Raw genomic sequence first — 57,671 nt, forward strand, 5'->3', positions numbered from 1 at the left:
GCACTGCAGTTTTTAAAATCTTCCAACGCTTTGCTGATGATAAGCGGGTAGATTGCACCGTTAGCCACCGCGAGGAAACAGAATGGCACGAGGATAGGCCAAATTGTGGTTGGCTCTGTCTGAATCGAGATCATGAACATAATCGTTACGCTGGCAAAGAACAGCTTCAGGATCCACGGAAGCAGTTGCTGGCTATCGTATTTGTTCAGTAGGGTACGGCAACCGTAACCACCGATAATGAACGCAACAGTTTGCGGCGCGTAGCTCAGACCGATATCTGCACCTGAGTAACCCATAGCGGCCATTACAAATGGTGAGCCCGTTAGGTAAGCAAAGAAAGCAGCAGAACATGCAGCGAAGATAATCATGTTACCAATGAATTTTTTTGAACTCAGGATCTGAGCATAATCACGGCGCAGTTGTACTGATACTTTCTCTTGTTTCTTATCCAAATTAGCGCTTTCAGTTTCTTTTAGCGTCATGATGGACAAAACAGCACCAAAGCCAACTAGAGCGACAAAGATGCTACGCCAGCCAAACTGGTGCTCAAGCATAGCGCCTGCAAGTGGAGCAAGCGCTGGTGATAGGGCGACTAATGGCATGATAGTCGCGAATACACGCTCAGATACTTTACCTTCGTATCGGTCGATAACGACAGCTTGCCAGATAACCGTTGCGCTACATGCACCTAGAGCCTGTGCAAAGCGCGCTGCCAACATAAGCTCAACGTTCGGCGCAAAGGCACAGAATACTGAAGCGATACTGAAGAGTGTCATACCGCCCATTAGCACTTTGATACGACCAATACGATCAGACAGTGGGCCGTAAATAAGCTGGCCGAGTGCCATACCTAACAAGAAAATACTCAGAGTTAGGCCAATAAGTGATTGTGATGTATCAAAATCCTCTCGAATTACTTCGAAAGCAGGAAGGTACATGTCAGTTGCTAGGAAGCCCAGCATACTTAAACACGCAAACCACAGAGTGGTCATTTTTGAAGGTTGATTTGTCATAGTTTTATTTCACTAGCTGTTTTGTACTTTGCGGCAAGTCTATACATGGTTTTTTATGGTGTGAAACGGTAAAATTTAAACATTGCTATCAAAAAAATTGATTTGATTGTTTTTACAGCAATGTTGCACGGTTTTCTATTGTGCAGTGTGTGAGGTTGAATATTGCTCAAAGTGTACTAATTGGGCGCAACTTGTTGCATTCTTGCTGTGAAAATCAGCAATTCTGGCTGCGGCTTTTACGGGCTGGGCACGAACAAAAGGAAGAGCCTGATGTTTTCTTATAACGACTTACAAGTGATTGATGTGGTTGCTCGGCGCGGAAGTTTTTCGGCTGCTGCTGAAGAATTGCACAAAGTACCCAGCGCGATTAGCTATACCGTCAGGGTGATTGAGGAGCGGTTAGCCGTCGACTTGTTTGTTCGGCTTCACCGACAAGTGCAGCTAACGCCAGCTGGGGAGTTTTTTGTTGAGGAAGCCAGAGAGCTACTTAAGCAGATGGAGATGCTGAAATTGCAAACTCAGCGTGTTGCCAATGGCTGGTCGCAAAGTGTGTCGGTGGCGCTGGATACGGTGGTTCGTGAGAGCCGGGTAAATACACTGGTACGGGATTTCTATCGGCAATTTCCGGATATGGAGCTGCATCTGACGATGGAGGTATTCAACGGTGTATGGGATGCTTTGTCGGATGGCCGGGCAGATATTGCTATCGGTGCAACAGCAGCCGTGCCAGTGAGTGGCCACTTTGATTATCGCGACATGGGAGTATTGGAATGGCGGTTTGTCGTTAGTCCTGATCATCCTTTGGCTGAAATAGACTATCCATTGGAAGCAAAAGAGCTGGTGGAGTATCCGGCCATTTGTCTTGAAGATACGTCGCGGGTGTTACCTAAGCGAGTGACTTGGCTGATGGATAACCAGCGCCGGATCATGGTACCGAACTGGCACAGTGCGATGTCGTGCTTGAAGTCTGGACTTGGGATTTGTGTGGTGCCAGAGCATAAGGCGTTACCACTTATCGAAAGTGGTGAGTTGGTGGAAAAACAACTCGCAGTGAAACCACCGGTTAGCCCTTGTTGCTTAGCTTGGAATAAAGAAAGTCAAAACCCAGCGATTGATTGGCTGCTCGATTACCTGGGTGACAGCGAGCAGCTCCATCGCGAATGGATGCGGTAAGCCCATTCTTTGCAGCTTGTAATTATTCCGCTGGTTGCTCGCCTTCAGCACTTTCAGTTGGATTCACATCTTGCGCTTGCTCAGCTTGCTGGGCTTCCGCTTCCATCTTGGCGCGATCGGCCTTGGAGATGTAGCGTGGTTTGTTGCTGCGGTGCAACTTGGCGTTTGTTTTCTTCTGCCTTTTTTTCAGCGCTTCGTTAATTTTCTTCTTGCGGTTCATGGTTACATACCAAATCGAAATTGGCTGGCAATTCTAGGGGGAAACCGATGTGATGTGAAGGGGAATGGTTTTCTTTATGTCATTAATACAGTAAAACGCCGGGCTTCACCCGGCGTTATAGTGAAGATTATTCAAAGAGGTATTACTCCTCTTCTTCTTCAATCGGCTCTACAGGGCATCCCTCTGGCGCGGTGCCGGTTGGTACGGGCTCTTCTTCAGAGAAAAAACCAACGCCAACTTTTGCCGTTTTTGCTTTTTTCAAGCTTATTACAACTTTATCGCCAGGCTGGACATCGGGGACTGAATCACCATTATCTGTACGAAGGACAATACCACCCCCACCGCATAGGTTGGCGGAAGGATCTTCGATAGACTCTTCCCATGCGACTTCTTCAGCGAAGTATTTAAACATACTTCCCTCTGCGAAAACTTTAATAATGAAGGGAGTATTAAGATCACACAGGGTTACATTAACGCCTTCATCGTCAAAAGTTTCACAAGATTCCTGATCAACTAAGTCAACTAATGCGCCATCCGACTTTTGATTGTATTGATCGTTACTAGCAATACCGCCAACTTCAACGATTAGACGTTTTTCACCGTCATCTTCGTGTCGAATGAGAGCTTCGAAATCCCACTCTAGGTTAGCTTCAGTTGCATAATTCTTCGGGGTTACATCGGCAAAATATCGCGTATCCCCCGCTGTAGCTGTAAATGAAAGAGTTGATAGTAATACCGCAGTTGTTGCTGCCAACTTGAAGTTTGAAGACATAGTTTTCTCCGTGAAATGTAGTTTCTTTATTGATTGGCAACTAAAGAATAATTTGACGTAGATTGGTGTGGTTCTGATTATTGAGAAAAAATACAGTTAGAGAAGTTAGATATTGATGTATGGGTTTTATGTGAATTTTCACTGTTTAGTTTAAATTGAGACTGTCTCAAGAAACGGCTGTGGAAAGGTGCAAATTCGTGACAGGAGGGATAAAAAAGTGACAACAAAAAAGCGGGTTTCATGGTGACTACGGTATGTTTTCTCTACCTACTTGCCGGCTTTGTTAGACAATAGGTGCCATATAGGTATCTGACCTTTTGAATATTGGTGCCAATAAAAGCAGGCATGATGGCGGCACTAGAAAACCAGACTTTCTTATCTGGCTTTCAATACCGGGACAAGTGTCAATACAATAAGATTGGCGTTACAACGGTGTGACACCCACGGATAAACGACGCACTAATGTCGGGTTATACAATCTTGCCTGGATCGCATTTTTATTTTCACTCGACATTTGAAACAGCCTAATAAGGAGCTTGAACTTGATGATGGTTGATATGCGTAACAGCTACCTTCGGGTAGCTGTTTTTGTTTATGCGATTGGTCTGTATTCCCTTCTTTTGTTTACGCCTCTTTAAGGGTTTGATAACCAGCCCAAATACGGGTAACGGTGGTGATCCAGCAAAGTGTGCCAAATACCCAAGCGATAGTGGCGAAGTGTAAAGGGAACAGGCAGAACAGAACAAAGCAGGCAATGGTTTCGGTACCTTCAGTTAGCCCACCGATATAGTACAGTGACTTTTGCTTATAAACCGGACTTTCGATGTTACGTTTACCTGCCATGATGGCAAAGCTCAGGAAGCTCGAACCAGTGCCGATAAAAGAAAAGATCAGAAAAGCGCCCGCGACTGCGTTAGCTTCTGGGTTTGCCAGAACAAAACCGAATGGCACCATGGAGTAGAACAGAAAGTCCAAGGTGATATCGAGAAAACCACCGCAATCGGTGATACCTTGCCGGCGGGCTATTGCACCATCCAGCCCATCGAAGATACGATTGATGACAATAAAGCCTAATGCCCAGCTGTAGGCTTCCAAAGCCAAGGCGGGTAGGGCAAATAAGCCAATCACAAAACCGGTTATGGTCACTTGATTTGCCGTAATACCGAGTTTGTCCGGTAGTGCTGAAAATGTGGTGAGTGGCCAGCGGATCACCTTGATCGCGTATCTATCTAGCATGTTTCTTGTTCCTGAGCAGCGGTTGTCCATGGCCAATTCAGTACGCGGCCTAGTGGTGGAATATCATCATGATCATGGGTGACCATGATCGCAGGGATCTGACGAGCCTTTATTTGATCAAACACGAACTGCCTGAACTCGCTACGCAGTGCTTTATCTAACTTACTGAATGGTTCATCGAGCAGAACGGCCTGCGGTTCCGAGAGAAGCATCCGCATCAAGCTGACCCTTGCACGTTGTCCGCCGGAAATTTCACTGGGTTGCTTATTGGCCAGCTGAGATAAGCCAATGGTTGCTAGTGTCGATTCAGCCCGCTCAATCCGCTCCTTGCCACGGTAGTGGCGTGGAATACCAAACATCAGGTTTTCCAGCACGCTCAGGTGCGGAAAAAGTAAATCATCTTGAAAAAGTAAACCGATCTTGCGTTGATCGGGGGCCAGCAACATCACGCTGCGCTCATTGAGTGTCACATCGCCGGATAAGGAGAAGTCATTTGCGAGATGTCCCGCAATCGCACTCAGTAAGGTTGATTTCCCGCAACCGCTTGGGCCCATTAAGGTGAAGACCTCTCCTGGGCAAACGTCAAAACTAACAGGTGAAAAAAGGGGGGTATCACCATGCTGGATTACGAGGTATTTCACAGACAATGTCATCCGTGAGTGTACTCCTTTGATTTAGTAGATGTAGAAGGTGTTTGTAGAGAATATTGCCGATAATGACGCCAACGGTAACTTAGGCGATTCGCGAGCATCGCGAGCGTAAAGAATACAAATGGTAGAACGCCTTGAAGTAGGCCGTAAATAGCCATTACCCTGCGATCCTGACCACTGGCAAGGGCCACAGCTTCGGTCGTCACGGTACTGATCCTGCCTGCACCGAGCATCTGTGTTGGCAGATACTGGGCGAGACTAACACTTATTCCGATAGCAAGGCCGAAAATAATGGCTGGCTGGACTTGCGGGCGTTTAACACGCCACCAAGTCTGCCATGCGGTTAGCCCTAGGCTGCGGCTGCATTGGTCGAGACGAGTATCATAGCTACGCCAGGCGCCATCTAGGGCCAAATATATGTATGGGAAAACAAAAATAAGATGACTCCAAGCGACCCAAAGCAAATAGTGCTGACCGGGAACTAAGTAAGTCACTATCTGGATCCCAAACAACAATGACAGCTGAGGCGTAACAAGTGGAATTGCAATCAGCCAGACGGGGATGGCCCGTTGGTATCGCTGGCGGTATTCCAAACATGCAATCACCAAGATCAATGCGACTGCACTGGAAACCAACGCTAACAGCAGGCTGCTTCCCATCAGTTCGGCCAGCGTCGGTATTTCTTGTTGCCAAAACCGTTCGCTATAGCGGCTCGGGAGTAGGTCGGGAAAGCGCCATCTCTGCGCAAACGACCAGACAAGCAATAACGGAATGATCATTAACGGGATAGCAATAAACGGGCTATATAGCGCTAAATGAAGATTTGGTTTTCTTACTACCTGCGAAGACGGTACTGCCCCCTGGGTCAGCCAATTTCGCTTATAACGCAAGCTAAACCACTCAATCGCGCGAATAGAGCCAAGGCCTGCTGCTGTGAGCATAACAAGCAGGCAAGCGCCAGCGGCTGCACGGGGGAGTAGGTTTAAATCGGGCTCGTTAAACCATTGCCACACCAAAACCGACAAGGTTGAAGGACGTGTTGGGCCCAAGATTAATGCAATATCAACGACTGACAAGCCATATGCGGCAACGGCAAAGAGGGATAACCGTAGCTTGGGAAGCCATTGGGGCAGAATAACCTTACGCCAAGCTTCGTGCTTGCTGTAACCCAGGCTTGCCGACATTGCGCTGAGCTGGCTCACGTTGAGCTGCTTGAGAATAGGAATACTCATGATCAGCAGGAATGGGGTTTCCTTGATGGCTAGCGCCAGCATCAGGCCGATCCCGTAACTGTCTTGGATGAGGTTGTCTTGGATGAGGTGTATGCCTGCGATATTCGAGATACCCAAGGCTTCAAACAACCGGAAGACCCAACCTGTAGGGGAAAACAGCAAAGCAAAGCCAATGGCAAAAGCAACATGGGGCATAGCTAGCATTGGCGAGAGCGTACGCTCTAGTTTCTGCCAGCGGTGGGTCCCCCAGTAACGCTTAAGGATTGCGTAGGTGAAATACAGGGCGAGAGCGGTGCTGCCAAGCCCAGAAAGCAAGCTTAGACCAATAGACGTGGTGAGGTTAGGCCATGTTGCCACAGTGGTAAACGCACTCAGGGTGACGTTTTCAAAGCCCAGCGTAGGGAGCCAAGAGAGTGCAGGGAGAACCAGCCCTATGATGCCCGGCAACAAAGGCAAAAAACAAAGAAGAAGTGCAACAATAAAAAACAGATGAATCATAAATTACTCGTTGGGTGGGAGGAAGCTCCCACCCTTTAGGCTTGGCCTTTTAATTTTAGCTACCGTAACGTTTTTGCCATTCTAATTCGATGGCAGTCAACCAGCTAGGATGCGGCTCAGGGATTGACTTGAACAGTGAAAACCCCTGGGTACCGCTATTCGTCAGTGTTTCTTGGTTCAGAATCGATGGGTCGCCCCAGATTCGTGCATCCGCCTTGCGTACTTGAGCTTCTGGGCTCATCAAAAAATTGATCGTAACCAAGGCACCCGCTTTGGCTTGAGCGTTCCAAGGAATGGCCAAAAAGTGGATGTTGGACAGTGCACCTTGCTCGAAGGCATATGCTTGTGCCGTTTCTACTAAGTTTCCATTCTCAATTGCGGCATTGGCCGCATTGGGGTTAAAGGTGATCGCCAATAGAAGCTGCTGATCATCAAGCAATTGAATAGTTTCGCTAGTGCCCGATGGGAAACGCTTGCCTTGCTGCCATGCGACAGGGTGGAGTTGGTCAAGGTATTGCCATAGTGGTGCGGTAACCTGTTCAAATCGTTGTCGTTCTGTTTGGCTGTCTATAGCGGTGTAAAGCGAATCCGGCTGGTTGGTCAGCTCTAACAAAGCCGCTTTTAAAAAACTGCTGCCATGGAATTCTGGTGGTTGTGGGTAGCTGATTTTTCCCGGGAACGCTTTGGCCAAACTGAGCAATTCCACAAAGTTTTTCGGTGGGTTGTTCAGTGTTTTTTTATCATGGATAAAGACCAGTTGCCCAACTCCCCATGGGGCTTCTAGCCCTGCAGTTGGCTCGGTGAAGTCTTCATCAATAGGCAAACGGGTATCAACATATTGCCAATTTGGCAGCTGCTGAGTAAACGGGCCGTAGAGTAGGTCGCTGTGCTTCATTGAACGGAAGTTTTCACCATTGATCCAAACCAGATCAACACTGCCTCCTTCATTTTTTCCTACCGCTTTTTCTGCCAGCAAGCGCTGGGTTGTTTCGGCGATGTCAGCCACTTTGACATGCTTTAGACTGATCCCATACTGTGCTTGTAATTGACGGCCCGCCCAACGCAGATAATCATTGATTTCTTGGCTGCCACCCCAGGCATTAAAATAGACTGTTTGCCCATCGGCCTGCTGAACAACCTGATCCCAATTGGGTTGGATCTCTGGTGCTGTTTGTGCCGTGCTAAGGCCAGAGGCCAGCGCAAGCGCCAGCCCCAAGAGTGTTTTTTTCATGATCCTGTTTTCATCCCTATTTTTCGCTCAGCGCACCTTCATTGTTACGCTTTGGTGGTGTTTCAACAGTGTCTATTTGAACACTGGCTGGTGTTGTGCGCTCATCTTGCTGGTCGGTTGCTGTTTGCTCATCTTTGCGCATCCAGCGATGGTACTTCTCAACCAGAGTCAGTAGTCCTTGCGGTGCGTTGGCTTGCTTCCAGGCACCGGCGGTGTATTTAGCCGCTTCGCTCATGGTTGGGTAAGGGTGGACAGTCCCCAGGATTTTGTTGAGTCCCAAGCCATGCCGCATCGCCAGCGTAAACTCGGCGAGTAATTCCCCCGCATTGTTACCAACTACCGTTGCGCCAAGGATCTTGTCTTTCCCTTTAGGCGTGATCACCTTGATAAAACCATGATCCTCGCCATCGGTAATAGCACGATCCAAATCGTCAATCCCATAGGTAACAATATCAAAATCAATACCTTGTTGCTTGGCTTCTTTCTCATTGATACCGACACGGGCCACCTCTGGTGACGTATAGGTTGCCGCTGGGAGCACCGAGTAATCGGCTTTGAATTTCTTAAACTGGCCAAAGAGGCCATTTACGGCGGCATACCAAGCTTGGTGGGCTGCTGCATGGGTTAACTGGAAGGGGCCTGCGACATCACCGACAGCAAAGATATTGGGGTATTTGGTCTGTAGGTATTCATTGACTTCAACGGTTCCGCGTTCTGAGGTGGTGATCCCCAGTTTTTCAAGACCGAAACCCTGCACATTGGCGACACGGCCAAGCGCTAGCATTACGGCATCGAACTCAATAGTCAGTGATTGACCTTCAGCAGTTTCGAGTTGGACACGTTGATGTTGTTGGCCGTTTTCGTCGGTTTGGCGTTCAAACTTAACCGCTTTATGGCCAGTTTTAATGTTTACGCCATCTTTTTCAAGGCTTGATTTAACCAGTATTGCAGCATCACTGTCTTCACGGATTAAGAGTTGATCAGCCATTTCAACTAAGGTGACATCACTACCAAGTCGCTGGAAGCTTTGCGCCAATTCACAGCCAATCGGGCCACCACCCAATACCAGTAGGCGCTGAGGTTGTTCAGTCAAAGACCAAATAGAATCTGATGTTAGGTAGTTAACCGTATCCAAACCAGGGATACCCGGTACCAGCGGGCGAGCACCAGTGGCAATCACGATATTACGGGTCGTGATACGTTCACCGTTCACTTCGACTTCCCAAGGCGAGAGAATAGTCGCTTCACCCGAGATACAGTTAACGCCCAGTTTGCTGTACCGCTCGACGCTGTCATGGGGTTCGATTTTACCAATTACGTTATGAACACGTTGCATCACCTTGGCAAAATCGACTTTGGCTTTACTGGTTTCAATACCAAACTCGCTGGCACGGGTGATTTCAGCCATGGTATGGGCTGCGCGGATAATCGCCTTGGAAGGGACACAACCGGTATTGAGGCAGTCACCTCCCATTTTATGGCGCTCGATAAGCATGACTTTAGCTTTTACGGCAGCGCCAATGTAAGCGCTGACCAAACCACCGGCACCTGCACCAATCACAACCATGTTTTGATCAAAGTGAGTTGGCTTTTCCCATTGAGCATAGACACGGCGCTTGTTAACTATTTGCATGACTGTTTTAGCAATCAGCGGGAAAATACCCAGTAATGCCAGCGAAACAAGCACCGGCGCTGAAATAATACCGCTCAGGCTGTCAATCTGACCAAGCTGGGTACCTGCATTAATGTAGACCGCAGTGCCGGCGAGCATGCCCAATTGACTGACAAGATAGAACATGCGTGTTGAGATAGGCGTTAGACCCATCAGTAAGTTGATGAGAAAAAACGGGAACACCGGGATCAGGCGGAGAGTAAATAGATAAAAGGCGCCATCTTTCTCTACCCCGCGATTAATGGCTGACAGGCGGTGTCCGAATTTAGCCTGCACCCAATCGCGCAAGACATAACGGCTGAACAAGAAAGCAAGGGTCGCCCCGATAGTACTGGCAAAAGAAATCAGCAATAAGCTCCACCAGAACCCGAACAGCGCGGCACCCAGCAAAGTCATAATCGCGGCACCCGGTAACGATAGCGCCGTGACAACGATGTACAGGACAAAGTAGACCATGCTAGATAAAAATGGCTTAGCGTGGATGGTGTCTGTCAAAGCTAGCTGCTGTGCTTTAGCTTGTTCAAGGGTAAAGTACTGACCCAGATCGAATGCGAACCAAACCGCAATCAAGGAAACAACAATACTGATCACCAGCAGTTTTTTTCTATCCATGGTTAGCTCCTGTTATTTATCCGTGCTTGTCGGGGCATCAGTAGATTGTTGTTCACCAGGTTGTATTGGCAGTGAACAGAAGTCTTGCTTTGGTACATCTAGTGCAGTGTTAAATTTTGCCGATAGGTTTTGAAACGCAACCAAAGCAGTTAGATCAACAATAGCATCTTCATCAAGCCACTGTTTTAGCGTTGTGAGCATTTCATCTGTGATGCGCTGACCGGTAATCGTCATCGCTTCCGTATAGCTCAGTACCGCGCGTTCTTGTGCATCAAAAAGATCACTCTGTTGCCAGTTGGAAAGTGCTTTGATTTTTTCGACTGAGTCACAGCGCTCGGCGAGCTTCATGCCATTGGCATCAACACAGAAAGCACAGTCATTCAACTGCGATACCCTGACGCATACTAAAGAGCGTATAACCGGGCTTAGTGGGGAAGAGCGGCGATCCAAATAGCCGAAGAAGCCGGCCACGAGCCAAAACAGGGCCGGGCGACGTCCCCATAGTTTTGCAGGGTTGAGAACCTTGCCGTAGTGGCGTTTTTGTAGCCATAGTAGTGGCTTGATGAATAGCGAGTAGTTTTCTTTGGCGGAAATGCGCACGATGACCCCTTGTCTCTTTAATATGCTACTGTGAGCCTATCTGGATGGCGGCAGTAATTATTACCGAAATTATCAGATAGTTATGAGACAAAGACCCTACTAGAAAGCAATTAATTTCATTGAATTGCAGAAATAGTATTTAGTTGACGGATATTTGAACAACTTGGGGTGTGGTTTGAGTGATAACCTTGCTGGATGAGAGCTCTGTTACCACGATATAGCCGCATGCTGTCAGAGGAATGAAGGCCAGGAGCATGGTTTTACCAATGTGATAATTGCGGTACCAATATTTGCGTGCTCTGATTTTTAACAATAGCCCCCAGAACAAGAGGATGGCGTTTAGACTGGCAATGGATACCAACAAGGAGTGAAGTGATTGATAAGTCGTGATGCCATTCTCTACAAGAATAAAAGCAACGAGGGGAGGAAGCAGGCTGAACAAAACAAGTAGGCGCATAATTCGTGGCCACTTGCCAAACTTATCCTTGAACATTTGATCACTTTGTCCTGGAAAAGGTTTGGAACAGTTCATAAGTACCCCCGGAGTTAACTTGAGCTTATTTTACTTGTGTCAGCTTGCAATAAAAGGGTGTTGAGTGATTTATAAACAGCATTGTGAGACGATTCAATTTTTCACAAAAATTGACAAAAAGCTGTCACTAGAATGGTTGATTATTGACACGTATCATTGATGCAATAAATACAAAAAAGAGATCTTAACGATCTCTTTTTATATATGAGATTTGTTGTGCTAGCTTAATTTTGCTAGCAATTCTGAGCGGCGATCTTTGGGAATAACCGACCAGTGCTGACCGCTTATTGCTCCTTCAAGGGCCCACAACAAATCAATACTGACCGTGCCTTGATGAGTATCTTGTAATGCTTTGAAGGCATTGATGGAACCAGCCTCCAATAACTCGTCAACAGAACAAATTCCCGCCTTCTTAAGCATTCTTTCATTTGCTAGACGAAGGTTAGGTAGGTCTTTTATTCGATCTGGTGATGCTTTCTCTTTGGTTTCTTTATCAACTTTAGCGGCATCGAGAGAGCGAGTCGCTTGTTCGATAATTTTCCCATCCTCATTCCACCATTCTTCTGGAATGGCGTAATGTTTTGTTACAACTGGAAAGCCTCGCTTTTTATATATGTATGGCTTAAGCCCTGCCTTTTTAAATTCTTGTTCGTTTTTTGCGTTGGCGCGAAGGTGAAGTTTGTCATTTACCACGAGTGCAAACATTGTTTCACCCGCGAAAACCCCAAAGCCGCCAAACATTGAACGAGATTTAACGTTATCGAAACAACTAAATAGGCGTAAAGATTCTTTTAAAATTGGTTTGTCCATGCTTCTTCTCGGTGAAAATTTCGTGGGTCACCTAACAACAGAGCGAGGATTCAAGAATAGCAAATATCAATACATTACACTGTCAGGGAAAAGTAAGAGTTTCCTGACACTAGTTGCTATATCCATCGGCAACCCCGCTACCATAAGTTGACTGAGTTAACTAGAACTAGACGACTCTTAGGCCGGAAGCTTTGCGTCCCTACCTTTCGATAGGTTTGCCTTGTTCGTGACAATTTAAGAATATCTCAGATGATATTTTTGAACTTGATCGCAACTTTGGAAATGTGATGTTGATTCCACAAATTGCCGTATTCTTTCGATTAAGGATGAATGTTTTTGTCTCAAAATGATTGGTGTTGTGCGAGCCCATCGAAATAAAAAACGGAGGCGAAGGCCTCCGTTTGAATTCTAGAAAAGTAAACGCTGCCGGCTACTTAGTTAAGTTTTTTACCGAGTTACGGATCACCAATTCAGGTACCATTTCGAAGACCTGAGTGGCGTGCTCTTTGTCTTTCACACGGTGCATTAGGATTTCTACCGCACTCTTGCCTAAGCGACGCTTCGGTTGGTGAATCGTTGTTAATGGCGGTGAGAAATACGGTGCCAAATCGATGTTGTCATAACCGATGATCGAAATATCTTCCGGCACGTTAATACCTGCTTGTTGGAAGGTACTGATCATTGCCATTGCCATGATATCGTTGAAACAGAAAATCGCGGTAGGGCGCTCTTCCATCGCGATAAATTTCTCAGCAGCAGCAACAGCGGATTCACACTCGAAGTCACCCTCAAGGATCCAATCTTCATTGACGTTCAAATCCGCTTCACCCATGGCTTTGCGGAAACCCTGTAGGCGTTCACGGCATGCGGTTTTTTCGCTATGGCCAGTAAGGCAACCAATGGCTTTATGGCCGTGTTCAATAAAGAACTTAGTGGCAACATATCCGCCAAGCTTAGCGTTATCTTGAATTTGATCGGTATGCGGGCTCTCTGGGCCCCAGTCCATGATCACCATAGGGGTGTCTTTCTGGCGCTCAAGCAATTCCAATAGCTGTTCGTCAAGGTCGGAGCACATCACTAGCAGGCCATCGACTCGCTTTTCGGCCAGCATGCGTAGGTAGTCACGCTGTTTTGTAAGGTTACCCTCGGTATTACACAAAATCAGGGTATAACCCGCACCGTAGCAGAACTCTTCAACCCCGTGCACGACTTCGGCAAAGAACGGGTTGGTAGACTTGGTTACCAACATACCGATGGTTTTTGTGGTGTTGCACTTCAGACTTCGCGCTACGGCGCTCGGCGCATAATTCAAGTCTTCAACCGCAGCCAGTACTTTCTTTTGGGTTGCTTCTGCGACGAAGCGCGTTTTGTTAATCACGTGAGAGACGGTGGTTGTCGATACACCAGCCATACGTGCAACATCTTTAATCGTTGCCATAGTTATTCTTCTAATAATAAAGGTCAGAGAACCTTGTAAATTAATACTTTACTCAACAGAACAATAAACTAGTTCACCATCAACTCTACGAGTAGTTCATTGTTCTGTTGGGTACAATCAGCAGAAACGACAAAAGGCCGCATCACGAATGGGCGGCTTCGTTTCTTTAATTATGCTGTATACGTAACATGCCATATCGCACGTGTTGCATTGTTTAATCGCTTGCGTTCACATTTTACTTAGTGTGGCCGAGAGTGCAATGTTTGTTATCTCAAATTGCAAATTTCGTGAGTTATCTACGCTATTTTGCTTGCCGAAAAGACAACAGGGCCAAAAATTGGCCCTGTTTTAAAGTACTGTATATTGAATAAATTCAGCAGGTTGCTTGCTAGTTAGCCATGTAACGGACTAAGCCGCAGACGCTAACACGATGGGATAGCCATCAACAGGGTGTTGGGTGATACATACCGGCCAACCATAGACTGATTCAATTATTTCTGCGGTCAAAGCGTGTTTTGGGGTACCGTCCGCCTGGATTTTACCGTGATTAATGATGACCAGACGGTCTGCATACTGAGCCGCGAGATTAAGGTCATGAATAACGATAATCACGGCGGCACCCGCCTGTGCCATTTGTTTAGCCACAATTAAGGCATTGTGCTGGTGGGCCAGATCAAGGGCCGACGTCGGCTCATCCAACATCAAGATGCAGTTTTCACCGGCCTTGCTCAGCTGGGTCAATACTCTAGCAAAGTGTACCCGCTGCTTCTCACCACCTGACATGGTTGGATAGAGGCGGGGAGCAAGATCGGTCACACCAACCATTGCCATTTTTTCATGGGCAACTTGCTGTGCTTGTGCATTGGGAAGCTCGAGTGGTAGAGCACCCAGCTCAACGACTTCTTGGGCAGTGAAGGCAAAAGTCAGTGAACTGTGCTGCGGAAGAACACCAAGGTGTTTGGCCAGTTGGGATGCCGGCCAGTCTTGACGAGGGTAGTCGAAAATATTGACTTCACCCTCTGCTTCTACTTCACCGCACATTACCTTCAACAAGGTACTCTTACCCGCACCGTTAGGGCCTAGCAGAGCGGTCAATTGGCCGCGTTTTATCTGCAGTGAGAAATCATCCAGCAGCGTTTTTCCACCAAGACTGAGAGATAAGTTTCGCGCTTCAATGGCAATGTCATTGTTAGCGCCCCGTGGTTGCGTTGCGTTCGTTTGCTGGCTCATGACAGTCTGCCTTTTTGCTTGATCAGGAGATAAATAAAGAATGGTGCTCCGAGCAGGGCAGTAATAATACCGACAGGCAGCTCAGCGGGCGCAGCAACGACGCGGGCAAGCATATCGGCCACTAGCAAGATAAGAGCACCAAGCAAGGCTGATAGTGGCAGTAGGGATTTATGGTTCGGTCCTGAAATCATACGTCCGATGTGCGGAACGATAAGCCCGACAAAGCCGATAACCCCCGTTAGAGAGACGGCAATACCGACACCAGCGGCACAGAGCAAAATCAGCATGCGTTTCAGGCGTTGAACGTTAACACCAAGGTGTTTTGCCTCAGCTTCACCCAACAAGAATGCATTAAGGGCATTTGCATTGCGATCAAAGGAGAACAACAGAGCAAGTAGCGTGATGTAGGCAAGACCAATTCCCGGCCAGGTTGCGCCAGCCAAGGAGCCCATGGTCCATAGCGACAGGTCACGTAGCGCCTGATCGTCGGCATAGTAGTTCATTAGTCCTAACGCCGCGCCGGAAAGGGCACCGATTGCGACACCTGCCAGCAACATGATGGTCACGGAGGTACCATTTTTGTCTGTGCCAAGCTTATACACCAAGAAGGTGCTGACTGCGCCGCCGATAAAAGCGAAAACAGGTACGGTGCCCAATGTCAGCAACAATGGAAAACTGGCAGCTAACGGCGCGAAGATTACAATTGACAGCGCAGCCCCGAGGCTAGCACCGCCGGATACACCAATGATGCCGGGATCGGCGAGCGGGTTTCGAAACAGTCCCTGCATGACTGCGCCGCAAAGCGCCAAAATTGCACCAATTGCCATACCCAGTAGTGTCCGGGGTAGGCGGATCTGGTGAATAACAATTTCGATATGGGCTGGCAAATCAAAAGGCAATGGCAACAGCGCTTTGAAACTATCAAAAAAGCTGATATTCATCGGGCCGACTGCGATGGATGATGTGACAGCCAATACCAGTAAAGTGATACCGACAGGGAAAACAATATTGCCGGGGATTCGTTGTAACTGCATCATAGATAAACTGCTTAAATGAACGGCTAACCGTTATTGGTTGTAAAACACTTGGTTGAGACGCTCTGCTTCACTCAGGCTTTTCAGGCCGAGCCCCCCAATAAGCGCGGTGCCATCAATGGTGACAACCGCTTGGTTTTGTCCTGCTGGCGTTGCAGCGAGCAAAGGCATGGTTTTTAGTAGGTCCTCAGCAGAGCCAATCTGGCTGAGGGTACGTGAGCTCAGCAGGATAATATCAGGCTGCATTTCAACCATGGCTTCAAGAGAAATCGGCTTGTAGGACTCAACGGCACCAGCCGCAGGGTTGATGGCACCCGCTAGGCGGATCACGCTATCTGCTGTTGTATTGCGGCCTGCAACATTCGCCGGACGGCCTTCGTGGATCATCAGGAACAAGACCTTTTTCTTTTCGGTTTGCTGGGCGAGGGTTTGGCTAATAGAATCGACCTTTTTCTGTACTTGTAACTGAAGTACACGGGCTTCTTCTTCTGTCTGAGTCAGCTCGCCGACTTGTTTTATACGGGCGAGAAGATCATCGACAGTTTCACCTGAATTGACTACATCAACCTCGATACCGGCTTGTTGAATGAGATCCAGGGTGGTTTTCGGTCCCATTTCATTCGAACCAAGCAGTCGGGTAGGATTAAGTGCTATCAAGCTCTCTGCTGAGAGTTGGCGGTGGTAGCCCAATACTGGCATATCATCACTCACCAGTGATTGACTGGTGACGTCAACGGCAACGAGTTGTTCTTGTGCCCCCATCGCATTGATGAGCTCAGTAATGGCTGCCCCTGCACTGATGATGCGCTCACTGGCGTATGATGAGTTTGCAGCGAGAAGTAACGCGGTAGCCAGAGCAAAACGCTTCATGATTTATCCTCTTCCATTAATAACTGTGTCGCTTTGATTTCATTCTGTTGAAGAAAAGCGAGGAGTTTTAGCATGTTTTCGACCGAGCCAGCCTTGTCAGCACCGATGACGACAGGCTTGTCAGGGTTGGCTTTTACTTCTTTTAGAAGTGCAGTCTTGAACGCATCCCAACTGTCAATTTCTGCCCCTTGTAATGCCCAGTAAGGCTCAATAGAGGTAATGTTGACGGTAATAGGATCAGATTCTGTTTCTTGTAGTGCCTGTGTTTCTGTCTGTGGTAGCTCGACATCCAAAGATTGCAGCTTGACGCTGGCAGTCAGGAGAAGAAATACCATGACAATAAAAATGATATCGAGTAGCGGTGTTAGATCAGGTTTGAGATCATCATCGCCGGCTACGCCTTGGTGGGTTCGGATCATGATGTCGCCTGCGCATTGTCGGTATTTTCACCTTTAGGTTGGCAGTTGGGGTCAAGAGACAGGCCTTCAAGCCAAAGATTACAGTGGTTCAGACTATGCTCGAGTTTTGCTGTCACTTTATCAGCCCAGAGACCTAGCAACTGGGAACCGGTAATCGCTGGCAGAGCAATGATTAGACCGGCTGCGGTTGTACGCATGGCCAGACCAAGACCATCAGCAAGATCATTCGGTGTGACAGCGCCAGAACTCATTGCAATGCCTTTGAACATGTCAATGAGGCCGAGAACGGTACCCAGTAGGCCAAGAAGCGGGCTGATCACGCCAATAAGGCTGAGCAGTCGTAAACCAGAACGTAGTTGAGAGCGTTTTTGCTGAAGCCAAATCCCAGCGGCATCTTCCCGTAAGGCTTTGGAAAAATGGCGGTGAGAAATAAGCATGGATACCCCTTTGAACAGCAAAGGGCGCTGGCTTTTTAATGCTGATGCCAATTGGTCAAGCCCAGCTTCGTCGGCCCGGCTTTGTTTTGCCAGCAGTGCATCAATCTTGCCTCTGCCAACGCCGGTGCATAACAACACCTGAATGCTGCGTTCGAGAAGGATCATTAATGTTAATGCTGAACAGATCAGCAAAGGTGCCGTCATCAGGCCAAATTGATTTTGTAGGGAGTGAAACATTTCCATGAGTGAATCCAATTAAATGCTAGTCCAACTTAAATCGGACAGGAACTTGTACGCGATGGGCAATGGCTTGACCATCAACAATATGAGATGAAAAACGCCAGCGTTTAATTGCTGCTATTGCGGCCTCGTCAAGGATCTCTGTGCCGGATGATTTAACCAGGTTTTGCTTTACTTGCTTGCCTGATTCATCAATCCAGATTTCAACCAATACTTGACCCTCAATCCCACGGCGCTTGGCAATGCGAGGGTATTTGACTGGACTTGGGCGAGTTGCAAACGTTGGTTTGGTGACGAGTTGAGGCTCGCTGTTTACCCCTGATGCCGCTTGCGATTGAACTGACGGTGCTGGTTCAGCGGCTTTAGTGATCTCTTCGGCTGGCTTTGGCTTGATGGCTTCAACTGGCCTTATAACGGGGTCAGCTTTTTTTGCGACTTTTTGTTCGGCCTTTTTCTCAATATTTTTTTTCGGAGTCGGCTTGTTGACCTTCTTTGCCTCAGGTTTAGGTTCTGGTTGCTTTTTCTTAACCAGCTTTTTCACGGCTGTTTCTTCTTTAACGACCTTTCTAGGGGCTTTTACAGGTGCTGGAGGGGGCGGCTCGGCTGCAACAGGTTCAGTCGGCTGAGGCGTCGGTGCTGAAACGAGGTTTAGCGAGACCTTGGTTGACTCTGTGCCAACCGGCATGGCCATCACCATTTTGTTAGGTATAGCTGAAAGTAATAGGCTGTGGGCAAGTACTGATACCACACCTGCTATGGCATATCTCTTTGCGTTCACTGTTCCACTCCGGCCATGCAAAATAATGCTTTATGTGTTTGTTACTATTGAAAAATCGCTTAAACAGCAATCTGTCACTTAGTTCTTGGAATCAAGAATAGTTCTCATTATCCACGTAATCGAAATAATATCAATTATCATTTGCAATATTATTTAGGGGTGCTTATGATTGCCTGCAAATAAGAGTGGTTATCATTCCACTTTAGTAATTAGGGCAAAGCCCTAAGGAAGTAGTAATACCTAAGTCACTGCAAGTTGAATGAAGTCACTTGGGTATATCGATTGCTCAACGTGGTACTAGAACGTGACAGCAAAGTACTGTTGATCTAGTGAGGAATACAGGCAGGCTTAGCCTGTTGAGGAGGGGCTAGGAAACTAGCTCGACGAGAAGTAGATGATTGAAGAACAAGCCTTACAATCTGCAGTGTTGGCGCCGGAACTACTGACCGAAGGGGTAGTAGGAAAACATACGCCCGATCCACTTCGATATGCCTTTGCCAATAAGCGTTCTGCGCATGCGGGTGGTATGTCGTCAATGGTTGCTGAGGAAGAGCGCCAGGATTTGGCGCTTAAAGCGCTATCCACTGCCCCGGAAAGCCCTAACAGCCGTTGCCTTTACATTCACATTCCATTCTGTCGTGTCCGTTGCACATATTGTAATTTCTTTCAGTATGCATCTAGCCAGTCACTCATTGATGACTATTTCGATGCGTTGATGGTCGAACTGAAAGCTAAAGCCGCTATGCCTTGGACCCAGGCTGCACCTTTTCGGGCCGTGTATGTCGGTGGAGGGACGCCAACTGACCTAACGGCTGAACAAGTGACGCGTTTGGGTAAAATGGTGAAAGCTCACTTCCCATTGACCACAGACTGTGAAATTACCTTAGAAGGCCGCATCAACCGTTTCGATGACCGTATGTTCGAAGGCGCACTAGAAGGTGGCTTTAACCGTTTTTCGTTTGGTGTCCAGAGTTTTGACACAACGGTTCGCCGCAAAGCTAAGCGCCTTGATGATCGCGAGCCTGTGCTAGAGCGAATTCAAGCTCTTAGCGCCACCAATGCCGCGCCGATTGTTATCGATTTACTGTTCGGTCTGCCTTATCAAGATATGAAAGTGTGGCAGCAAGATTTGGCTGACTTCCTGGACAGCGGCGCACATGGTGTTGATCTCTATCAGCTGATTGAGATGGGCGGCACACCGATGAAAGGCATGATAGAGCAAGGCCGCCTTCCTGAGCCGGCAGATACGCCGACTAAAGCCTCAATGTTCGAATATGGCGTAAACTTTATGGCAAAGCACCACTTACGCCGATTAAGTGGCAACCATTGGGCTCGCGATAACCGAGAGCGCAGCATTTACAACAGCCTTGCAAAGACATCTGCTGAAGTCTTGCCTTTAGGCGCGGGGGCAGGTGGTAACGTCGGTGGCTTTGGCTTTATGCAGCACAAAACTTTAGACGCTTATATCGAGGCGATAAAAGCAGAGCAGCTTCCGCTAGCTATGATGACTAAGTCTGGCCCTCAGGCTGCACTTCACGCTGAGATCAAAGCGAGTTTTGACCGTGGTTTCTTGTCTGCAAAAGATTTCGAGCAAAAGTTTAGCCAGGATATCTTTGGACTATGCCAACCCTTGTTTGAAGCATGGCAAAAGAATGGTTTGGTGAAGCTGGAAGGCCAATATCTATCATTGACGTTAGCTGGGACGTTCTGGTCTGTGACCTTGGCACAGTCAATGATTCAAGTTTTGCAACAACATGCGATGACGCAAGTCACCGCATAACAGAATTAAAATATAACCTATTAGAAGACCTGTACATTGATGTACCTGGAGAAGAATTGTGTTTGAGAAGATTTCATTTGAAGCGCTAAAAGGCCAAGTGGCTGAACAACTTTCCGCAGATCCTAAACTTCACGCTATGGCGATTGCAGAATCCCTCGGTGTTACCGAAGGTGAAGTGGTTATGGCTTTTCCTGAAGAGTTGGTGGTTGCCATGTCAGGTGAGCACGCAAAAGCGATTTTAGAAGATCTGCCAACATGGGGACCGGTGACGACGATCGTCCACTCTATGGCCTCTATTTTCGAAGTAAAAGCTCCTTTCCCGAAAGGTAAAGAAGCCCGTGGATACTACAATCTAATGGGTAAAGACGGTGAACTTCATGGTCACCTTCGCTTAGATCTTGTGACTGATATCGGTTTGGTTAGTAAGCCTTTCATGGGGCAGGAAAGCTACTTCATTGGTTTCTTTGCCGAGGGCGGCGAGTGTGTATTCAAGGTCTACCTAGGTCGCGATAAGAAACGTCAGCTGTTCCCAGAGCAGATTGAAAAATTCCAAGCACTTAAAACAAAATTCAAATAACAATATCCCCAAGTTACCTCAAGTAGCTTGGGTATAATACCGGAGAAAGTCAGAATGAATGCTGTAAAGCAAGAGCGCCTTCAAAGCCGCCTAGGTCCAGAAATCAAAGAGTTCCGTCAATCTTGCCAGACGATTCAGTTGGCAACTGTGGATGCGGACGGTAAGCCAAATGTGAGCTACGCACCGTTTGCGTTACTTGATGACGGCTACTATGTACTGATCAGCCAGATTGCCAAGCATGCTCGGAACCTGCTGGAAAACCCTCAGGTTTCGTTGATGATGATTGAAGATGAAGCTTCATCGAAAACCATCTATGCGCGCAAGCGTTTAACGTTTGAAGCCCAAGTTGTCGTGGTCGAACGCGAAACGAAGAAGTGGCACGCAGCGGTTGAACAGCTAAAAGAACGTTTCGGTGAAATTATCGATGGCCTTAGCGGCTTGGAAGATTTTAAAATGTTCCGTTTTGAACCAACTCAAGGCCTGTTCGTTAAGGGCTTTGGTCAGGCTTTCCAAGTGAGTGGTGATGATTTAGTGGATTTTGTACATCTACAAGAAGGCCACCGCCGTATCAAAGACGGCAGCGAAGTCACCCAGCCAACAGAAGAGCTGTAACTTTTTAAAAAAGTATTACCTTACAACAGCCTAGGACGCTCACCTAGGCTGTTTTATTTGTACTGTTATTTTAAGTGACTATAACAGACTATAGCGGATAGGCTTGATCGTGATCAGCGTCTTCAACGTTCAAACTTGATAGCGCAAAAATACGTGTGATAATTAGGTTAAACACAATTATCAACGGATAAAGTCATGTCTACTGATCCAAGACGCGAAGTGCGATTTGCATATATCGCTAGCTTCCTAACCCCGCTGACTTTGATGATTTCAGGCATTGTTGCCGTTATCTACTCAGCTTATAAGCTGAACAAGGGCACTGATGAGCTGAGCTATAGCCACTATTACACCATCATTCGTACCTTCTTTTACTTCTTCACCTTTTTCGTCGTGCTGGGTGTAACGGCTGCGACGACGACTGGGATGCTTGCTGGAGCTGAATATTGGGTCTATAGCCCGTTTCTGCACAAGATCTTGCAGGTCATTCCTGTTATCGGTCTTATCATTGCTGTACTGGCTATTGTGAAGTGGTTTATCCAGCATATCCAAGGCATGAAGTTGCTTAAAGCGAATCAGCCGATGGAGCTATAGGTTTACACCAAGCATTGCTTGGTGTTGCTATAAACAGACGTTGTTATATTGTTGAAAGCCGGTGTTTATGCACCGGCTTTTTTTATTTATTCCTGTTTCTACTTTCATTTATAAAATTAATCGTGTCGATAGGTTTTTCTCATCCAATTATATTTTAAATATAACTATCATTTTGATAGCTATATTTAAAATGAATCATTACCTGCTGTTGCTAGATAGTTAAATATAATAAAGCCTTTGGTTGTCCATGTTTGTTTTAATTGTTTATTTTAAAGGTAATTAAAATGTTTAATTATTCTATTTAGTGATTGCGGTCATACTTTATCTATAACTTTAATAATTAATAAAAGTAAAAAATAATTGTGTGACATACATTTCATAAAAGCAGAAAGCATAGGTGTAGATTGATTTAGTGTTTTTATACTAAGTATCCACTAATGTTAGATCTATCATCTGGTAAAGAGCGAATTATTCAAGAGTTTGTTCCGGGTAAGCAGGTAACACTTGCTCACTTAGTTGCCAATCCAACTGAAGAATTATGCGAGCGAGTAGGCGTTGAAAGTAAAGGAGCGATAGGGATTTTAACGTTAACGCCAGGCGAGACGTCTATTATTGCTGGGGATATCGCAACTAAGTCAGCAAACGTAAATATCGGATTTCTTGATCGGTTTTCTGGAGCTTTAGTTATTACAGGTAGTGTTGCATCGGTTGATGAAGCATTAAAGACAGTTATATCTGTGCTTAATACTGCGCTGTCTTATAACACTTGTGAAATAACTAGGACATAGTATGGCTGAGCAACAAATATCGAATATCGCCTTTATTGGTGAGGTGGATGCAGGCAAGTCGGCACTGATTAATAAGATTCTCAACCAAAACACAAATACAGGAAAAACGCAGGCCGCTATTTTTTATCAGGGCAGCGTTATAGATACACCTGGAGAGTTTGTCGATAACCGTTCGTGGAATGGTGCATTGCTGTCGACAATCTCGACGGTAAAAACAATTGTGATTTTACAGCCTGCTGATGCGAAGTGTGTCAGTGCGCCGAGCGGCTTATTACGAGTGTATCCGAATAAGAATATTGTAGCGGTGATCAGCAAGGCTGATGTTGAGGGTGCTGATTGTGAAAGGGCAGAGCGCCTATTGAAGGGGCAGGGGATAACCGGACCTTACTTCCGCACCTCTATTTATGATCCTTCATCGATTGACCAACTCTATGAGCACTTACTTTCTCTTCAGCCAGTAAATGCTGAGTGAAACCATTCTAATTGCAAGGGAAGCGGTAATGAAACAGTTAATTTCTGCTGCGGATATACGTAAAGCAAAAGCGAATAAAGAAAGCTACCTAGTTGTACCGGTGGCGCAGTACATCATCACACCGGAAGCACGCGATGTTGCTAACGTTGAGGGCGTGGAACTGCTTGATGCGGAGCCGCGTCAACAGCATGTTGAGGCTCCGCCGGTAAATGCAGCCAGTAACCAGTCGTTGCCTGAAGCAAAGAAAAGTGACGTTGAATGCTCAGGCCAGCTTGCTGCCAAGATCCAGTCTGAGATTGAGTCGAAGCTCACACGCGTCGACAGTGATCAGAGTGCGTTGATTAAAGAGCTGATCAGCAAGGCATTGCAAGACTTTGGTGTACAGGCACCGCCGTCAGCACGGCAAATTAATGATGATGGCATTGTTCTGGTACGAGGCAGTGCGGTTCAACTGGGTGAGTTTGATGGCGCGCCTGGTAAGAATATCGGCCTAACGGATGTTATTGGTGCCCAAGACAATAGCAACATGGGCGTCGGTTACATGGGCTGGGAGAATGCTTTCTTCCCTTGGACCCTATGCTATGACGAAGTCAATGTGGTCTTGGAAGGGGAGTTTCATGTGAAGACTGCCTCTGGAACCACGGTTGGCAAGCCGGGTGATGTCATTTTTATTCCTAAAGGAAGCACGGTGGAGTTCGGTACTCCGACCCATGTGCGCTATGTCTACATTACTTACCCTGCCGAGTGGGCGTAATCATGGACAGCAAAGCCACGCCTGCCTTTATTACTGAAGATTACTTACGCCAGCATGTTGGTTTACGTGCTGGCGGTGAGATCTTTTTGCCGGTAGGGACACGCTTTACACCCGCAGCCCAGCAGATGGTTACTGAACGGCAAATTACAGTGAAGTGGCGTAGTGACAATGGACAGGTGTTTTCGAGCCGAGAAGGTGAGGCCCTAGAACCTGCCGAGCAGGTACACCCATTGAAAACTAACAATGTACGCCCTGAGAATGCGTGCGTGATGTGCGGATCGCATATTGCCGATAAGCCAGCATTAATGACCCATTTGAATGACCAAGTGCTCGTACCGAAAACCCATCCGCGGATTGCATTACGGGGAAAACTCGATAGCTGCATCTGTTTTTGTGTTATGGCGCAGTGTGCACTGGAAGGGCAGCCTGAGTTGCTCAAAGGCTTTATGGCTGATATTCGCTCTTATCTCGGGCAAGTGTTGCAGGCTGAAGTCACAGAGCAACAACTGCCTTTGCCTAGGCTTGGCAGTTTTGACGCCGATGAGGTGCATCGCTGGTCGCACAAGCCACTGGCTTACTTGGGTCATGATCATTTATTGCCCGATGAGTGTTACGGCCAGACTGTTGCTCAGCTGAATTATTTGCGCGCGTTGGTTCGCGAGCTTGAGCTGATTGCCAGTCAGGTCTATCTCGATGACTGCATGCAGTTGAGCCGAAATGACATTGTGGCGGGGTTGAACCGGCTGTCTAGTGCGGTTTATGTCGTAATGATTTTGGTATTGCAGTGTGAAAAAGGCCATCAAGCCATCCTCAAGGAGCTGGGTCATGAAGTTGCTTGAAACTTGCCGGGAAGTCTGTCGTAAACAACCGAAGCGCATCGTTTTTCCTGATGCTGAGGACGTACGTCTACTCCATGCTGCCAATGAGATGAAATTGGCTGGATTGGCTGAGCCTATTTTGCTGGGTAACCCGTTCCGGTTGCGTGATATGGCCCATCGTAGCGGGATAGCCGTGCCTTGTTTGACATTACTGTCGCCAGAGTCGGCTGGGTGTTTTGATGAAATGGTCGCCAGCTATGTGAGCCGCCAGCGCAAACCTATCACTGCTGAGGAAGCGGCAACCCGGCTCAAGCAGCCACTGGATTTCGCCATGATGATGGTCGCCCATGGTTACGCCGATGTGTGTATTGGCGGCAACGTATCGACAACGGGTGATGTGATCCGGGCAGCTATTCGCGGTGTGGGCATTGCCCCTAACTCCAAAACGGTGTCGAGTTTTTTCCTGATGCTCTCACCGGATGGCCAATCCGTGCATGCGTTTTCTGATGCCGGGGTGATCCCGTTGCCGACGGCTGAGCAGTTGGCTGATATTGCGATTGATACCGCCGCAAACTTCGCCCGGCTTACCGGCCAAACACCACGGGTAGCCATGCTGTCATTTTCCACCAAGGGGAGTGCAGAGCACCCTACTGTAAGCAAAGTGACCGAAGCGACAGAGATGGTGCGCCAGCGCTGTCCGGACTTGATCATCGATGGTGAGGTGCAATTTGACGCAGCCATCGTCCCTGCGGTTGCGGCGCAGAAAATGCCGAATAGCCCACTCGAAGGGCAGGCAAATGTGTTTATTTTCCCTTCGCTTAACGCCGGCAATATAGCCTACAAGGTTGCCCAGCGGTTAGGCGGATATATTGCGTTGGGGCCGATGCTGCAAGGCTTGGCTTCACCAGTACATGACTTATCTCGCGGCTGTAGTGCGAACGATATCGTTGATATTTCGGTATTGGCTTCATGTCTGTGTCGATAACTTTAAAAACAAATGTTGAGGAATAGCTAATGGAAGCGTTAGGCATTATTGAAACCAAAGGACTGACTGCATTGATTGAAGCATCTGATGCGATGGTTAAGGCCGCTCGCGTGCAGTTGGTGGGGTACAAGCAAATTGGGTCAGGCATTGTTTCAGCGATGGTACGCGGTGATGTGGCGGCTTGCAAAGCGGCAACCGATGCCGGTGCTGCAGCCGCTCAACGTCTTGGCGAAGTGGTCGCAGTACATGTGATCCCTCGTCCGCACGGCGACTTGGAAGCGATCTTCCCAATCACCACGGAAGTAGAAGAAAAAAAAGCACCAGCAACTAAATCACGCACTGAAAGCAAATAATCCAAGGAGCAGTTAAATGGACGCATTAGGAATTCTAGAAACCAAAGGGTTGACCGCACTTATCGAAGCATCGGATGCGATGGTCAAGGCTGCACGCGTGGAGCTTGTTGGCTATCAGCAAATAGGCTCTGGTTATGTTACTGCATTGATCCGTGGTGACGTGGCATCGTGCAAGGCGGCAACAGATGCGGGCTCAGTTGTGGCCCAACGTTTGGGTGAGTTAGTAGCGGTCCACGTGATCCCTCGTCCTCATCAAGATCTTGAAAAAGTATTTCCGATCACGGTGAAGTAATGGTTTTCCCTTGGCATGTGCTGAGGGGAGCCGCAGCATGAGGAGTTCGTATGCGCATCGCGAAAGTTATAGGCCATGTTATTGCCACCGTCCGCAGTCAACACATGCGGATGGATAAGCTCTGTTTGGTGGAGTTTGTCGATAAGCAAGGTAACGGCATGGGTGAGATCCATATTGCAATGGATCAGCTTGGTGCGGGCGAGGACGAGTGGGTGATGGTGGTCTCGGGCAGTTCGGCCCGGGCAGCTTACGGTGATTTGCAAACCGGCTCACCTGTCGATCTTTGCGTGGTGGGGATCATTGATGAAGTCACCGCGTCACGCGAACAGCTTTATCGGAAAATTTAACCTGTTGCATGGAGTAGATTCATTATGGATCAGCAGCAAATAGAAGAAATTGTCAGACGTGTTGTCATGCAACTCGATATGACTCAAAACGGCACGTCTTCTGATTGCGGGGCCGGTGATTACGGTATCTATCCAACGCTGGATGGTGCCGTTGCCGCCGCGAAACAGGCTCAGAAACAAATTCACTCGCTGGCTTTGCGTGACGAGATGATCCTAGCTATTCGCAGAATGGCTAAAAAGCACGCCAAAGAGCTGTCTACCATGGCGGTAGAAGAAACGGGTTTTGGCCGTGTTGAAGACAAAATTGCCAAGCATCTGCTGGTTGCCCAGCGTACCCCGGGGACCGAAATTTTAGCCCCGCAGGCGGTATCCGGCGATGCGGGAATGAGCTTGATGGAAAATGCCCCATGGGGCGTCATTGCTTCCGTCACTCCGAGTACCAACCCGTCCTGTACGGTGATCAATAATGCGATCAGCATGATTGCTGCGGGCAATGCGGTTGTATTCGCACCGCATCCAGCAGCCAAGAAGGTGTCGCAGTACGCAATCCAACTGGTAAACAAAGCCAGTGAAAGTGTCGGTGGCCCGGCCAATATCTGTACTACGGTGGCGACGCCGTCGCTGGAAAATGCCCAAGCCCTGTTCTGCTATCCGGGGATCGGCCTGTTGGTGGTTACTGGTGGTGATGCCGTTGTCGATGCGGCGCGCAAAGTCACCGATAAACGTCTTATTGCTGCCGGTCCGGGTAACCCGCCGGTGGTAGTGGATGAAACGGCTGATCTGCAACGTGCTGCAATTTCTATCGTGCAGGGGGCCTCATTCGATAACAACATCGTTTGTGCCACAGAGAAAGAAATCATTGCGGTTGCATCGATTGCCGACGAGCTGAAAGCCTGTATGTGCCAGCATGGCGCGTTTGAGTTAAGTCCAGCGCAAGCTGAGTCAGTTGCCCGTATCGTGCTCAAAGGGTATCCCGGGGAGCATCCTTCAGCCGATCCTAAATGGGTTGGACGAGATGCGGCCAAGATTGCCGCTGCTGCTGATATTCAAGTGCCTGCTGATACTCGCCTGTTGGTATTTGATGCGGATAAAGATCATGTCTTTGCCACGACTGAACAAATGATGCCAATTATTCCATTGATCAGGGCCCAGCATGTCGATCAGGCCATTGATTGGGCGGTGGAGCTTGAAAACGGTAATCGACATACCGCGGCGATTCATTCGAAAAATATCGATGTGCTCACCCGCATGGCCTTTGAAATGGACTGTAGTTTATTGGCCAAAAATGGACCTGCGATTGCGGCAATAGGCGCTGGTGGTGAAGGCTGGACAACCATGACGATTTCGACCCCAACCGGGGAAGGGGTGACGAATGCGTTGACTTTCACTCGCAAGCGCCGTTGTACCGCTGTTGATGCGTTCAGGATCGTATAGCTATGACTAGTTTGCTCGAACATGTTAACCAACACCTATTGCTCATTGACGAACTGGTCAATGATGAGTCGCCGGTGTCTGCACCAGACCAGTGGCATGTCGGTATCGACTTAGGGACGGCGGATATCCAGACCGTTGTGATCGATGGTCGCGGCCTACCTGTCGCCGCTTTTCTTGATTGGGCCGATGTGGTCCGGGACGGGGTGGTTGTGGATTATGTCGGTGCTTGCCGGATTGTGCGGGAGCAGTTACGAAAGGTTGAGCAGAAGCTTGGTGTCTCTGTCGAGCATGCAATCACTTCATACCCGCCGGGGACTGATCCACGGATCTCTATCAACGTGGTGGAGTCTGCCGGGGTGGTGGTGAGCCATGTGATTGATGAGCCAAGCAGTGTTGCAGAGCTGCTGCAAATCCAAGAGGGGGCGGTGATTGATGTCGGTGGCGGTACCACGGGTACTGCTATTATCGCCAATGGTGAGTTGGTCACCTCGCTTGACGAACCGTCGGGTGGCCGCCATGTCAGCTTGACGATTGCCGGCGGGCTAGGGGTTGAAGTGGATGAAGCTGAGCAATACAAGCGACGTAGCCATGAAGACCCACTCGTTGCCACTATGGCAAAGCCGGTCATTGAAAAGATGGCAGACATTGTGAGTGAGCATTTGACTGGCCATCAGCCGACCGCGATGTATTTGACTGGTGGTGGCACCTTGATTGCGGGCTTTAGTGATATTTTCCGTAAGGCATTCCCAACAATCAATGTGGTTGAGTTTTCACGTGCCCTGTACCTGACGCCACTTGCCATTGCGAGCTATGGCTTGATGTTGGAAGGTAAGGAGTAAGCTATGAGCGTGTCACAAGCCGATGTTGCCGCGATTGTTCAACAGACCCTAACTCAATATCGTCCCCACCGTGGTTTTACATTCCGCTCACCTGCCGTCACGGTGACGGGTGGCTACTGCGTCAACCAATTAGGGGATGTGCTTAAAGAGCTTGGTGCGTCAAACGTTCTGCTGGTAGCCGACAAGCAGGTGTACCAGCTTGGCCTAACGGCAGGCTGTGAGACGGCAATTAAACTCTCCGGACTTTCCCTTACGCTGTTTACCGATATTGCCGGCGAGCCGGATAGTGATTGCCTGAAGGTGGGGAGCGACACCCTCAAGGCTTGCGGTGCCGATTTTGTGCTAGGTGTTGGTGGTGGTTCAGCTTTGGACGCCGCTAAAGCCATTGCCGTTATTGGTGATTACCAAGGAAAACTGACTGACTTTAAAGTGGGCGGAATAGCATCACGGCGGGTCGGCCTGGGCGCGATCCCGACCACGGCAGGAACGGGCTCTGAAGTCACCGATATTACCGTGATTAAAGATTTGGCGTTAGGTATCAAGGTGCCGGTCAAAGGTCCAGCCTTAGTACCTGATATGGCCCTTATCGATCCTGCCTTGATGCTGGGGGTACCTGCTGAGATCACCGCTGCGACGGGTATCGATGCGCTTACCCATGCCATTGAGGCTTATATTTCTCGCTATTCTAATCCGCTATCAAAGGCGTATGCCTATCACGCGATTGAAGCCATAAGCAAAGCACTACCGGTAGCCGCAGGCTATGGCCAAGACATTGATAAGCGGTATGACATGGCAGTTGCAGCCTATAAAGCAGGCTTGGCATTCAGTAATGCCGGGTTGGGGCTAACCCACGCTATCTCTCATCAGATTGGTGCCCGATACCATCTTGCCCACGGTGTCGCTAATGCCATCTTGCTACCGTATGTAATGGCTTTTAATGCCCTTAGCTGTGAAGCCGAGTTAGCCGAAGTGGCCAATGCACTGGGTGTGGGGCGTGATTCTATGACACCGCGTGAACGTTGTAGGGCCGCAGTATTGGCGGTTCGCCAGTTAGTCATGGATTTGGGGCTGCCGACCTCACTTGCCGACGTTGATATTGCTAAGCGGGATATTCCTTTGCTGGCGGAACAGGCGATGAAAGACATCTGCCTGCAGGGCAACCCAAGAGATGTGAGGCCTGAGCAGATCTCAGGATTATTGCAGCAAGTTATTACCGGTACTTTGCCGGAAGGATATTGCTGATGGATAGAAAGGTTATCCATAGTGTCGGGATCGACATTGGTACAACGACCACCCAAGTGATTTTTTCTAACCTGACGGTGGTTAACCGTGCACCTGCTTCTCAGGTTCCGGTCTATGAATTTATCGAGCGTGACATCGTATATCAGAGCCCGGTTACTTTCACACCGATTAATCATCAGGGCACGATTGATGCGCTTGGGCTACAGCAATTTATAGAGCAGCAGATCGAACTTGCTGGCTTAGACTCCGGCGGTAAAGCAGGGGAAGGGGTGGAAACCGGCGCGATTATTATTACCGGAGAAACGGCAAAAGCGCATAACGCCCGTGATGCCATCATGGATTTGTCACAACGGCTAGGCGATTTTGTGGTTGCGACCGCTGGACCCAATCTTGAATCGGTTATTGCTGGCCGTGGCAGTGGTGCCCAGGAGCTTGCGCAGAACGGTCACCTTAAAGTGATGAATATCGATATTGGTGGTGGTACCTCCAATTATGTGGTGTTTGACTGTGGTCGGGTTGTCGAGACTGCTTGCCTCAATATTGGCGGCCGTTTGGTGGAGCTTAACGACAGCGGTGAAGTGGTGTATGTCCATAAACCGGCTGTGGTCGTGATGCAGGATCTGTTTGGGGAAACCTTGCACCCACGCCAGATCACGGCAGATCATCTTAAGCGAATGGTTGATCGTATGGCTGATCTGATTGTTGAAGTCATGGAGGGGCAGCTATCACCACTGGCCGTCCAACTGCTGCAAACATCGGGTTTATCAGAGCACAAGGATCTTGATGCTGTTTTCTTGAGTGGTGGCGTTGGAGAGTGTTACTACCATGCGGATAACCCCGCACACATAGGCAACTTTGGTGATATTGGGCCTCAACTTGCACTTTCATTGCTGCGTCATGGCCGGTTGGCCCATTATCCGGTTCGCCGCCCAAATCAGACATTACGTGCCACGGTGATTGGTGCCGGGGCCTATTCACTAACGCTATCGGGCTCAACCATTTGGCTCAATTCAGCCGAGTTGCCACTTAAAAATATTCCAGTGGTACACCCAGCTGTGGACTGGCAACAGCCGCAGCCTGAAATAAGCGAACAAATTGTGATTGCTGCCGAGCGAATGGATCTTGCCATTGGCTGTGACCGCTACGCGATTGCCCTCGACCGTGGAATGCCAATCCGTTACCAGACCGTGCAGCATGTGGCGGCTGAACTAGCCCGGTTCTACCAGCAGCACGGTAACCATCAGGATCCGGCATTTGTCATTGTACATAACGATATCGGTAAAGCACTGGGGATGGAACTACAGCCTCAGCTGTATCCGCTGCCTGTCACTGTCATTGATGAAGTGATCACCCATGAGGGTGACTATATCGATATTGGAAACAGTTACTTCGGCGGGGAGATTGTGCCATTAACTGTGAAATCTCTCGCCTTCCCGTCTTAAAAGGAGTTGTTACATGAAGTTAAAAACCCACCTGTTTGGTCAAACTTACCAATTCAGGGATGTGAAAGATGTACTTGCTAAAGCGTCAGATCTTCGCTCGGGCGATATTTTGGCGGGCGTTGCGGCGCAAACGGCGCAAGAGCGAGTCGCGGCTAAACATGTGCTGTCGGAAATGACTTTGAAGGATTTGCGTGAAAATCCGGTTGTCAGCTACGAAACCGATTTGATCACCCGGATTAATCAAGACAGCTTGAATCGCACCATGTTCGAGAAAATTCAGAACTGGACGGTGAGTGAGCTGCGTGAGTACGTACTCAGTGATGTCAGCAACGAAGACATGCAACGCCTACGCAAAGGCTTAACCGCAGAAATGGTGTCTGCCGTTGGTAAGCTGTGCTCGAACGGTGACTTGATGTATGGCGCCAGTCAGATGCCGGTGATCACCAAGGCCAATGCGACAGTCGGTTTGCCTGGGCACTTTAGCTGTCGCCTGCAGCCAAATGATACCCGTGATAACGTCAATTCGATTCTGGCCCAAACCTATGAAGGTTTAACCTATGGTTGTGGCGATGCCGTGATTGGCATCAACCCAGTCACAGATAGCGTCGAAAACACCACCCAGATGCTAAATGCAATTCAAGATGTGATCACCAAGTGGAATATTCCTACCCAGCCCTGTGTCTTGGCGCACATAACCACTCAGATGGAAGCGGTTCGCCGGGGAGCGCCTGGGGGCTTGTTATTCCAAAGTATTGCAGGCTCAGAAAAAGGACTGGCGGAATTTGGTGTGAGTGTCGACATGCTCGACGAAGCCTATGAAGTTGGTAAGCAGTACTGCAACCTAGCTGGCGAGAACATGATGTATTTCGAAACCGGACAGGGATCTGAACTCTCTGCCGATGCCCACCATGGTGCCGATCAGATGACGATGGAAGCGCGATGCTACGCATTGGCACAACGCTATAACCCTCACTTGGTGAATACCGTTGTTGGCTTTATTGGTCCTGAGTACCTCTACAACCACCAACAAATTATCCGTGCCGGGTTGGAAGATCACTTCATGGGTAAACTGTCGGGAATACCGATGGGATGTGATGCGTGTTACACCAACCACGCCGATACAGATCAGAACTCAAACGAAAACCTAGTGACTCTTCTGGCTGCTGCTGGGGTTAACTTTGTGATTGGTATGCCGCTTGGTGACGACATCATGCTGAACTACCAAACCACCTCGTTCCATGATACCGCCACTGTTCGACAGCTATTGAAATTGCGTCCGGCACCGGAGTTTGAAGCGTGGATGGAAACCATGGGCTTTATGGAAAATGGCCGGTTAACCCGCAAGGCGGGCGACCCATCAGTTTTCTTCAAATAAGGGGTAGCTAGGAATGAACGAACAGAAGATTCAGGATATTGTCGCCACCGTACTTGCGCAGCTAGGTGAAAAAGATGTCAGTCCGGCAACGGTCACCAAGGTGGTTGATGCACAAGTCACACAGAGTAAAAACAGCACGGAATCGTTACCCGATTTGGGGGATAAATGCTTTAAGAAATGGAACGGCATTAGTGAGGCTGCTGATAGCAAAGTCATCGATGACTTGATGTCGCAGACGGATGCTCGGGTGGGGACTGGACGCACAGGCCCACGTCCAAGAACAACCGCTTTGCTGCGATTTTTGGCCGATCACTCACGTTCGAAAGATACGGTTATTAAGAATGTCGAATCGTCATGGCTGCAAGAGCGCAACCTGATGGAAGTGCAGTCTTGCGCAGCTGATAAAGATGTATACCTAACTCGCCCGGATCTTGGCCGCAAACTCAATGATGATGCCAAGATGCTGATTCGTGATAACTGCAAAAAAGCGCCACAGGTACAGGTTGTGCTGTCTGATGGGTTAAGTTTGGATGCCGTAACTGTCAACCATGATGAAATCCTTCCACCACTGATCAACGGTTTGAAAAATGCCGGACTGGATGTCGGTACGCCTTTCTTCCTGCGTTACGGCAGGGTAAAAGCACAAGATGAAATTGGCATGCTGCTAGATGCTGAAGTCAACCTGCTGCTGATTGGAGAGCGTCCGGGGCTAGGTCAGTCAGAGTCATTAAGCTGTTATGCGATCTACAAGCCAACAGAAAAAACAGTCGAGTCAGATCGCACCGTAATATCAAATATTCACGCAGGGGGAACACCACCGGTGGAAGCGGCAGCAGTAATCGTTGATTTGGTCAAAACCATGCTGGCGCAGAAAGCCAGTGGCATTAACTTGAAGCGCTAAGAAGGAACGAAGCATGGCAATTTTAGACAAAATTCAACCATCAGTATTGGCGACCCGTGTGATTGCCTCGGTCGATCCGGTTTACAAGGAAAAAATGGGGCTTCAGCCCCATCACAATAGCATAGGTATTATCACGTCTGATTGTGATGATGTGACCTATTGCGCTTTGGACGAAGCAACGAAAGCGGCAAACGTGGATGTGGTTTATGCTCGTTCCTTTTATGCCGGTGCTGCGCACTCATCCGGCCCGACTTCGGGTGAAGTGATCGGTATTTTGGCTGGTGGATGCCCGGCTGATGTCATTGCTGGCTTGGAACGAGCCAAAGCGTTTATCGAAGACGAGGCTGCTTTCCAGTGCGCTGATGAAAATGGTGATATCGCCTTTTTTGCCCACTTGGTTTCATCAACAGGCAGCTATTTATCCGCTGAAGCTGGGGTAGAGCAGGGTGAAGCATTAGCCTACTTGATTGCTCCTCCGTTAGAAGCAATGTACGCCCTGGATGCAGCTTTGAAAGCGGCTGACGTTAAGTTGGTGAACTTATTTGCGCCACCGTCTGAAACTAACTTTGGTGGCGGCCATTTAGCCGGTTCACAAGCGGCGTGCCGCGCTGCGTGTGATGCGTTTGAGGCTGCCGTGCTTGATGTCGCTCGAAACCCAATAGCTAACTAGTCGAGGTAGATGTGGAACCGTTATTGAACCTAGTTCAGCAAGGCGGAGTCGTTGGTGCGGGGGGCGCAGGCTTCCCGACCTACGTCAAACTTGATTGCCAAGTTGAGCTGGTGTTGGCCAACGGCGCTGAATGTGAGCCATTGCTGTATAAAGATCAGGTCTTGATGCAGCAGTGGGGACATGAGCTGTGTGGCGGGATGTTACTGGCCATGAAGCAGGTAGGTGCGGCGCGCGGGATCATTGGCATTAAAAAGAAAAATGCCGATACCATCGCGATACTGACCTCCTTATTGCCGGCCAATATCGAATTGCTGCTGATGGATGATGTGTATCCTGCCGGTGATGAAGTTGAACTGGTTTTCCATGCAACGGGTAAACGTATTCCTGCTGGTGGGCTACCGAAAGATATCGGGGTGATGGTTAATAACATTGAATCCTTTATCAATGTTTTCCGTGCCGCAAACGGCCAGCCTGTGACAGAAACAATGATCTCCGTTCACGGTGAAGTCCCCTCGCCGTACTCGGCGTGGTTACCCATTGGCATGACTTACCGTGAGGCTATTGCACTTGCGGGGGGGATGACCCGCGAGGATTGTGTCGTTGTTGAAGGTGGCCCGATGATGGGCTCGATAACGGCCGATTTGGATAAGCCGATAACAAAAGTTTCCAGTGGTTTACTGGTGTTGCCTAAAAGCTCACGGATAGCACGGATCAAGTTGCGCAGCGAAGCTGATCTTCGACGGATAGGTAAAGCAGCGTGCGATCAATGCAGCATGTGTACTTCCATGTGTCCCCGGAATTTGCTGGGCTATCCCATTCAGCCACATCTGGCGATGCGTTCGCTTCAGGTTTCAGGCAGCAATAACCAGAGCTTTGCCTTAGCAGCGCAAGCCTGCTGCGAATGTAACCTTTGTACGATGTGGTCGTGCCCCGAGGGGCTGGATCCGAGTCGGGTATGTGCCACTACCAAGCGGGCACTACGTGAGCAGCAGCAATGGCAATCACCAGCAGAGCTACAAGCCAAAACGACGGATGTGCATCCATTGCGGGAATACCGAGGCGTGCCGACTAAAAGGCTCGCTCGTCGCTTGGAGTTAAGCCAGTACATGGAAACAAAAGCCGCTTACCGATCAAGTGATTATGTTCCGGAAGCGGTTTCAATTCCGTTGGCGCAGCATATAGGGCTACCTGCACAAGCCATTGTTAAAGAAGGTGAAACGGTAGTTAAAGGGCAGATGATCGGCCAACCCGCAGAAGGCGGGCTCAGTACCGCTGTACATGCCAGTATCTCGGGCGTTGTTGCTTCAGTAAGTGATTCTGTCGTCATTAAGCATCAGGTAGCCACAGAAGAGGTGGCTTAATGCAATTAGAAATTGATTGGAAAAATAAATGGTAAATGCAATTGGCTGTATTGAACTCAACTCTATTGCTCGGGGCTACTTGGTTGCAGATGCCATGCTAAAAGCGGCCAATGTCGAGATTTTATTTAACCGTACGATTTGTCCTGGCAAGTTTATGGTTATGGTGAGTGGGGATGTGGCTGCGATTAATGCGGCTGTTGAAACAGGATTACGGGTTGGCGGTGGTGAGGTGGTCGATGATCTGATCATTGCCAATGTTCACCCTGATGTGTTTCCGGCCATTGCGGGTACCCGCGTTGTCGAACATACCTCAGCGTTAGGTATTGTTGAAACATTTTCTGTTGCGGCGATTGTTGAAGCGGCCGATGCGGCAGTCAAGGCTGCAAATATTGAACTGCTAGAAGTCCATATGGCAATGGCTATCGGCGGTAAAGGTTTTGTCACCCTGACTGGTGATGTGGCTGCCGTACAAGCGGCGGTAGAGGCCGCTGCCGACCGAATTAGGGATAAAGGCGTGTTGGTCGACAAGGTGGTGATTGCGCAGCCACGTAAGGAGATCCTAGAAGGAAAAATTTAACCAGCAATAGCGCCTATCAAGACGGTATTTCACCCGAGTCAGGCGATTTAATACGTTCCATTTTTTAGCCGTATGCAGTTGCATAGGGCGGGCTTCTTACACCTTTAAAAAAGTAGCCAGCACTTGTAACTGATGAAAATCATTATTTGGGAAAGGAAGGTACATCATGAATGACATTATTTTATACATTATGGTGGGCTTTATGGTGCTGGGTGCGGTAGATAAAGTACTCGGCAACCGTTGGGGCTACGGACAGCAATTTGATGAAGGCTTCATGGCAATGGGGGCTCTAGCATTAGCGATGGTCGGGGTCGTGAGTTTAGCCCCGGTTCTAGCCAACCTGCTAAGTCCCGTTGTAGTGCCGCTTTACACCGCTCTGGGGGCCGACCCTGCGATGTTCGCCGGTACACTATTGGCTAACGATATGGGGGGCTACCCACTGGCGCAAAGTATGGCTGAAACCGAAGCTGCTGGCTTGTTTTCAGGCTTAATTCTTGGTGCCATGATGGGGCCGACATTGGTATTTACCATTCCGGTTGCTTTGGGGATCATTCAGAAAGAAGACACTAAGTACCTTGCCCGTGGTGTGTTAATCGGTATGACTACCATTCCAGTCGGTTGTTTTGTGGGTGGCTTGGTAGCAGGCTTTGATATGGGGATGATCCTCGGCAATTTAGTTCCGATTGTCATTGTGGCCGGTTTGATTGCCGTAGGTCTATGGCTCAAGCCAGAAGCAATGATCCGTGGTTTTGAAGTGTTTGGTAAAGGGGTGATTGCTGTTATTACTATTGCACTGGCTGCGATCGTGGTTGAAACATTAACAGGGGTCGTACTGATCCCGGGTATGGCTCCGATTTCCGACGGTATCGAAATTGTTGGTGCTATCGCCATTGTATTGGCCGGTGCTTTCCCGATGGTACACTTTATTACTAAGCACCTAAACAAACCGTTGATCAAACTCGGTAGTTCGATGGGGATGGGAGAAACGGCTGCTGCAGGGCTCGTGGCGACAATGGCTAACAACATCGCGATGTTTAATATTTTCAAAGATATGGATAACCGCGGTAAGGTCATCAATGTTGCCTTTGCGGTGTGTGGTTCGTTTGTTTTTGGTGATCACCTTGGTTTCACCGCGGCGGTAAATAGCGACATGATTTCGGCTGTAGTAGCGGGCAAATTAGTCGGTGGTTTAAGTGCTTTAGTACTTGCGGTATACGTGACACGTAACATGACTGATGAACCGGACATGATTCCAGCCAACCAGTCTTAGCATTTCGAGTTGTAAATGTGCTTAAGGGGCAGCAGAGATGCTGTCCCTTTTCTTATTTGGTCAATTTGCCTTCTATAATTATCTCGACAGGAACGCTGCTTTATCACTGCTAACTTGATGCAGTTGAAGGTATTCAAGGAGAAGTTATGGCGATTAATTATTTAAAGCAGGAACCACTAGGGCCAGACAATCAAGCCGATCAGAAATCAATGAGTATGCACGAAGGTATCGCCAATTGGTGTGATACTTGTGTCTGTGAGGCGGAGCCTTACTGGGTCGAAGTCGCAGAAGAGATGGGTATCAACATGAGCGACTACGAGGATGGTCATTGAAAAATACCGCAGCGAGAGGCTGCGGTATTATAACGCGGGGCAGATAATTTACGGCTTACTGAAGAGATTCAAGTAGGGTGTTGAGCTCTTTCATCAAGGTTTCAGTTTCAGGGTTGCTGGTTTTCATTGCGGCAAAGGTATCTGCCTGAAGTTTTTCCTGCATCGCCATCAAGGTTTCGTCAGCAAGAATACTCTCGCGTTGTTCTGCCAGTTGACGCTTGGCAGCGGCAAACTCTTTGATCAATGTTTCACGTTCTTCTTCACTGGTTTCAGCATTGCGAACCTTGTTCTGAATATCTTGTGCTTTGCTGATGAACTCGTCAGGGTTATAGCCAACTTCTTTGGCTTTTTCTTTATATGCCGCTTCGAATGCTTTCGCTTGTTCAACTAGCTCTGGATTAGCTTGTAGTGTTTGTTGACGGATACTCGTCAAGTCGCGCTGGATCGCATTGATACGATGGGTGACTTCCTTCTGGTTCGCAACAGTATCTGTTGCAGCATCACTGGCCTTGGATGCAGGGCTGAAGGCGAATAAAGTCACCAGCATCAAAGGTAGGGCATATTTCATTAGGTTTAATACTGAATTCGGTTGTTGCTGGGTACGCGTTTTGCTGTTTTGCATAAATTAACCTTTATTGGTGGTTATCATCGCTATGACTGCAATGTATAAAAGCGCTTAATGCGGAATGTCAGTATTGTGTCATGTATGCTGGATGGAGACTGAACAAGCAGAAAGATGCCTTTGCTGCTGGGCTTGTTATAAAGTTAACCGCACAAAAAAGCCGGCAATCCATGTGCCGGCAATAAACTGAGATAGTGATGTTGGTTGCTGGCTGATGCCAGTCAGGGTTATTGTTCTTCGCCTTTTAGGAACTGGGTATCCAAATGGCAGAAAGCGATGAGAACCTCAGCAGCAGCGGCGTAGAAGCCGAACTGATCGCGTTGCTTAGCTTCTGCACTAAATGCAGGCAGCCAATTAAGCAGCATGGTATTGATAAAGTCGAGCTGAGCTTGCATTACCGGCTCGGCTTGCTCTTCTGAACCTTGCTGGTTGGCCATGATGATTAGGTTGCCCATGAAATCGAGTTCGACAGCAAGGTGATCAGCTGGCTCATTGAACTCTTTGCGCTGGGCAATGCCGTATTCTTCCATCAGCTTGTTCATGTCTTGTGCAGGCTTGTCGTTCATCAGGCCGCTTTCACCAACATACATAGAAGCATATGGCAGGGCCCCCGATTTTGGCGTGCTAAGGAACAGGCCACAGAAATCAGCAGCAAGCTCAAGCTGGGCATCTTCACGGCTTTCTAAGCGCTTTAGGGCATTGCGAAAGGCTTCTACCGGCTGCTTAAGCTCTGGGGTCATGGCCAAGCCTGACAAGAAAGTGACCATTTCGCCACCACGGTACTGTTCGATGTCCTGCTCTGTTAACTCTCGAGCGAAAAGGGAAGACATCCACCAATAAATCTCTGCGCGCTGTTCGTTGAAAGCTATAAACTCTTTCATGATCACTCCAAATCAAGGCATACGACTAATTGTTTAAATCGTATAGAAAACATATTCAGATAGAATAAATGATGCATTTATTATACGTGAATAGGTTCTTTAAACACACTGTTATAACAGTAAAAAAACACTCAGAGGCCGAAGCCTCTGAGTAGGTCTGTTTACCTTCCAGCAATCTGAAAGGTAAACAGCCCGCGACAATAACTTATTCTAGATCCATTGCTGGGAATAGTGGGTTAATGTCAGTCACGGCAGTTGGGCCGTTAAAACCAGTAACAGCTGGAACTGTACCCGTGTACTTCTCGATCTCTACCTGTGCTGAGGCTGCTGATGTCGCCTGAGCAAGTTTCGATGAGCCGATATCCTGAGTCAGTACGTTTGGATCGCCATAAGTACAGATAGTACCTGGTTTGCCACCCTCAAGTGGGCTGTACCATGCACCTTCATGGATACGACAAACGCCAGACATGTAGTCATCAGAAACAACAGCACCTGCTAGTACTTCACCACGGTCGTTGAATACGCGTACGATATCACCTGACTTGATACCACGTGCTTTTGCGTCTTCAGTACTGATATAAACCGGCTCACGGTCAGCAACCGCATACGTTGCACGGTGCTCAGTAGAAGAACATAGCTGCGAGTGCAGGCGATGTTTCGGGTGGGTACTTTGCATGTTCAGAGGGAATTTATCTGAACGCGGACCACCGTGGCTGCGCTCGGTCTTCTCGAACCACATTGGGTGACCCTGACAGTCGTCGTAGCCCATGTCGGCGATAGTCTTACAGTAGATCTCGATAAGGCCGGTTGCAGTACCTAGAGGCTCAAGATCCGGTTCTTTACGGAAAGACTCGTGACGAACCCACTCAGTACCTTCAGGGAACTCGATGAAGCCTTCTTCTTCCCAGAACTTTTTAAAGTTTGGCATACGTACGCCAAGGCCACGGCCCTGCAGGCGAGCACCGTTGTAGAACTGCTCAATCCATTCCATCTGTGATTTACCTTCGGTGAAGGCTTCTTCTCGATCGAAACGGCGACATAGGTCACGGAAGATGTCGAAATCGTCCTTCGCTTCGTACATTGGCTCTACTACTTTAGGTAGGGCAATAATACCGGCGTTGGAGTGGTTACCGTACTGCTCGATGTCGTTACGCTCGTGCGTAGTCGTCGCAGGTAGAACGATATCGGCAAAGCGACAGGTTGCTGTCCACTGGTGCTCGATAGAAACAACGGTTTCTAGCTTACGCCATACTTTGATCATCTTGTTACGATCTTGGTGGTGGTGGAACGGGTTGTTACCACAGAAGATCGCCATCTTCATCTCAGGGAAGGTAACGTCGTGACCGTTCCACTGAATAGTCTTACCAGGGTTCTCGATACAGTCTACGAAACGCGCGACTGGGATGTAAGACGAGTAGCCTTTGTATGAGCCGTTGTGGATTGGGTCAATACCTGTTACACCGCTGAAGCCAGACATCAGTGGGCCGTTTGAGGTGATAGAACCCGCGTCATTGTAGTGCCAGCCGAAACCGAAGCCACCGCCAGGTAGGCCGATCTGGCCAAGCATAGCGGCAACAACAACCAGCATCCACGCATACTGCTCACCGTGCTGCATACGTTGTAGACACCAACCACCGATGATCTGGGTACGGCCTGAAGCCATCTGACGAGCAAGCTCACGGATGGTATCAGCGTCAATGCCACAAATTTTCGCAGCCCACTCTGGTGTTTTTACAACACCGTCGCTCTCACCAAGCAGGTATGGCAAGAACTTGTTAAAGCCAGTGGTGTAGTCAGCCAAGAACTCTTTGTTGTATAGGTTCTCGGTGTATAGCGTGTGGGCAATAGCCAGCATCAAAGGAACGTCGGTTTGCGGGTTAACGCGAACTTGTTCACCACCAACTAACTTTTGGGTGTCAGAAACAACTGGGTCAATGTAGATAACTTTGATTTCGTTGTTTTTAACTTTCTCAGCTAACTGATCAAAGTAAGCGTATGGGCTGTGGTCTGGAACCAGCCAACCTACCTGCAGGTTCTTAACCGGATCAGAACCCCAGATTACAATGGTATCTGAGTGTTCAAGAACTAGCGGCCAAGATGTCTGCTGCTCGTAAACTTCCATTGCGCCAGCAACGTAAGGTAGAACAACCTGAGCAGCACCTGTTGAGTAGTCACCCATCTTACCAAGGTAAGTGCCGTGTAGGCCGATAGCACGCATCATCATGGTACCTGCTGAGTGCAGTTTACCCACTGACTGCCAGCCTGTGTGGCCTGCGTATAGTGCACTTGGGCCGTAGTTGTTTTGTACACGCTCTAGCTCGTGGTAGAAAAAGTCCAGGGCCTGAGACCAAGGCACACGTACAAAGCGGTTGTCACCACGTTGGCTTGTGTCTGATTTGTAGCCGTGCTTCAGCCAGTCAAGACGAACCATTGGGTACTTAACACGTGCAGGGTTGTATACCACTTCACGCACGCCGTTGATCATCGACGTTGGGTTTTTGTCTTTCTCGAACGGTACGGTATCTACCCAAACGCCGTTCTCAACTTTGGCACGGAATGCCCCCCAGTGAGAGCCAGAAAGCACTTCACCAGAGAAGTTAGCTTTGGTGTCTGTTGCAGCCATAGCGCTACGTGGAGCCAGTAGGCTAGTACCAACAACTGATGCAGCACTCGCTGCCACCATGCCAGAAAGGAAGCGGCGACGTGAAACGCCTTTATTTAGAATTTGAGTTGCCATTGAGCAATTCCTTTAATTTGAATTCTTTTGCATGGGAGAGGGGATTGGCTCCCCTCTCTGCGAATAGGAATTAATGAGAACCAGCGCCACCGGTATCTTTACCGTGGTTCTGAAGGTACTTCAGAAGGGTACGCTCTTCAGTTTTGCTTAGACGGTAATAAGCGCTCATGCCGTTCAGGCCTGAGATCCAACCGTTTGCAGTAAAATGGCCTGGGTCCGGGGCAGCGTGACAAGCGTTACAGGTAGCACCGTACATGTTCTCGGCGTAGTTCCAGATAGGCTGGATGTTGTCGATCATGTCTTCACTTGTGATCCAAGCTTCAACAGAAACGTGCTGCCATACGATGCTAGTCGCCGCATCAGTTTGTTCTTCGATTAGCTGCTCGGTCGCTTTAACATCGCCACGGATAGTCGCTTTGAATACACGTTTACCCATGTACTCAGTCATTACGCGGCCTTTACCTTCTTTTTCCAACCAGCCATCTACTTTCACTTTCAGCATATCGCCGTCACGCTTCAGTACTGTAACTTCAGAAGCTGGAAGTAGCTTACCGTCAGACTTGCCGCTGGTATCTGCCGTTGCGAATAGATCTTTTTCGCCTAGAGAGTAAAGGGTTTCAGCAGCTCCGCCTTGAGAGTTAGCTGTTGCTTGAAGATCTTCGAAGTCTTTCTGGAAACCGCCAGCCATGTTTGGCAGTTCGTGGGCAATACCTTTGTGGCACTCGATACAGTTCATGTCTTCAGCTGCGGCTTTGTTCATTTCGAAAGCGGCTTGGGCAGACTGTTTTGTGTGATCCATTGCATCGTAAGAGTGACAGCTCTTACAGGTTTTGGAGTTCTGGCTCTTCATGCGATCCCAAACGGCGGTTGCCAGTTCGAGACGATGTTCTTCCAGTAGCTCAGGCGTATCGATCTTCTTGGTGATGAAGTGATTGTATACGTCTTTCCAAGCGCCAAGTTTACGCTGAAGCTTACCTGGCAAATCTTTTGGCTGGTGACAGTCTACACATTCGGCACGAACACCAGAGGCATTCTTGAAGTGAATGCTTTGTTTGTACTCTTCGTAGTTCTGCTCCATGGTGTGGCAAGACGTACAGAATTCAGTTGTTGAAGCGAACTCAAAACTCTTGTGTACGGTCAAAACGCCCGCCAAGGTAATACCAATACCAACCAAGACCAGCGCAAGAATTGAATACTTGCTGCTAGGCTTAGTCAACATTTGCCAAAGTTTTTTCATAGTGGAAGATTCCAATTTAGAATGAATGTCTGCCGTAAACTACGGTGACGTATAAATTTTTATGGGGTAATCTTAATTCCACGATGTGAATAAGGTTAATGGCGGCGGTGAACAGGATTTGCTGGATTATGACAAATTGTGAATAGCTGCCTCCTGTGCTAACGTTTTATAGAACACTAAATAAGACATAAAGAGAAAGAAATGAGTCATCACGTACTTGTAGTAGAGGATGAAATTGTTACCCGTACCAAATTGGTTGGGTACTTTGAGAATGAGGGATATAAAGTCAGTCAGGCCGAAAGTGGCGCGCAGATGCGTGAGGTAATGGCCAGTGAAAAAATCGACCTGGTAATGCTCGACATTAACCTGCCGGGCGAAGATGGCCTGATGCTAACACGCGAGCTTAGAAGTCGCTCAGAAGTCGGTATTATCTTGGTGACAGGGCGTACAGACAGTATTGATCGTATCGTCGGATTAGAGATGGGTGCCGATGATTATGTCACCAAACCGTTTGAGCTGCGTGAACTGCTAGTACGCGTAAAAAACCTGCTATGGCGTATCTCTCTGGTCGAAAAAGCACGTGATGAAACCATTGTTGAGATGCAGGAAGATAGCATTATTCGCTTTGGTGATTGGCAGTTTGATATTAACAAACGTGCGCTTACGCACAATGGTGTACCGGTAAAATTGACCAAGGCCGAGTATGAGTTGTTGGTGGCATTTTCTTCACACCCTAATGTGGTTTTAAGCCGAGAGCGCATCCTAAATATGCTAAGCCATCGTGTAGAAGCGCCGAACGATCGCACCATTGATGTGCTCATTCGCCGTATGCGTTCGAAGATGGAAATTGACCCGAAAAACCCACAGATTTTTGTGACGGTTCACGGTGAAGGTTACATGTTTGCAGGTGACTAATTACTCGGCATTGATGCAAAGATGATTTGAAATATTTTGTAATAATTAGGCCGGTATCCATGGGGTAGCGGCCTTTTTCATGCTTTTTTATCGGTACTTATGTTGATCTTGATCAAGAAATGTTGCGCTATGTTAATAGCAAAAAAAGTCTCTCAAATAAGACGTTCGCATTTTAGTTTGCGCTAAGTGGTTAAAAGTTAATGTTTGGTTGCATTGCAGGGTTTGAGTTGTTGGTTTTTCAATGCTCTAAAGTATCGGTACCTTCTAGATGAAATGACTGTTTGCTTGTAATTTGAGCTGCTGAAAGGTGGTTTATTGATCGGTTGATTGCAGGTGGGGATTTTTCTGGAGGTGGTTGTCTACTTTTCACGCAGGCTATGAAGAAATATGAATTCTATTTTCTAGCGGCAGAAGAAAAAAAGCCTGATTTTAATCAGGCTTTTTCAGTGAGTGTAAGCGCCGCCATACCAATTTAGAGTGTGACTTGATGATTCAAAATACTCTCGGTTAGCGTGTTGATTTTAGGGAAACTGATCAAACTCTGCTTAGCGATGTCTTTTTGCTCTTCCAATACGTCTTTCAGTATTTGCTCTGTGGTTAGCGGGTTAGCCAGCACAACGCGGAAGACGGTTGTGAGTCTACGATCCCATGCTTCTGGTGTGATACGGGTACGGGACACAAACGACTTACCCGATTCACGTTGGCGTTTCTGGATGAATTTGGTCATATCATCAAGGGCTACCAATAGCTCTTCACGTTGCTCGGGATCGGCAAGACGCAGGGCTTTTTGAGTACGAGCGGGTGAATACCGGTAGGTCAGTAGGCATAACTCAGGCTCGGAAATTAGCTCAAAGTCAGGGTGCTGATTGATCAGCGAGGCAAAATACTGGGCTTTTTCGATACTGGTGTTAATCAGCATTTCATAACCCGGCCGGCTGATGATATTGAGGCTGGCATACAGTAGCATCGCCATCCCGCTTCTTGAGCCTTCCAGCGTATGGCTACCTAGATCTTTTGAGCCTTTACGCAAGATGTACTCAGCATGATGCTCGATAGCTGTCATCAAGGCTGGGTTTTTAAAGATGACCATCCCCGCGCCCATAGGGACATACAGTTGCTTGTGAGCATCAATGGTCACTGAGTCCGCACGCTCGATTCCTTTTAACAGTGACCTGTACGTGTTGGACATCAATGTTGCGCCACCCCATGCGGCATCGACATGGAAATGGCAGCCATATTCTTGCGCCAGATCAGCCAGATCCTCAAGCGGGTCGATATTACCTGTTTCCGTTGTACCGGCCACACCGACAATCGCAAAAGGTTTGATGTTTTGCTGCTTAAGCTCGTCAAGCTTGGCGCGCATCTGGTCGACACACACTCGGTTGTGGCTGTCGGTCTTGATTGGGATCAGGCAGTCTCTGCCAAGACCGAGTACATCGGCGGATTTTTTAAGAGAGTAGTGACCACGTTCCGAAACCAATACGACCAGATCCTCATAGCCGTAGTGCTTCATCGCTTTGAACAGGCCTTCTTGTGCTACCCCCTTGAACTTACCATCAGGCTTTAGTGCACTGTTTCTCGCAACCCAAAGGGCTGTGATGTTAGCGATAGTACCACCGGAGCAAAAGGCGCCCAGAGAGTGGTTGGCGCTGTGCATCCACTGCTGGTAAAAGGCGTCTTTCTCCTGGTAAATCAAGTTGTGAAGCATCCCCAATACCTGCCGCTCCAATGGCGTAAATGCCTTGGAGGTCTCGATCTTTACCAGGTTTTGATTAAGGCCGATCATAATTTTAGACAACGGCATCAAGAAATAGGGGAGGGCCGAGGTCATATGGCCGATAAACGTCGGTGCAGAGGTGTGCACAGACTGGGCCACCAGTTTGTCCAATAGGAAATGGGTATGATCAGATACAAAGCTCGGGCGCTCTGGTATATCTGCCGACGAGAAGTCTTTTTCGATTTCTGCCAAAGGCTTTTCGCGGGCTGCTATATGCGTTTGCAAAAACACATTTAGGTTTTCTGAAATCTCTTTTTCGATCCGACCTAAGGTCGACTCGGGTGCTTCCGGCACTGTAAAAATGCGATGCAACGACTCTTGGGTTGCATCGGCTTTTTTGTAATCCACTACTGCCATAACGATTAATAACTTGTAACTATTTCGGCAAATTGAAGCTAATTTAATGCAATTTGCCGCCGCTGTCGAAAAAAATTAAAACCGGTAGTTCATACCTACGGTGAAAAGTAAGCTTTCTTCATCATAAAAACTGATGTTTGAATTACCTTGGTTATAGCCTATTAGTGAGACAAAATTCCAGTTTTTCCAGCCCATAGGCTCATCATATTGTGACGCAAGGAACATACCCCACTTGTCATCTTGTTGTGTACGCTCGAAAATTGGGTTTTGCTCATCAAAGTCAACGTAGTTATAGCTGAATGTGAGAGCAAAGCTGGCTTTGTTGACTCGCTGTACCACACCCAGCTCTGCGCCGAAGCTGTCACTTGCCATTGCGTCGCCTTGCGCATCGTTACGGGTATAACTGATGGCTGATCGTAGGAATTGTGTTCGGCTAATTGGCATAAAGTGGCTTAGCTGGGCAAAATAGATATCAGATTGCCGGTCGAGTGTTTTTTTCTTTTCATCGGTCAGGTGGTCTTGGCTAGCACCGCTGGTTTCTTCATCAAGATCTTGGTTTCCCCCTGACAACTCCAACGAGAAGTTGCTGCCAAGGATCTGGTTATACTGGAAACGCAGCCCTTTGATTTTACTGTCTGTTTTCGTTCGTGCTTGGTCTAGCAGATAAGGGTCTTGCCAGGTTTCAGTGGTTAGCAAGCCCGGAACATAGCTCACAACCAAGGTTCCTTTATCTTCAAGCTTGTGCTTGTAGCCCAATTCAACATGGAAGCGGCCGAATGCCAAATCTGAGCGGCTGGTACCAAAGTAAACCTGCTTGTCTAGGGCTTGATTGGTATAGCTAATGGTACCGAGCGGGGCAACAAGGAAGTCACTTTCTTTATCAGCCTTACCATACTCATCGATGGTGCTGTCATCGGTATTAAACGGAGAGCGGCTTTCTGAATATCCTGTAAATAGGGAGATATCAGCATGAAAGCCTGCAGACCATAGCTGCGGCTGGTTAGCGTGTGCATAACTTGAAATGCAAGCTGCAGGTATGAGAAAGAGTAATGAGCTCGCGTGCCGGGTTATCATATTGGTTCCTGCCTAATTAAGGGTTTATTGCGAAAGTAGGTGAATTGACCATAGCAAAAAACCGTTAATCATGTATGAATCTGCGAAGGTATACAATTGAAAAACATAAGATATTAGCCCAATTAATATAAAATTTTTATTGGGCATCAGGCGTTATGCTTACTTACACTCGATTTCAGCAATCGCCGCCATTTTTTCGTTATAGGCATTGAGTGGCTTTTCGATATTTCCCGGATGGGTGAGCAGCTCGGCAAAAGCACTACGTAAGGCGTAGTTCTGCGGGTGAGGTTTACTCTGCCTGTCATCAAAGGCCAATTTTGCCGCTTCGCCTAACTCAGAACCTTGTTCTTCAGATAAGGCTTTAACATCTTGTTGCGTTAGGTTCAGCCATGACTCAACCGGCAGAGAAAGTGCCAGTTTGTCCTTGTCATTGGCGAGGTACCAGTCGAAGGCATCGCGGTTTAATTCGAAGTGATGTTTGCGGCCTTCAAGGAACCATTGGCCGACCTCGTTGAGGTTTGGCTCCTTTTCTACCGCCAATTCAACCAGGTTTTCATACCAGTTGAGAGAGGCGTCAATGTACTGATGGTATTTTTCACTTTCGCAACTGGTCGATGAAGCAAAAGTGATGGAAGGAATAAGTGCTGTTGAGAGTATAAATGCTGCTAACTTCATTTCTGTTCCTTGATGATTTCTCTTTCATTGGGCTGTGAAAGTTATAAGGCGGCGTATTGTTTTACTGTGCTTTTATCTGCCGCTATCTCCTGAATTCCCGATTGTAGCTATCTGATTGCCATAAGGAAAAGGATTCTTTACGAGAATGGATCATTGTTAACATAATTAGGAGCAAAAAAACAAGGAGGCAATGGCCTCCTTGTTCAATCGGTTAAAGTGAGCGGATTATTTGCTCTGCTTGTTCATCGCGACGGAAATACAGTAAGCTGCGCCGCCCCATGTAATGCCCAAGCCGAAAAGCATCATAATAATTGCACCTGTTGTCATAGCTTTGCCTCCTGCTGTGGCTGTGGTTTCGATGAAACATTGATAATAACGGCAACAACAAACATTGCTGCCACTAGGCCCCAGCCTAACATCAGAAGATCAGAGGCTGCGTAACCGCCGTAACCTTCATTGAATGTATTAACCAGGTTGGTACCCAGAATAACCGCCAGCATTGCTGGGCTTAGGAAGCGGATACAGATTTCAAACCATTTACCGATGCTGAACTCAGAGATGCCGTTTACATAGTTACGGATATCAGACACTTTCAGTAGCCATGCAATGACGACAAGCTCAACAAGGCAGCTAGCCAGAAGGGCAACGTTGTTGATGAAGTAGTCAACCAAGTCAAGTAGCAGTAGGCCGCCATTGGTGGCAAATGCCATCGAGACAACAAAGCCAATACCACAGACTAAAGAAGCGGCGAGCTTACGGGTGATTTTTAGCTTGTCGATGATAGCTGAAGTAACCGCTTCGATTATCGAAATGTGCGAGCTCAAACCGGCAACGACCAAAGCCAAGAAGAACAGTGGGCCTAAAATGTACGGCGCGGGTAGTAAGTTAATCGCAGCCGGGATGGTAACAAACGCCAAGCCAACACCGGCCGACACCACTTCAGTAATAGGTTTGGCTTGTTCTTGCGCCATGTAGCCCAATACTCCGAAGATCAATACACCTGCAGTGATAGAGAAGCCACAGTTGATGAGTACTGTCATAAAGGCGTTGTTATTGATATCAGATTTCTCAGGCAGGTAGCTGGAGTAAGCAATCATGATGGCAAAGCCGACACTCAGGGTGAAGAAGATCTGACCGTATGCCGCAGACCATACCTTGGCATCCATGATCTTACTGAAATCTGGTTGGAACAGGTAATTCAGTCCATCTAGCGCACCTGGAAGGAAGGCAACGCGGGCAATCAATGCGATGACCATGATAAACAGCAAAGGCATCATGATCTTACTTGCGCGCTCAATACCACCTTTGACACCGGTAAAGACTGCAGCAAAAGTGATCGCCCAAGCAATTGCCATCGGGATAGCAATATGACTTTGCAGGCTACCTAACTGGCTAGGACTGTTATCGCCTAGCTTCAGATATTCGCCAAAGAAGAAGGCGTTGGTATCCGTGCCCCAACTTTGAGTGAATGAGTAGCTTAGGTAAGATATCGCCCAACCGATAATCGCCACGTAGTAAACGGCGATGATTGCTGCGATAAATACTTGGAACCAACCCAGCCACTCAAACTTTAGGCCGAGCTTGGAAAAAGCTCTTGGTGCGGCACCACGAAGCTTATGACCAAGGCTGAATTCCATGATCATAAAAGGGATACCGGCGGTGAGCATGGCAAAAAGGTAAGGGATAAAAAAGGCGCCACCACCATTTTCGTAAGCCATATATGGGAAACGCCAGATGTTCCCCAGGCCGATTGCAGAGCCTACTGCCGCTAGAATAAATCCAGCGCGTGAGCCCCATTGTTCTCGTTTCATATACATCTCCTTATGTACTGCAAATCACTATAGAAATAGGATTAGTCAGAGAATTATTCCAATTAATATCAATACTTAGCGCGAGAATTGAAAGGTAAGACCACGCTGATGGAATGAGATTAACTAGAGTGGATATGTAAAGCAATAGAGAGTAGGGTTGTGAAAATATAATTGGGTAGTTGTTAATTTTTGGTTTTGCTTGAGATCCTAGTCAAGAAAACTGTGAGCAGCTTCTTGCTGGTGTAAAAAACTAGCTCGAGAGAAAATGCGTGGTTGGAAATATTATTTTACAAATCCATTGATTAAGTCTGCATCTTGGCCAATTAATAGCGAATCCACACACCAGTGTGTAAATTCACTGGTGTGTAACCGGTAAATGGCCTAGTAGTCAAAATGCGTAGGTAAAACCAAGATTGGTTTGGAATTGGGTCATCCACTCAGAATTCACCCTGATGTTACACGTCTGATTGCCTTCAGGTAGGTTACAGATAGTGGTGGTGTCACTTTCCATCAAGTTTACTAGCCAACGCCCTTCGAATAAGACAGAGAAGTTTTGGCTAATTTTATATTCTAACCCACCTAAGAAGCTGCCTGAAAAGACAAGATCTTGATCACTCCAGTCAGCATCGACAATAGTGGCACCAATACTGGCTCCAGCAAATGCATTAAAGTGTTGAAAAGTCTCGAAACGCAGCGAGCTTTGAAAGTGGACATAAGTCAAAGAGCCAGAATCAGTAAAGGTTTCATAATCCGTAGGTTGGTGGCTGACAAATAAGCCCACACGACCCTTGTCTAGGTCGGTCTCGATAGCCATGGCATAATGAGGATCATTTTCAGGCTCAATATTAACGCCATTATCATCAGTGATTGAATTGGAGAAAGTGTAGCCAACATAGGGTGTCACATAGATAGTATTGGCCGTCACCGTATGTGATACCGTTAACAATCCTGCGAAAATTAAAGATAAATGACCTGTTTTCATACCATTACCCAATAGCGCAAACATAAAGATAAGTGTGACAGCTTTCTTATATTATTGCTTTTTCATTAGCCAGAATCTTGAACTCTCCCTAAAATAGAGTTAACAATTTGTTAATCACCTTGGAAGGGATGGGGTTTTTATGGACTTTGAATTGAAACTAGCTGTGTTCACTGCAATTAGCATCATGACTATCATTATGGGCTTTGGTATAGTGTCAGTTACTGCGTAACCTATTAATAATGAAGTGAAATATCGATCAGGTTAAGTTTTTATTTAACTAGGGACGGTATACTACCTGTACAAGATTCCTGTAGTACGTGAGTCAGGGGTATGACAAATCATTTACCGTTTAGCTTAAAGGCATTCGATTTACCTTTAATTAACAACTTTTCGCGCCAGTTACTCAATGCGGAAAAGACAAAAATCGCGTTAGTTGTACAGGGAGGGGGGCAACGCGGCATATTTACTGCCGGGGTATTTGATGCTTTTCTGGAAAGAGGCTTCGACCCATTCGAGCTTTATATAGGCACGTCTGCTGGTGCGCTAAACTTATCTTCTTATATCAGCCGCCAACCTCGTTTCGGTTATGACTTCATTGTTAATTACACCACTGACAATGAATTTTTCAATTTATATAAGTATCTAAGTCAGCAGAAACCGATGAATCTCGATTGGGCTCTGGAAGCCGTTCGTCCCCATGGTTCTCTACCGTTAGATGTTGTTGCTGCAAGGGAGGTGCTGCGTCATCGACGCGCGTTTGCTTGTGCCACCCGTAAAGACACGCTGCAAGATATCTACATACCCATGTACCAGGATAACTGGTGCGAAGTCTTACGGGCATCATGTGCAATACCTGTGATCTACAACCAACCGGTTAACTTCGACGATTTGGAGTGGGTTGATGGTGGAGTCAGTGCTGCCGTACCGGTGAAGGAAGCTTGGCTGCGCGGCGCTGATTTGGTGATTGTGGTCAGAACTGAACCCGTGTCATTGCCTCAAGATGAAAGCAGCCGGTTTGATGATTGGCGAGGTAAGGTGGAAGTAGCGCTTCCTGATTATATTGACCGGCTGAGCTTAAATGAATCTTTGGATAAGGTAAAAGCACTGCACGGAGAACTGACGACGAAATTCGAGAGTTTGAAGCTGAACTGGCGTGACAAAGATCCTGAAGCTGAATCCACAGGTAGAGGTAAAAGCTGGAGCTTACTCTCGGCTGATAACATCGAGCGATTCCTCGCACTGACAGGCAATAATAAGCGGCTCGAGGTGATAGATATGCTTAATCGCTATTATACCACCTACCAGGGGGCACATGAATTTATGCTTTCTCCACCCGAAGGTTTACAAATCATTCAAATTGCACCAGAAAAAAGTTTGAAGAGTCGAGCATTGTTAAGCAGTAAGGACGATCTGGAGATAGATTATCGTGAAGGTAAACTGATAGGCCGTGAATTTGTCTCTCATTTTGCCGATATATTAAATGAGACTTCGGCTTTAAGACGATAAACGACGTTTTTCGAGTACAAAAAAGGAACGCCATAGCGTTCCTTTTTTCATTAGCAAGAAGTACCAGCGATTAAGCAAGTACGGTCTGTAGCCAAGGCCAGCCTTGTTTCTTACGGCTTAGCGTGTTTTCCATCATCAGCATGCCATCTTTAGCATGAGTATCTAGCACATCGTTCCACTCACCTTTGTAAAGTAGACGCGTTGTGCTGGTAGTGATGTCAGTTAGCATCAGAGCGGCCATTGCTAGACCTTCTTCGTCACAACGACGCTGAAGATCAGCTTCAAGCTCTGCAATCATGTCTTCAACTTGCTCAAGAGTCGCAAGTTCGATTTGACCAACAACAACATTACGCTCTTTAAACGGGTATGCTTTTAGGTCTTTTTCTACTAGTTCAGCAGCAGATAGGCCCTGGATGTCAGTTTTAGCGATCAGTAGCTCTTTGATGAACAGGTCTAGATCTTCAACACCCGCTAGTGGAGCAAGCTCAGCCACTGCATCTTTGTCTTTCTGGGTACACGTTGGAGAAGCAAAACCAACAGTATCGCTCAGGATTGCAGACATCATCAGGGTCGCTAGCTCGCGTGTGATTTCTACGTTTTCCATCTTGAATAGGTTGAACATGATGGTACATGTACAACCAACAGGCCAGATCCATGCTTCAAGTGGGTTAACCGTCATCACGTCACCTAGACGGTGGTGGTCAACAATACCGACGATTTCAGCATCAGCGATGTCATCCGGTGCTTGTGCTAGATCAGAGTAATCAACTAGCCAAACTTTCTCGCCAGCAACACCCGTACACATTTCAGGTTGATCAACACCGGCTGTTGTTAGAATGTGCTGTGTTTCGCGGTTAATTTCACCTTGACGAACAGCTTTAGCTTCAACGCCACGAGCTTTAAGAAGAGCAGCACCAACAAGTGCTGAACAGATGCTATCGCTATCAGGGTTTTTGTGACCAACTACTTGAATCATGTCGTTTCCTTTACTGCGTCAATCACTGCTTGTTAGCAGTAAGACTAATTAATTTATCCTGAGCCTGTTTTGTGACAGGTGCTACAGGAATGTAACCGGGCAATTTTAGAGTTTCTGGCAAAAATAACAATTGAAGTTGCGCAAAAAATTCTTGGTTGGTTAATATCGCAGCTAAATTAGCGAGCTTATACCTTTAGATCTTGTTGTAAATACTGGTGAAATTCTTTAAATGGCATCGGTTTGGCAAAATGGAAACCTTGCATCAAGTAGATATCACGCTGATGCAGATATTCAACCTGTGCCGCTGTCTCGACCCCCTCGGCAATCACTTTTAGCCCAGCATGTTTGGCAAACAGGATAATAGAGTCAAGAATATTCGACTTCAGATCGTTGGTACCAATAGTGTCGATAAACATTTTATCGATTTTCAATGTATCGATTGGCAGGTTTTGCAGGTAGCTAAAACCGCCATAACCGGTACCGGCATCATCGAGTTTTATGGATATACCAAAATCAGTCAGCTGTTGAATAATTGAACGGGCTTTTGCCAAATTCTTGAACGGGATCCGCTCTGTTACTTCGAACGCTAACCGATGGGCAGGGACTCTTCTTTGCGTCAGTAAGTTGATCGTGGTGGCAAGGAATTCGTCATCTTCCAGTTGCTGTGGCGTAACGTTAATACTGACATAAAAATCGGCATCAGCAATGAGCTCGTCTTGAAAGTGGTCAATAACGAGTTCAAGCAGGTAAACCGTCAACAGCTTAATTTGCCCATTGTGCTCCGCAATAGGAATAAACTGGTTAGGTGAAATGAGCTCCCCATCAGGCCGTTGCCAGCGAATTAACACCTCGCAACAGGTCATCTTTCCAGATTGGGTATCAATGATTGGCTGATAAAAGGGGATGAACTCTTTTTTTAATAAGCCGTGCGCTATCATCTCTTTGAGTGTTCGCTCAGGCGTGCGGTATAACCCAATCAGCAAGCAGCCAGATAGCAGCATAAAAAACAGTAATAGCTGAGTGATAAATAGATCATTTTCTGTCACGTAGCTAATCCCACTCTCTGTCGCATAGACATTGAACGCGTAGTTGGGGCCAAAACCTTTTCTCGCAATGTGGAAATATTGCTCAGCCCCCTGCATAGGATAAACCTGAATTTCTTCGCCATCTCGGCTCAAGGTCATTGCTGTGCAGTTTTTGCAAACTTCACTTTGCGTGAAGACATGTTGTACCGGCTCAGTGATCAGGATCAAGCTCGCTTCGGGAAGGCGGTAGTGAACTTTAAGGCGGTGGTTATGATAAGGGGCGACGTCATAGCTAAAGTCGACAGTGTCATACCCAATAACACGACTGCTTTTGTCAAAGTCTTTGATCAGTGGAACGTTGTTTCCGTAGACAGAGCAATGGCCTGTTGCGGTCTGGAGTTCTAGCAGCTGAATACCGGTTGATTGCTCAATAGTCTCTCGTAATAACGAGATATCTTGCTGGGTGCAGGTGAAGTTAAGTCCCGTTATGAGCTCTTGTAATTCGCGCCCAACATTCAGGTATCTTTCTTGGTAGAATATATGGATGTTTTCGAGCCGCTTTTCGACTTCACTTTTGAACAAGTAATGGCTTATCGGTTGTGAAGACATAACAATAGCGGTAGCACCCAGTAAAAAGACCAGGATTGGGAATCGCCAACGTAACCAAAGAGTCATGTTCATCAAAAGGATATGAGTTGTTCAAAAGGGCGCTATTGAAACATAACTTTATTGGATATAACAGGGGGGATACATTGATTGACGGCAAAAAATTGCAGTTGTGTAATAAAGGTAATTGCTTGTTATCTACAACGCATTGATTAGCAGATATATCTTTATATCCATCCCATAAAGGTGTATAGGTAATGATTCTTTATAGGGGGTTGAAATGTTATTGCGAATGTTGCCTATCGTTGCAAGTTTTTGGTTACTAGCGGCACACTTCTTACGCTATGGAGCATGGGTACCATGCCTGTTATTAATAGCCTTTCCACTGTTGCTCATTCTTCGTCATCGCCTGGTTCCCTATATGATGTCTATAAGCTTAGGGCTAGTCGCGTTGAAGTGGTTGCAAGTTACCTACAGCATGATCACAATCCGTTTGATGATGGGGGATGATTGGTTACGGTTGTCGGTGATCATGGCGTCGGTCGTCTGCTTTACTTTGATGTCTGCGTGTATTTTCCAGAGCCAAAGGTCAAAAGACTATTATCAGGTCAGTACCCATTAAACCCTGTTTAAGTTGTGGTTTTTTCTTTTGTGTTGTTATGTTATAACATAACCAGTGGTGGGATCGATATTGCTCTGATAACCAGCAACCTATGCCTTTACGCTGTTTTAGTGCAATAATTTTAGATATCATTACGGGTTATACCCAAGTGACTTCACGTTGAACCAAGTTTCTTGAAGTTACTTGGGTATAACAACCCGAGTTATCAACCCGAGTTAAAGAGTAATACCTTAGCGATAGCGGTACCATTGAGTATTCAACTGCTGGGTGTTGTGTAAAGAATAGTCAGTCAAACAGCAAGCCTGTAGCCTTAACTGTGAGGCTTTGTATCGCTCTGATTGCCGCTGCTGATTTGTCTGTAGAAGTACTTAGGAACAACATGGTTAAAGTAAGGGCCCGTGTGCCTTTTAAAGTCGGTCAAAGAAGTGATATTCCTGCTGAACTGCTTTCATTTAACGGGTTAGAGTCAGGCAAAGAGCACGTTGCCGTGATTTTCCAAAATGCCGATCAGCGTTCTATACCGCCACTTGTACGCATGCATTCTGAATGCCTAACGGGTGATGTTTTTCATTCATCGCGTTGTGACTGTGGTGAGCAGCTAGATGAAACCATCGAAAAAATGGGCGAGCAGGGCGGTGTTCTACTGTATCTGCGTCAAGAGGGACGCGGAATCGGTCTTTACAACAAGATTGATGCTTATGAATTACAAAGTCAGGGTATGAACACCTACGAAGCAAATAATCACCTAGGATTTGGTGACGATCTTCGAGAATTTTCTGAAGCCGCTTATATGCTGGCTGCGTTGGGCTTGAAAGAAATTCGCCTGATCACCAATAATCCGAAAAAGATCCGTGAGCTTGAGGCTCTGGGTATTGTGATTTCAGAAGTAGTGGGTACTAAAGCGCATGTTAAAGATGGCAACGAAAACTATCTAAAAACCAAAGCTGCACACGGTAAACACCGTTTCCACTTTGATTGATTTGCGCTCAAACGTCTACCAAACCCTGCATACGCAGGGTTTTTTTTGCGTAGAATTCGACTTTTTATTCACTCAATACTCGTCGTCTAATTTTTTTGTGGTTCATTCACGGTAAAAAGAGAAGCAAAATATCGTATAGATCCATTATTTTTTCTAATGCGATTGATAATAAACAATCGTGCTACAACATAGTCTAACTGCTTGCCATAATTACTGTTCAGCTATAATATCTCGATTAACTTTTCAGGGGTTGAATCTAGTAAAGAGCACCTCCTCAAGCGTATATTCTGCGTCAACTCCAAAAAATAGCATTAAATTTCACTTGTTAATGAAATTCATCAAAGATGACGCAGCTTCCCAATATATTATTCTGTAATGAG

At 47.5% G+C, this 57,671-nt stretch carries 58 protein-coding genes and 1 riboswitch (1 of these 59 only partly in view); of the genes, 28 read left to right on the plus strand and 30 right to left on the minus strand.

The genetic code is table 11. The features are described from left to right. On the minus strand, positions 1–1,013 hold the 5' portion of the coding sequence (punC, locus tag L4D79_RS20265; RefSeq protein WP_428653725.1) for a purine nucleoside transporter PunC. It extends 196 nt beyond the left edge of the window; 1,013 of the gene's 1,209 nt are visible here — the first part of the coding sequence; it begins with the start codon at positions 1,011–1,013; the stop codon falls past the left edge of the window. Positions 1,014–1,283: 270 nt separating this feature from the next. Between punC and punR the strand changes: the two genes are divergently transcribed. Next, positions 1,284–2,186, plus strand: coding sequence for a DNA-binding transcriptional activator PunR (gene punR / locus L4D79_RS20270; RefSeq protein WP_428653727.1), 903 nt, complete (start codon positions 1,284–1,286; stop codon positions 2,184–2,186). A gap of 22 nt (positions 2,187–2,208) precedes the next feature. On the opposite strand, the gene L4D79_RS20275 is transcribed toward punR, so the two are convergent. From L4D79_RS20275 to L4D79_RS20355, 17 genes are all read right to left on the minus strand, one after another. Further along, positions 2,209–2,406 (minus strand): DUF2986 domain-containing protein, encoded by a 198-nt coding sequence (locus L4D79_RS20275; RefSeq protein WP_428653729.1) that lies wholly within the window; start codon positions 2,404–2,406, stop codon positions 2,209–2,211. A 142-nt stretch (positions 2,407–2,548) separates the two neighbouring features. Next, entirely contained in the window at positions 2,549–3,178 is a 630-nt protein-coding gene (locus L4D79_RS20280; RefSeq protein ID WP_428653731.1) for a hypothetical protein, read from the minus strand. 624 nt (positions 3,179–3,802) lie between these two features. Then, positions 3,803–4,414: a CDP-alcohol phosphatidyltransferase family protein gene (locus L4D79_RS20285; protein WP_428653734.1), complete on the minus strand. Its 612-nt coding sequence runs from the start codon at positions 4,412–4,414 to the stop codon at positions 3,803–3,805. Then, positions 4,408–5,067 carry an ATP-binding cassette domain-containing protein gene (locus L4D79_RS20290; protein ID WP_428653736.1) on the minus strand — a complete coding sequence of 220 codons (660 nt, stop codon included), beginning with the start codon at positions 5,065–5,067 and terminating at the stop codon, positions 4,408–4,410. Before L4D79_RS20290 ends, L4D79_RS20285 begins: the two co-directional genes overlap by 7 nt. Next, positions 5,064–6,794, minus strand: a complete 1,731-nt coding sequence (locus L4D79_RS20295) for an ABC transporter permease (protein ID WP_428653738.1) — start codon at positions 6,792–6,794, stop codon at positions 5,064–5,066. The genes L4D79_RS20290 and L4D79_RS20295 overlap by 4 nt, the downstream gene beginning before the upstream one ends. A gap of 55 nt (positions 6,795–6,849) precedes the next feature. After that, on the minus strand, positions 6,850–8,025 hold the full coding sequence (locus tag L4D79_RS20300; RefSeq protein ID WP_428653740.1) for an ABC transporter substrate-binding protein: 1,176 nt from the start codon (positions 8,023–8,025) through the stop codon (positions 6,850–6,852). 16 nt (positions 8,026–8,041) lie between these two features. After that, on the minus strand, positions 8,042–10,309 hold the full coding sequence (lpdA, locus tag L4D79_RS20305; RefSeq protein ID WP_428653742.1) for a dihydrolipoyl dehydrogenase: 2,268 nt from the start codon (positions 10,307–10,309) through the stop codon (positions 8,042–8,044). Positions 10,310–10,321: 12 nt separating this feature from the next. After that, the gene (locus tag L4D79_RS20310; RefSeq protein WP_428653744.1) at positions 10,322–10,909 is read right to left on the minus strand and encodes a carboxymuconolactone decarboxylase family protein; all 588 of its coding nucleotides are present in this window, start codon (positions 10,907–10,909) and stop codon (positions 10,322–10,324) included. Positions 10,910–11,048: 139 nt separating this feature from the next. Further along, positions 11,049–11,441, minus strand: a complete 393-nt coding sequence (locus L4D79_RS20315) for a hypothetical protein (protein WP_428653746.1) — start codon at positions 11,439–11,441, stop codon at positions 11,049–11,051. A gap of 219 nt (positions 11,442–11,660) precedes the next feature. Next, positions 11,661–12,251, minus strand: coding sequence for a TfoX/Sxy family DNA transformation protein (locus L4D79_RS20320; protein ID WP_428653748.1), 591 nt, complete (start codon positions 12,249–12,251; stop codon positions 11,661–11,663). 124 nt (positions 12,252–12,375) lie between these two features. Beyond that, positions 12,376–12,481, minus strand: a riboswitch (cyclic di-GMP riboswitch). Positions 12,482–12,681: 200 nt separating this feature from the next. Next, positions 12,682–13,689: a substrate-binding domain-containing protein gene (locus L4D79_RS20325; protein ID WP_428653750.1), complete on the minus strand. Its 1,008-nt coding sequence runs from the start codon at positions 13,687–13,689 to the stop codon at positions 12,682–12,684. Positions 13,690–14,097: 408 nt separating this feature from the next. Further along, positions 14,098–14,919 carry a heme ABC transporter ATP-binding protein gene (locus L4D79_RS20330; protein ID WP_428653752.1) on the minus strand — a complete coding sequence of 274 codons (822 nt, stop codon included), beginning with the start codon at positions 14,917–14,919 and terminating at the stop codon, positions 14,098–14,100. Continuing rightward, positions 14,916–15,953 (minus strand): FecCD family ABC transporter permease, encoded by a 1,038-nt coding sequence (locus L4D79_RS20335; RefSeq protein WP_428654097.1) that lies wholly within the window; start codon positions 15,951–15,953, stop codon positions 14,916–14,918. Before L4D79_RS20335 ends, L4D79_RS20330 begins: the two co-directional genes overlap by 4 nt. Positions 15,954–15,986: 33 nt before the next feature. Further along, the gene (locus L4D79_RS20340) at positions 15,987–16,823 is read right to left on the minus strand and encodes a heme/hemin ABC transporter substrate-binding protein (RefSeq protein WP_428653754.1); all 837 of its coding nucleotides are present in this window, start codon (positions 16,821–16,823) and stop codon (positions 15,987–15,989) included. Next, on the minus strand, positions 16,820–17,242 hold the full coding sequence (locus tag L4D79_RS20345) for an ExbD/TolR family protein (RefSeq protein ID WP_428653757.1): 423 nt from the start codon (positions 17,240–17,242) through the stop codon (positions 16,820–16,822). The genes L4D79_RS20340 and L4D79_RS20345 overlap by 4 nt, the downstream gene beginning before the upstream one ends. Beyond that, the gene (locus tag L4D79_RS20350; protein WP_428653759.1) at positions 17,239–17,922 is read right to left on the minus strand and encodes a MotA/TolQ/ExbB proton channel family protein; all 684 of its coding nucleotides are present in this window, start codon (positions 17,920–17,922) and stop codon (positions 17,239–17,241) included. The genes L4D79_RS20345 and L4D79_RS20350 overlap by 4 nt, the downstream gene beginning before the upstream one ends. Positions 17,923–17,941: 19 nt before the next feature. Next, positions 17,942–18,697 (minus strand): energy transducer TonB, encoded by a 756-nt coding sequence (locus tag L4D79_RS20355; protein ID WP_428653761.1) that lies wholly within the window; start codon positions 18,695–18,697, stop codon positions 17,942–17,944. 394 nt (positions 18,698–19,091) lie between these two features. On the opposite strand from L4D79_RS20355, the gene hutW reads away from it, so the two are divergent. From hutW to L4D79_RS20470, 23 genes are all read left to right on the plus strand, one after another. Further along, positions 19,092–20,477 (plus strand): heme anaerobic degradation radical SAM methyltransferase ChuW/HutW, encoded by a 1,386-nt coding sequence (gene hutW, locus L4D79_RS20360; RefSeq protein WP_428653763.1) that lies wholly within the window; start codon positions 19,092–19,094, stop codon positions 20,475–20,477. 58 nt (positions 20,478–20,535) lie between these two features. Continuing rightward, a complete protein-coding gene (hutX, locus tag L4D79_RS20365; RefSeq protein WP_428653765.1) occupies positions 20,536–21,054 on the plus strand; it encodes a heme utilization cystosolic carrier protein HutX in 519 nt (172 codons plus the stop codon). Positions 21,055–21,108: 54 nt separating this feature from the next. Then, on the plus strand, positions 21,109–21,666 hold the full coding sequence (gene hutZ, locus L4D79_RS20370; protein WP_428653767.1) for a heme utilization protein HutZ: 558 nt from the start codon (positions 21,109–21,111) through the stop codon (positions 21,664–21,666). A 195-nt stretch (positions 21,667–21,861) separates the two neighbouring features. Beyond that, positions 21,862–22,257 (plus strand): hypothetical protein, encoded by a 396-nt coding sequence (locus L4D79_RS20375; RefSeq protein ID WP_428653769.1) that lies wholly within the window; start codon positions 21,862–21,864, stop codon positions 22,255–22,257. A gap of 437 nt (positions 22,258–22,694) precedes the next feature. Further along, complete coding sequence (gene eutS, locus L4D79_RS20380) at positions 22,695–23,045, plus strand: ethanolamine utilization microcompartment protein EutS (RefSeq protein ID WP_428653771.1); 351 nt, start codon at positions 22,695–22,697, stop codon at positions 23,043–23,045. Position 23,046: 1 nt separating this feature from the next. Beyond that, positions 23,047–23,517, plus strand: coding sequence for a EutP/PduV family microcompartment system protein (locus L4D79_RS20385; protein ID WP_428653773.1), 471 nt, complete (start codon positions 23,047–23,049; stop codon positions 23,515–23,517). Between the two features lie 28 nt (positions 23,518–23,545). Then, the gene (gene eutQ / locus L4D79_RS20390; protein ID WP_428653775.1) at positions 23,546–24,271 is read left to right on the plus strand and encodes an ethanolamine utilization acetate kinase EutQ; all 726 of its coding nucleotides are present in this window, start codon (positions 23,546–23,548) and stop codon (positions 24,269–24,271) included. A gap of 2 nt (positions 24,272–24,273) precedes the next feature. Beyond that, positions 24,274–25,110 carry an ethanolamine utilization cob(I)yrinic acid a,c-diamide adenosyltransferase EutT gene (gene eutT / locus L4D79_RS20395; RefSeq protein WP_428653777.1) on the plus strand — a complete coding sequence of 279 codons (837 nt, stop codon included), beginning with the start codon at positions 24,274–24,276 and terminating at the stop codon, positions 25,108–25,110. After that, a complete protein-coding gene (gene pta / locus L4D79_RS20400) occupies positions 25,097–26,074 on the plus strand; it encodes a phosphate acetyltransferase (protein ID WP_428653780.1) in 978 nt (325 codons plus the stop codon). Before eutT ends, pta begins: the two co-directional genes overlap by 14 nt. A gap of 29 nt (positions 26,075–26,103) precedes the next feature. After that, a complete protein-coding gene (eutM, locus tag L4D79_RS20405) occupies positions 26,104–26,427 on the plus strand; it encodes an ethanolamine utilization microcompartment protein EutM (protein ID WP_428459338.1) in 324 nt (107 codons plus the stop codon). Positions 26,428–26,443: 16 nt separating this feature from the next. Further along, the gene (eutM, locus tag L4D79_RS20410) at positions 26,444–26,719 is read left to right on the plus strand and encodes an ethanolamine utilization microcompartment protein EutM (protein WP_107348726.1); all 276 of its coding nucleotides are present in this window, start codon (positions 26,444–26,446) and stop codon (positions 26,717–26,719) included. Between the two features lie 50 nt (positions 26,720–26,769). Next, positions 26,770–27,066 carry a EutN/CcmL family microcompartment protein gene (locus L4D79_RS20415; protein ID WP_428459337.1) on the plus strand — a complete coding sequence of 99 codons (297 nt, stop codon included), beginning with the start codon at positions 26,770–26,772 and terminating at the stop codon, positions 27,064–27,066. Between the two features lie 24 nt (positions 27,067–27,090). Then, on the plus strand, positions 27,091–28,500 hold the full coding sequence (locus tag L4D79_RS20420; protein ID WP_428653783.1) for an aldehyde dehydrogenase family protein: 1,410 nt from the start codon (positions 27,091–27,093) through the stop codon (positions 28,498–28,500). A 2-nt stretch (positions 28,501–28,502) separates the two neighbouring features. Then, entirely contained in the window at positions 28,503–29,339 is an 837-nt protein-coding gene (eutJ, locus tag L4D79_RS20425; RefSeq protein ID WP_428653784.1) for an ethanolamine utilization protein EutJ, read from the plus strand. 3 nt (positions 29,340–29,342) lie between these two features. Beyond that, positions 29,343–30,581, plus strand: coding sequence for an iron-containing alcohol dehydrogenase (locus L4D79_RS20430; protein ID WP_428653786.1), 1,239 nt, complete (start codon positions 29,343–29,345; stop codon positions 30,579–30,581). Further along, the gene (locus tag L4D79_RS20435) at positions 30,581–32,023 is read left to right on the plus strand and encodes an ethanolamine ammonia-lyase reactivating factor EutA (protein ID WP_428653788.1); all 1,443 of its coding nucleotides are present in this window, start codon (positions 30,581–30,583) and stop codon (positions 32,021–32,023) included. The genes L4D79_RS20430 and L4D79_RS20435 overlap by 1 nt, the downstream gene beginning before the upstream one ends. 13 nt (positions 32,024–32,036) lie before the next feature. Further along, positions 32,037–33,398: an ethanolamine ammonia-lyase subunit EutB gene (locus L4D79_RS20440; protein ID WP_428653790.1), complete on the plus strand. Its 1,362-nt coding sequence runs from the start codon at positions 32,037–32,039 to the stop codon at positions 33,396–33,398. A gap of 13 nt (positions 33,399–33,411) precedes the next feature. After that, the gene (gene eutC, locus L4D79_RS20445; protein ID WP_428653791.1) at positions 33,412–34,299 is read left to right on the plus strand and encodes an ethanolamine ammonia-lyase subunit EutC; all 888 of its coding nucleotides are present in this window, start codon (positions 33,412–33,414) and stop codon (positions 34,297–34,299) included. A 13-nt stretch (positions 34,300–34,312) separates the two neighbouring features. Beyond that, positions 34,313–34,969: an ethanolamine utilization microcompartment protein EutL gene (gene eutL, locus L4D79_RS20450; protein WP_428653793.1), complete on the plus strand. Its 657-nt coding sequence runs from the start codon at positions 34,313–34,315 to the stop codon at positions 34,967–34,969. 11 nt (positions 34,970–34,980) lie between these two features. Next, positions 34,981–36,330, plus strand: coding sequence for a 4Fe-4S dicluster domain-containing protein (locus L4D79_RS20455; RefSeq protein WP_428653795.1), 1,350 nt, complete (start codon positions 34,981–34,983; stop codon positions 36,328–36,330). Positions 36,331–36,358: 28 nt separating this feature from the next. Then, entirely contained in the window at positions 36,359–36,907 is a 549-nt protein-coding gene (locus L4D79_RS20460) for a BMC domain-containing protein (RefSeq protein ID WP_428653797.1), read from the plus strand. A 166-nt stretch (positions 36,908–37,073) separates the two neighbouring features. After that, the gene (gene eutH, locus L4D79_RS20465) at positions 37,074–38,177 is read left to right on the plus strand and encodes an ethanolamine utilization protein EutH (RefSeq protein WP_428653799.1); all 1,104 of its coding nucleotides are present in this window, start codon (positions 37,074–37,076) and stop codon (positions 38,175–38,177) included. 146 nt (positions 38,178–38,323) lie between these two features. Beyond that, positions 38,324–38,509, plus strand: coding sequence for a hypothetical protein (locus L4D79_RS20470; RefSeq protein WP_428653801.1), 186 nt, complete (start codon positions 38,324–38,326; stop codon positions 38,507–38,509). A 55-nt stretch (positions 38,510–38,564) separates the two neighbouring features. Here L4D79_RS20470 and L4D79_RS20475 read toward each other — a convergent pair whose 3' ends face one another. From L4D79_RS20475 to torC, 4 genes are all read right to left on the minus strand, one after another. Further along, positions 38,565–39,131 (minus strand): hypothetical protein, encoded by a 567-nt coding sequence (locus L4D79_RS20475; protein WP_428653803.1) that lies wholly within the window; start codon positions 39,129–39,131, stop codon positions 38,565–38,567. 227 nt (positions 39,132–39,358) lie between these two features. Continuing rightward, the gene (gene torD / locus L4D79_RS20480) at positions 39,359–40,012 is read right to left on the minus strand and encodes a molecular chaperone TorD (protein ID WP_428653805.1); all 654 of its coding nucleotides are present in this window, start codon (positions 40,010–40,012) and stop codon (positions 39,359–39,361) included. 205 nt (positions 40,013–40,217) lie between these two features. Continuing rightward, entirely contained in the window at positions 40,218–42,749 is a 2,532-nt protein-coding gene (gene torA, locus L4D79_RS20485; protein WP_428653807.1) for a trimethylamine-N-oxide reductase TorA, read from the minus strand. A gap of 70 nt (positions 42,750–42,819) precedes the next feature. After that, on the minus strand, positions 42,820–43,986 hold the full coding sequence (gene torC / locus L4D79_RS20490; protein WP_428653808.1) for a pentaheme c-type cytochrome TorC: 1,167 nt from the start codon (positions 43,984–43,986) through the stop codon (positions 42,820–42,822). Positions 43,987–44,187: 201 nt separating this feature from the next. Between torC and torR the strand changes: the two genes are divergently transcribed. Further along, positions 44,188–44,901, plus strand: a complete 714-nt coding sequence (torR, locus tag L4D79_RS20495; protein WP_428653810.1) for a two-component system response regulator TorR — start codon at positions 44,188–44,190, stop codon at positions 44,899–44,901. A gap of 472 nt (positions 44,902–45,373) precedes the next feature. Here torR and panP read toward each other — a convergent pair whose 3' ends face one another. The 6 genes from panP to L4D79_RS20525 all read right to left on the minus strand — a co-directional run bounded on the left by panP (position 45,374) and on the right by L4D79_RS20525 (position 51,577). Beyond that, on the minus strand, positions 45,374–47,035 hold the full coding sequence (gene panP, locus L4D79_RS20500) for a pyridoxal-dependent aspartate 1-decarboxylase PanP (protein ID WP_428653811.1): 1,662 nt from the start codon (positions 47,033–47,035) through the stop codon (positions 45,374–45,376). A 75-nt stretch (positions 47,036–47,110) separates the two neighbouring features. Then, complete coding sequence (locus tag L4D79_RS20505; RefSeq protein WP_428653813.1) at positions 47,111–48,109, minus strand: DUF2860 domain-containing protein; 999 nt, start codon at positions 48,107–48,109, stop codon at positions 47,111–47,113. A gap of 159 nt (positions 48,110–48,268) precedes the next feature. Continuing rightward, a complete protein-coding gene (locus L4D79_RS20510; protein WP_428653815.1) occupies positions 48,269–48,784 on the minus strand; it encodes a hypothetical protein in 516 nt (171 codons plus the stop codon). Between the two features lie 225 nt (positions 48,785–49,009). After that, positions 49,010–49,111, minus strand: a complete 102-nt coding sequence (locus L4D79_RS20515) for a MetS family NSS transporter small subunit (RefSeq protein WP_107348747.1) — start codon at positions 49,109–49,111, stop codon at positions 49,010–49,012. Beyond that, the gene (locus L4D79_RS20520) at positions 49,108–50,595 is read right to left on the minus strand and encodes a sodium-dependent transporter (RefSeq protein WP_428653818.1); all 1,488 of its coding nucleotides are present in this window, start codon (positions 50,593–50,595) and stop codon (positions 49,108–49,110) included. The genes L4D79_RS20515 and L4D79_RS20520 overlap by 4 nt, the downstream gene beginning before the upstream one ends. Positions 50,596–50,983: 388 nt before the next feature. After that, positions 50,984–51,577: a hypothetical protein gene (locus L4D79_RS20525; RefSeq protein WP_428653820.1), complete on the minus strand. Its 594-nt coding sequence runs from the start codon at positions 51,575–51,577 to the stop codon at positions 50,984–50,986. Between the two features lie 330 nt (positions 51,578–51,907). Here L4D79_RS20525 and L4D79_RS20530 point away from each other — a divergent pair, with 330 nt between their 5' ends. Further along, a complete protein-coding gene (locus tag L4D79_RS20530; RefSeq protein ID WP_428653822.1) occupies positions 51,908–53,083 on the plus strand; it encodes a patatin-like phospholipase family protein in 1,176 nt (391 codons plus the stop codon). A gap of 70 nt (positions 53,084–53,153) precedes the next feature. Here L4D79_RS20530 and L4D79_RS20535 read toward each other — a convergent pair whose 3' ends face one another. Both L4D79_RS20535 and L4D79_RS20540 read right to left on the minus strand, forming a co-directional pair. After that, positions 53,154–54,059 carry a manganese-dependent inorganic pyrophosphatase gene (locus L4D79_RS20535; RefSeq protein WP_428653824.1) on the minus strand — a complete coding sequence of 302 codons (906 nt, stop codon included), beginning with the start codon at positions 54,057–54,059 and terminating at the stop codon, positions 53,154–53,156. Positions 54,060–54,244: 185 nt separating this feature from the next. Then, positions 54,245–55,759 (minus strand): EAL domain-containing protein, encoded by a 1,515-nt coding sequence (locus L4D79_RS20540; protein WP_428653826.1) that lies wholly within the window; start codon positions 55,757–55,759, stop codon positions 54,245–54,247. Positions 55,760–56,111: 352 nt separating this feature from the next. Here L4D79_RS20540 and L4D79_RS20545 point away from each other — a divergent pair, with 352 nt between their 5' ends. Together L4D79_RS20545 and L4D79_RS20550 are read left to right on the plus strand one after the other, a co-directional pair. After that, entirely contained in the window at positions 56,112–56,312 is a 201-nt protein-coding gene (locus L4D79_RS20545; protein ID WP_428653829.1) for a hypothetical protein, read from the plus strand. A gap of 379 nt (positions 56,313–56,691) precedes the next feature. Then, on the plus strand, positions 56,692–57,291 hold the full coding sequence (locus L4D79_RS20550; RefSeq protein WP_428653831.1) for a GTP cyclohydrolase II: 600 nt from the start codon (positions 56,692–56,694) through the stop codon (positions 57,289–57,291). Positions 57,292–57,671: the final 380 nt, after the last annotated feature.

It is taken from the genome of Photobacterium satsumensis, from assembly GCF_050336935.1.
Classification (GTDB): Bacteria; Pseudomonadota; Gammaproteobacteria; order Enterobacterales; family Vibrionaceae; genus Photobacterium; species Photobacterium satsumensis.

Bases quoted from the DNA above. Each gene is read 5' to 3' on its own strand.
- punR (WP_428653727.1), top strand. From the start codon at position 1,284: ATGTTTTCTTATAACGACTTACAAGTGATTGATGTGGTTGCTCGGCGC.
- L4D79_RS20275 (WP_428653729.1), bottom strand. From the start codon at position 2,406: ATGAACCGCAAGAAGAAAATTAACGAAGCGCTGAAAAAAAGGCAGAAG.
- L4D79_RS20280 (WP_428653731.1), bottom strand. From the start codon at position 3,178: ATGTCTTCAAACTTCAAGTTGGCAGCAACAACTGCGGTATTACTATCA.
- L4D79_RS20285 (WP_428653734.1), bottom strand. From the start codon at position 4,414: ATGCTAGATAGATACGCGATCAAGGTGATCCGCTGGCCACTCACCACA.
- L4D79_RS20290 (WP_428653736.1), bottom strand. From the start codon at position 5,067: ATGACATTGTCTGTGAAATACCTCGTAATCCAGCATGGTGATACCCCC.
- L4D79_RS20295 (WP_428653738.1), bottom strand. From the start codon at position 6,794: ATGATTCATCTGTTTTTTATTGTTGCACTTCTTCTTTGTTTTTTGCCT.
- L4D79_RS20300 (WP_428653740.1), bottom strand. From the start codon at position 8,025: ATGAAAAAAACACTCTTGGGGCTGGCGCTTGCGCTGGCCTCTGGCCTT.
- lpdA (WP_428653742.1), bottom strand. From the start codon at position 10,309: ATGGATAGAAAAAAACTGCTGGTGATCAGTATTGTTGTTTCCTTGATT.
- L4D79_RS20315 (WP_428653746.1), bottom strand. From the start codon at position 11,441: ATGAACTGTTCCAAACCTTTTCCAGGACAAAGTGATCAAATGTTCAAG.
- L4D79_RS20320 (WP_428653748.1), bottom strand. From the start codon at position 12,251: ATGGACAAACCAATTTTAAAAGAATCTTTACGCCTATTTAGTTGTTTC.
- L4D79_RS20325 (WP_428653750.1), bottom strand. From the start codon at position 13,689: ATGGCAACGATTAAAGATGTTGCACGTATGGCTGGTGTATCGACAACC.
- L4D79_RS20330 (WP_428653752.1), bottom strand. From the start codon at position 14,919: ATGAGCCAGCAAACGAACGCAACGCAACCACGGGGCGCTAACAATGAC.
- L4D79_RS20335 (WP_428654097.1), bottom strand. From the start codon at position 15,953: ATGCAGTTACAACGAATCCCCGGCAATATTGTTTTCCCTGTCGGTATC.
- L4D79_RS20340 (WP_428653754.1), bottom strand. From the start codon at position 16,823: ATGAAGCGTTTTGCTCTGGCTACCGCGTTACTTCTCGCTGCAAACTCA.
- L4D79_RS20345 (WP_428653757.1), bottom strand. From the start codon at position 17,242: ATGATCCGAACCCACCAAGGCGTAGCCGGCGATGATGATCTCAAACCT.
- L4D79_RS20350 (WP_428653759.1), bottom strand. From the start codon at position 17,922: ATGGAAATGTTTCACTCCCTACAAAATCAATTTGGCCTGATGACGGCA.
- hutW (WP_428653763.1), top strand. From the start codon at position 19,092: ATGATTGAAGAACAAGCCTTACAATCTGCAGTGTTGGCGCCGGAACTA.
- hutZ (WP_428653767.1), top strand. From the start codon at position 21,109: ATGAATGCTGTAAAGCAAGAGCGCCTTCAAAGCCGCCTAGGTCCAGAA.
- L4D79_RS20375 (WP_428653769.1), top strand. From the start codon at position 21,862: ATGTCTACTGATCCAAGACGCGAAGTGCGATTTGCATATATCGCTAGC.
- eutS (WP_428653771.1), top strand. From the start codon at position 22,695: ATGTTAGATCTATCATCTGGTAAAGAGCGAATTATTCAAGAGTTTGTT.
- L4D79_RS20385 (WP_428653773.1), top strand. From the start codon at position 23,047: ATGGCTGAGCAACAAATATCGAATATCGCCTTTATTGGTGAGGTGGAT.
- eutQ (WP_428653775.1), top strand. From the start codon at position 23,546: ATGAAACAGTTAATTTCTGCTGCGGATATACGTAAAGCAAAAGCGAAT.
- eutT (WP_428653777.1), top strand. From the start codon at position 24,274: ATGGACAGCAAAGCCACGCCTGCCTTTATTACTGAAGATTACTTACGC.
- pta (WP_428653780.1), top strand. From the start codon at position 25,097: ATGAAGTTGCTTGAAACTTGCCGGGAAGTCTGTCGTAAACAACCGAAG.
- eutM (WP_428459338.1), top strand. From the start codon at position 26,104: ATGGAAGCGTTAGGCATTATTGAAACCAAAGGACTGACTGCATTGATT.
- eutM (WP_107348726.1), top strand. From the start codon at position 26,444: ATGGACGCATTAGGAATTCTAGAAACCAAAGGGTTGACCGCACTTATC.
- L4D79_RS20415 (WP_428459337.1), top strand. From the start codon at position 26,770: ATGCGCATCGCGAAAGTTATAGGCCATGTTATTGCCACCGTCCGCAGT.
- L4D79_RS20420 (WP_428653783.1), top strand. From the start codon at position 27,091: ATGGATCAGCAGCAAATAGAAGAAATTGTCAGACGTGTTGTCATGCAA.
- eutJ (WP_428653784.1), top strand. From the start codon at position 28,503: ATGACTAGTTTGCTCGAACATGTTAACCAACACCTATTGCTCATTGAC.
- L4D79_RS20430 (WP_428653786.1), top strand. From the start codon at position 29,343: ATGAGCGTGTCACAAGCCGATGTTGCCGCGATTGTTCAACAGACCCTA.
- L4D79_RS20435 (WP_428653788.1), top strand. From the start codon at position 30,581: ATGGATAGAAAGGTTATCCATAGTGTCGGGATCGACATTGGTACAACG.
- L4D79_RS20440 (WP_428653790.1), top strand. From the start codon at position 32,037: ATGAAGTTAAAAACCCACCTGTTTGGTCAAACTTACCAATTCAGGGAT.
- eutC (WP_428653791.1), top strand. From the start codon at position 33,412: ATGAACGAACAGAAGATTCAGGATATTGTCGCCACCGTACTTGCGCAG.
- eutL (WP_428653793.1), top strand. From the start codon at position 34,313: ATGGCAATTTTAGACAAAATTCAACCATCAGTATTGGCGACCCGTGTG.
- L4D79_RS20460 (WP_428653797.1), top strand. From the start codon at position 36,359: ATGGTAAATGCAATTGGCTGTATTGAACTCAACTCTATTGCTCGGGGC.
- eutH (WP_428653799.1), top strand. From the start codon at position 37,074: ATGAATGACATTATTTTATACATTATGGTGGGCTTTATGGTGCTGGGT.
- L4D79_RS20470 (WP_428653801.1), top strand. From the start codon at position 38,324: ATGGCGATTAATTATTTAAAGCAGGAACCACTAGGGCCAGACAATCAA.
- L4D79_RS20475 (WP_428653803.1), bottom strand. From the start codon at position 39,131: ATGCAAAACAGCAAAACGCGTACCCAGCAACAACCGAATTCAGTATTA.
- torD (WP_428653805.1), bottom strand. From the start codon at position 40,012: ATGAAAGAGTTTATAGCTTTCAACGAACAGCGCGCAGAGATTTATTGG.
- torA (WP_428653807.1), bottom strand. From the start codon at position 42,749: ATGGCAACTCAAATTCTAAATAAAGGCGTTTCACGTCGCCGCTTCCTT.
- torC (WP_428653808.1), bottom strand. From the start codon at position 43,986: ATGAAAAAACTTTGGCAAATGTTGACTAAGCCTAGCAGCAAGTATTCA.
- torR (WP_428653810.1), top strand. From the start codon at position 44,188: ATGAGTCATCACGTACTTGTAGTAGAGGATGAAATTGTTACCCGTACC.
- panP (WP_428653811.1), bottom strand. From the start codon at position 47,035: ATGGCAGTAGTGGATTACAAAAAAGCCGATGCAACCCAAGAGTCGTTG.
- L4D79_RS20505 (WP_428653813.1), bottom strand. From the start codon at position 48,109: ATGATAACCCGGCACGCGAGCTCATTACTCTTTCTCATACCTGCAGCT.
- L4D79_RS20510 (WP_428653815.1), bottom strand. From the start codon at position 48,784: ATGAAGTTAGCAGCATTTATACTCTCAACAGCACTTATTCCTTCCATC.
- L4D79_RS20515 (WP_107348747.1), bottom strand. From the start codon at position 49,111: ATGACAACAGGTGCAATTATTATGATGCTTTTCGGCTTGGGCATTACA.
- L4D79_RS20520 (WP_428653818.1), bottom strand. From the start codon at position 50,595: ATGAAACGAGAACAATGGGGCTCACGCGCTGGATTTATTCTAGCGGCA.
- L4D79_RS20525 (WP_428653820.1), bottom strand. From the start codon at position 51,577: ATGAAAACAGGTCATTTATCTTTAATTTTCGCAGGATTGTTAACGGTA.
- L4D79_RS20530 (WP_428653822.1), top strand. From the start codon at position 51,908: ATGACAAATCATTTACCGTTTAGCTTAAAGGCATTCGATTTACCTTTA.
- L4D79_RS20535 (WP_428653824.1), bottom strand. From the start codon at position 54,059: ATGATTCAAGTAGTTGGTCACAAAAACCCTGATAGCGATAGCATCTGT.
- L4D79_RS20540 (WP_428653826.1), bottom strand. From the start codon at position 55,759: ATGACTCTTTGGTTACGTTGGCGATTCCCAATCCTGGTCTTTTTACTG.
- L4D79_RS20545 (WP_428653829.1), top strand. From the start codon at position 56,112: ATGATGTCTATAAGCTTAGGGCTAGTCGCGTTGAAGTGGTTGCAAGTT.
- L4D79_RS20550 (WP_428653831.1), top strand. From the start codon at position 56,692: ATGGTTAAAGTAAGGGCCCGTGTGCCTTTTAAAGTCGGTCAAAGAAGT.